The sequence below is a fragment of the Clostridium frigidicarnis genome, assembly GCF_900111985.1.
In the GTDB taxonomy this organism is placed as follows: Bacteria; Bacillota; Clostridia; order Clostridiales; family Clostridiaceae; genus Clostridium_Z; species Clostridium_Z frigidicarnis.
This window is the reverse complement of record NZ_FOKI01000020.1, coordinates 1-57671: the sequence shown is the minus strand read 5'-3', so window position 1 is coordinate 57671 and position 57671 is coordinate 1. Positions and strand designations below refer to the sequence as shown.

Sequence of the window (57671 nt, the reverse complement as noted above, 5' to 3'; positions counted from 1 at the left end):
ATATTTTAGAATGTGAAAATGGAGTATTTTACATGAAAAAAATATATAGCGAGGATAATATAAGGATATTAAAAAACCTTATAGAAAACTCTAATGAATTTTCAGAGGATTACAATATATTCGTAGCTAATGATTTAGAGGAATTATATTATTTTTTAAATATGCCAAGTAACACAATATGCAATTTAAATAATATGAATGATTTAAAAAATATAGCTAAAAAATTAGCTTCTATTCATAAAAATTGTACAGAAAGGGAGATGAGTTTATTAAGAGAAATTAAGGTGGAAAATATTAAAGAAGAGTTCAATATGGCATTTGATAATATTTTATTTTATAAAAAAATAGTAGATGGATATATTTATAAAAGTAAGTTTGATGAGTTATTTATTGAAAATATAGAGTGGATATTAAAACAAATCAATATAACTACAAACGAGGTCATGGAATTTAATTATAATGATATATGTAGGGAAGAAAGATTGAAGTGTCTTTGCCTGGGAAATATAGAAGTCAGTAATATACTAATAAAGGATGATAAATGTTATTTTGTAGACATTGAAGATAGTTATTTAGGTATAGGTGCTATAAACTTAGCAAAATTTCTTTTTGAAATATTAAGATATTTAAATTATGATATTGAAAGGGGAAAAGAAATAATAGAATCATACAATGAAGTTAGACCTATATCAGATATAGAGTTTAAGATCATGTATTCTTATTTAAATTATCCTAAAAATTTAATAGAGCTAGTGTGTAATTACTATAACAAGAACCAGATGTTTGATGAGAGTGTATTTATAAATAAATTTAATAAGGTTTTAGAATCGAGGGACGAAAAAAATACTTTTATAAAATGGTTTTATGATGAGTACGTTGAAATTTAGAATTATGTAAAAAGAGTGTGGGTATAAGCAACACAGACTAGCTGGCTGTGTTGCTTATACCCACACTCTTTTATAAATTTCTGTTTTAAATTATACATTCCCATAATAATAAAATTCTCTAATGAAAATAGAATGATAAGCGTTAGTAAAAAAAGCATTAAATACACCATATATATTTTTGGATTAAGATGACTTTCTATACTATGTAAATTTACAATAATTAAGTTAACTTTATGTGTAACTAAAAAACATTAAACATATATAAGTTTTTTTAAAGTTGAAAGCTTTAATTAGTGACAAGTACAATTCAAGGAGAAAATCTATGATTTTCAACCCCAACTTGTCACTTGTCACTATTCAGTAAAAAATGGCATAGCCACTTTTTTTACTATAGGATATTATAAAATTTCGAATCTGTGGATAACTTTGATAACTATTAAAAAAGGGCGCAGCCTTTTGTTCTTAAGTGTTAATTACATGTAAAACAAAGTATATAAGGAAAATTACAGATATACAATATGTTGCTAAAGAAACTTCCTTATGTTTTTTTGCTGCAAATTTGGCTATAGGATATGATATAAAACCAAAAGCAATCCCATCAACTATACTGAATGTTAAAGGAATCAAAACTATTATTAGAAAAGATGGGAGAGCTTCAGTAAAATCTTTAAAATCAATATTAGTAACATTAGACATCATTAAGCATCCTATTATAACTAGAACAGGAGAGATGGCAGCTGGTGGTATTATTTTTATTACTGGAATAAAAAATAAAGATAACAAGAACAGAAACCCAGTAAATAAAGCAGTTAATCCTGTTTTTCCACCTTGAGCTATTCCAGCGGCACATTCAACTGTAGAAACAGATGGGCTTGTGCCCAATATTCCACATAGTGCACTAGATATAGCTACAGCATGTAATGCTTTTTTAGTTTTATGAGGCGCATTAAGTAATCCATTTACTTGACCATGTAAAAGCCCAATATTCTCGAATATAAGAACTAATGTTAATGAAAATGTTGCTACCCAAAATGAAATACTATTAATATTACCAAAATCCATAGCAAAAAATATTTCATTATATTCATTAAAATTTGGCAATGAAAAAGATAATGTAGATAAATCAACTATTCCTAAAAATACAGAAATAATTGTTCCTCCAATTATACTTATTAAAAAGGCTCCCGGTACATTCATAATGAATAAAACTATTGTTAATATCATTGCAAGAATAAAAGCTATAATAGTTGGATCACCTAAATTAGCTAGTTTAATAATAGTAGAGCTATCAGGAAGTAAAAAACCACAGTTTTTAAGCCCTATAAATGTTATAAAAAGTCCAATACCTACTGAGATTGATTCCTTTAGATTATGAGATATAGATTTTGTTATAATATCTGCTAAAGGAGTAAAAGCTACTATACAAAATAAGATTCCAGCTACAAATACAGCAGCTAAAGCCTCATTAAAGGATAAACCCATAGTTTTTACTATGGTGTATGTAAATAAAGCATTTATTCCCATACCAGGCATTATAGCAAGTGGGGCATTACTAATAAGTGCAACTAAGATGCATCCAATAAGAGAAGCAAAAACAGTTGCAAGAATCAAGGGTTCCATCTTTGCACCACTAGCACTTAATATATTAGCATTTACTACTATTATATAAACTGCGGCAAAGAAAGATGTAAAAGCGGCTAAAAGTTCGCTTTTTACAGTCACATTATGTTCATTTAATTTAAAAAATTTTTTCATAAGTCCTACCTTCTTTATTTTTGTATTGAGTATCTGAAAAAATAATAGGCCATAGATTTCAGGTATATTTGGGATAAGACAAAGAGTTAAAAGTCATTCATAGTGGTGCTATGGGTGACTTTTGATCATGAAGTATTATGGCAAACAGACAAGAATACTGGACTATTATTTTTTGAAGATTCCTTAAAAAATTGGGTTTGAAATAAGCTTAAATATTATAACATAATATACTAGAATTTAGCAAAAAATCAGAAAAATTAATAAGAGTCTTATCATGTATATATAATATTAGAAATTATCAAGTTCAGTTATATTCTTCCAATATCTATAGGGCATATGAAGCTTTTGCAATTTATAATTTTTCCGTTCTTTTATATTTGTATAATTAAAGTAAACATTCCAAAGTTTTTCTGTTATATCAATGTATGAATAGTTGTTAAAATTAAAATCAAAGTCAGCTACTATCCACGATTTATTAGTATATATTCCTGCAATATTTCTTTTTGTGTCATGTATTATAAATTTTTCATTTGATAGCCTTTTGACGAAGTGGGGCATTAAAATAGGAATAATATTATTATCAGGTTCAATTTTAGAATATAAAATATTATCATTTAAAGTTCTAAAACGTACAAACCCTTTAAACCTATGATTTTCTAAGGTGACTTTTTTCACAATCTTATTGAATTCAATTACAATTTCATTGTGAAGATGAAATTTAATATCAGCACCGATTTTAAAGGCTAAAACCAAATATTTGTATATGCAAGTATCTGTATTATAATTTAAATCATTTAAATATGCTAAGTATATATTTTTAAGAAATTCATTATCTAGTTTACTCATAATTGTATATTGAACCTTTTGGGCTATAATATCATCTGTTTCAATAGATATATAATTATCAATAAAATTTGAAATTACAATATTCTCCCTCGAAATTCTATCAGGTTTTGTATCTAATAAATAACTATTATAAATTGAGCATAGAAGGCCATAGAAACTTCCATCATATATATAAACATTCATAATTATAAATCTCCATGTAATCTTGAATTTAAATCATTGTTTATAAAATTTTTTTTAAGAGTATTTTCATCAAAAAATGAAAGTTGGAATTCATTTATACTAGGTTCAAGTTTTTTGTTTTCTAGTTTATTCTTTATTGAATTTGGATCAAACAAAGTATTACCATAATATTTTCCTTTGCATGTTATAAAATATTGAGCTCGTTTAATTACTACACCAAGTTTTTTTAAATTATCGAAGGATAATAGTTGAACTTTTCTTGTTAAAACAATTCTTTTAGCACTTTTAAATCCTATTCCAGGGATTCTTATTAAAGTATCATAGGAAGCACTGTTGATTTCTATTGGAAATAAATTAATATTATTTATTGCCCAATCAGTTTTAGGATCTAATTTTATATTAAAATTGGGGTTGTTGTCATTAAGCAATTCATGAGACTTAAAACCATATAATCGTATAAGCCAATCTCCCTGGTATAATCTATGTTCCCTCATAATAGGGGGTGATTGTATATTGGGAAGATTAGGAGAACTATTAACAGGGACATACCCAGAATAATAAACTCGTTTAAGATTAAGAGTATTATATAAAGTTTCTGATAGCTTCATAATTTTCAAATCACTTTCAGGAGTGGCGCCTACTATTAATTGTGTACTTTGACCACCGGGTATAAATAAAGGTGAGGTTTTTAAACTTTTATTTAAATCCTTATGTTCATGTATTTTATTATTGATAAAACGCATAGGTTTTATTATATTTTCTTTTTTCTTTTGTGGTGCTAATAACTTTAGGCTGTTAGATGAGGGTAACTCTATATTTACGCTCATTCTATCAGCATACAGACCAGCTTCATTTATAAGAGAATCATCTGCACCAGGAATTGCTTTGACATGAATATAGCCGTTAAATTTATAAGTTTGTCTAAGTAGTTTCAAAGTTTTTACTAATAATTCCATGGTATAGTTAGGATCTTTAAATATAGCTGAACTTAGAAATAATCCTTCTATGTAGTTACGTTTATAAAAGTTTATAGTTAAATCTGCAATTTCTTCAGGAGTAAATGCAGCTCTTGGAACATCATTAGAAACTCTATTTATACAATAAGCACAATCATAAATGCAATAATTTGTTAAAAGAATTTTTAAAAGAGAAATACATCTGCCATCAGGAGTGAAGCTATGACATATACCGGAATCTGATGCATTACCTATTCCATTGTTGTTTTTTCTTTTACTTCCACTAGATGAACATGAAACATCATATTTAGCAGCAGTAGATAATATACGAAGTTTATCAAAACTATCCAAAATAAGATTCAACCCCTTAAATATATAATTTGTCTTAATCAAACAATATTATTATAAACGAATGTATGTTCGGTGTAAATGAAAATAAAATCACATACCAAAAATTTAATGGTATGTGAAAAATAAATTTAGAGATTATTCATAATATTATTATATGCTAGGAGTGTAGAGTGTGCTGTATTATTCCAAGTAAACATACTATTTCTAAAAATACCTTTTTTTATCAATAAGTGTTTTAATTCAGGATTTGTTAATACTTCGACTATAGAATTTTTTAGATTATCCATATCATTTGGGTTTATTAGTATAGCAGCATCGCCAACTACTTCAGGAATAGAAGTTACGTTTGAGCATATTACAGGAGTTCCACAGGCCATTGCTTCTAATGGAGGCAAGCCAAAGCCTTCATAAAAAGATGGATAAACAAATAATTCAGCTGCATTATAGAATAAGGGCATATATGAAGGTGGAATAAATCCAGGGAATAATACATTATTTTCAAGATTTAAATCTGAAACCCTTTTTTTATAAAGTTCATAGGAGATGCCATGTTTACCTAGTATAACTAATTTTGTGTTTTTGGGAATATTGGGTATAGCTTTACTATAGGCATCTATAAGACCTATTATATTTTTTCTAGGACTAAATCCACCAACATAAAGGATAAAATCATCAGATATTCCATAAACTTTTTTTATAAAATCTTTACAGTAGTTTTTGTTTAATGGTTTGTAAATTTTTTCACTTGCTAATGGGGTTACAAAGATTTTTTCTTTTGGAAAGTTAAAACATGAAGAAATATCATCTTTTGAAAAATTTGAAACTGTAATAATTCCATCACAATTACTTATTATAGAAGACATTTGTTTATTAAATAAATCAAGATAAATACTACCAACGGTTTCTGGAAGTTTTATTGGAATAATATCGTGTAATGTTATAACCAAAGGACAAGTTTTAGGGAAGGTAGCACCAATCCCATTTTGAGGATTGTGGTATAAATCTATAGAAGAATTAGTGGGTGTAGAGGAATTAATACTATTCCAAAAATTGTTTTTTAATTTTGATGAGATTTCTATTTCAGAAAAATTATTATTTAAATTTATATCTAAATTGTAATCTTTAGCGATATAAATCATATAATTATTTATATCATCTATATTATTGAAGGCTTCAATTAACTCATAGGTGTAGGTACCTATACCTGTTCCTCTATACCAAATAGCAGCTCTGCCATCAATGCCTATTTTCATAAGTACAAATCCTTTCATACTTTGCTATATTTTATTATATTGCATAAATGCAAAAAATGTTAATAATTAATAACACATAAACATATAAATTAAATGGGGGGTGACTAATATGATGAGAGAATTTGAAATAGAAAGACAATTTGATATAAAAATTGAAACAATAAAACCAAATAAAGGTGTATATTACTTAAAGACTAATAAGGGTGAAAGGTGCTTGAAAAAAATATCTTATGGTCCTCAAAAATTACTTTTTGTTTATGGGGCTAAAGAACACTTAAATAAAAGTGGCTATGATAGAGTAGATAAATATTTTTTAAACATAAATGGAGAGCCTTTTGCATTAGTTAATGAGGACTTATACACATTATCTGAATGGATTGATGGAAGAGAATGTGATTTTAACAACAAAGAAGAAGTTACCAAGGCAGCTAAAAATTTAGCTGAGATGCATCTTGCATCTAGAGGGTATGAACCACCTGAAAATAGTAAATTAAAAAGTGATTTGGATAGATGGCCTCATCTAATAGATAAAAGATCAAAGGCATTAGAAAAAATGAATGATATGGCTAGAAAAAAAAGAGATAAGACTGAATTTGATATGATTTATATGAAAGCATTAAATTTTTATAAGGATTTGTGTAAAAGGGCTAAAAATACATTGAATACATCAGAGTATGATAACATATGTAGGGAGTCAGAGGAATTAAAAATATTTTGCCATCATGATTATACTTATCATAATATAATCATAGATAAAAATGATGAGTACAATATTATTGACTTCGATTATTGTAAAAGAGAAATTAGAGTATATGATATATCTAATTTTATGATTAAAGTATTAAAAAGAAATAATTGGGATATAGAGTTTGCTAAAGGAATTATAGAGGGATACAATTCAATTTGGCCATTAGAAAAAAGAGAATATAGGATTTTACTATCATTTCTTATATTTCCTCAGAGGTTTTGGAGACTTGCTAATAGATACTATTACAATGAAGTTACCTGGGGAGTTAACACATTTATTAAAAAGATAAATGAAATAATTGAAGAAAAGGATGAATATTTGAATTTTATAGAAAAATTTAAAGAAGAGTATAAAGAAGAGGAATAATTATAACTAAATAATATAAAAATAAGCTATGGATTAATCCATAGCTTATTTTTATGAATTTAAACAAAAAATTAGCAAACACTATTAGAATAAAATGAAAACTTAAAATACATCCTTACTCTTTTTATATTGACTTTAACAAATGATAGTAGTAGAATAAAAAAGTAATTTTTTATTCGGGGTAAAATTTTAAACTTGTAATATAAGACACATTGAGAAAGGGAGTTAGGGGATTCCTTTTTTTAATCGTGTCTTTTTTAATTATAAAGAATTTCTAATTACGAAGGAGGAGAAAAATGAAAAAGTTATTTGCGGTTCTTCAGAAGATAGGTAAATCATTAATGTTACCTGTATCTGTGCTTCCAGCAGCAGGTCTTTTATTAAGACTTGGTCAACCAGATTTATTAAATATACCATTTATGGTTACAGCAGGAGACGCTATTTTCCAAAACTTATCAATGATATTTGCAGTTGGTGTTGCAATTGGGTTCTCAGGTGGAGAGGGCGTAGCAGCACTTGCAGCAGTTGTTGGTGAATACATATTAGAAGGAATTATAAAATTAGCAAGTGCAAATGCAGCAACAGCTGCGGCTACAACTGAAGCTGTTGCTCAAGGCATTACACTTGATGCATTTAAATTAACAGCCGATTATAGCGATATAGTTTCACGAAACACTATAAATATGGGGGTTTTTGGGGGAATAATTATAGGTCTTACAGCGGCCATACTTTATAACAAGTATCACAACATAAAATTACCACAAGTTCTAGGATTCTTTGGAGGAAAAAGATTTGTACCGATAGTTACATCTGTTGTAGCTCTAATAATAGCATTTATAGGTGTAAATGTTTGGCCAATACTTCAAGGTGGGATTGATGTATTTGCTCATTGGGCGAGTACATCAATATTTGGACCAGCATTTTATGCAGCTGGAAAGAGATTATTAATACCAATTGGATTACATCATATGTATTATCCAGCATTCTTATATCAATTTGGAGAGTTTGTTTCCAATGGAGTAACTTATTTTGGAGATTCGGCTAGATATTTTCATGGAGATCCTGCAGCAGGAGTATTTATGGCATCAGAGTATCCAGTAATAATGTTTGGACTTCCAGGAGCAGCACTTGCAATGATATTTGCAGCTAAGAAAGAGAATAGAAAAGCGGTTTCAGGTATGCTTGTATCTGCAGCATTTGTTGCTTTCTTAACAGGAATAACTGAGCCCATAGAATTTTCATTTATATTCGTTGCACCATTATTATTTGTATTCCATGTTGTTGCAGCTTTTGCATCAGGAATAATAACAAGCCTTTTAAACATAAGACTTGGATATACGTTTTCTGCATCGTTTATAGATTATGTATTAGGATTTAAATTTGCAGGAAATCCTTGGTCAATATGGATTGTAGGAATAATTTTCTTTGCTTTATACTTTGCAGTATTTTATTTTTCTATTAAGGCGTTTAATCTTAAGACTCCAGGTAGAGAAGATGCTGAGGATGATGAATTAGCTGAAGTTGGAATTAAGGATTTAAAGGGTCTAGAAAAAGCAGCAAGAGTACTTCAATCTATTGGAGGAAAAGAAAATATTCAGGTTTTAGATGCTTGTATAACTAGATTAAGATTAACTTTAGATAATACTGAAGTTGTAGATAAAAGAACATTAAAAGCACTTGGAGCAGCAGGTATAATGGAAGCTGGAAACAGTGTTCAAGTTATATTTGGAACAGAAGCAGAAAGAATTAAAGATGATATAAGAAAGCTTATGTCAGATGAAAATTTATTAAAAGAATCATTAAAACTAAATGATGTTGATATTTCAAGAGATTTTAAAGAAGAAATAAAAGAAAAAGAGGCATCAGAAGTAAGAATATCTTCTGATACATTGATAAATCCAATAGATGGTAAGGTAGTAGAACTTAGTGAAGTTCCAGATGAAGTTTTTTCACAAAAATTATTAGGCGATGGATTTGCAGTTGATACTACAGGAAACAAGATATTTGCTCCAACATCAGGAGAAGTAGTTGTACTATTTCCAACTAAGCATGCAGTAGCTATAAATGCAGAAAGTGGATTAGAGATATTAGTTCATATAGGAATAGATACAGTTGAACTACAAGGAGAAGGATTTACATCACATGTAAATGTGGGAGACAAAGTTAAAAAAGGAGATTTACTAATAACTATAGATAGAGATAAAATATTATCTGCTGGAAAAAGTTTAGTGACTCCTGTGATTATAACTAATATGGATAAAGTTGAAGAATTAAAAACGAACTTTGGAGAAGAAAAAGCTCTCAAAGATGTATCAGAAATAAAAATTAAATAATGTTACTATTAAAGAGGTCTAGTGAATTAAAACTAGGCCTCTTCTAAGTTTCAAATAGATTAATTGTAAAACACATCTAAAGCTTAGGATTAGTTGACGAAAATTAAAAACACAATGGTGACATATTAATTTATAAAGCATATTATAACATAGTATAAATAATGTTAAGGGGAAGTCTGATGAAGATAGGTGATATTGTAGTTAGAAAATCTTACAAAAAAGATATTGCTTTTAAAATAATTGAATTGAAAGAAGACAAAGATGGTAATACACTATATATACTTAAAGGAATGAATTTAAGAATCATTGCAGATGCACCTGAAAATGACTTGGAAATAGTAAGAGATGATTATAATGGGGAAAAAGATATTGTCTTTAATAGGGCTGTAAAAGATGCAATAAGTAGGATTATAGGACATCGAAGCGATACCCATGATGGGACAAGTCTTAAGAAAATACAAAAAACTGAAAAAATTGTACAGTCTAAAGAGCTGATATTTGGAAGACCGGGAAAGATTCTTCATATTGATGGAGATAATTCTTATTTAGAAAACTGTCTTAAGGTATATAAACAACTTGGTTTAATTGCAGAGGGGTTTCCCGTTAAAGAGAAAGATCAGCCAACAAAGGTTATAGAACTTGTTAAGACAGTTAAACCGGATATTGTGGTTTTAACAGGTCATGATGGTATGATAAAAGAAGCAACAGATTATATGGATATTAATAATTATAGAAACTCGAAGTATTTTGTCCAGTCTGTAATAGAACTTAGAAATTATAATTCAAGTTATGATGAATTAGTTATATTTGCAGGGGCATGTCAGTCTTGTTACGAGAGTATTTTAGATGCAGGAGCAAATTTTGCCAGCTCACCAAGTAGAGTATTAATTCACTGTTTAGACCCTGTATTTATATGTGAGAAAGTCGCATATACAAATATAGAGAAAATAGTACCTATAAATGAGATATTAGAAAATACTATAACTGGAGTAAAAGGAATAGGTGGTCTTCAAACTAGAGGCAAATATAGAGAAGGTTACCCTAAATCTCCATATATATAAAACTATTAAATAGTCAAATATGCTACAAAATATATATGTTTTAAATTTGTAGCATATTTTTTTTCGTGTTTGAGAATAATAGTATATATAAATTATAAAAAGTATGCTGTTAACAGAAAATTAACATTGACATTAGTACTTATATCGTGATAAAATATTAAGTTTGATTGACAAATGAGCTGTAATCACGTATAATATAAAGTGGAAAGAGGGTGTTTAAAATGGAAAAACGTAAAACTCTTTCTTCCATAAAACAAGATATAGAAAGCCATGTAGGCGAAAGGGTTACTTTAAAGGCAAATGGTGGAAGAAGAAAAATATTAGTCAATAGTGGAGTATTAGAAAAGACTTATCCAGCAATATTTATGATAAGGTTGGATAATGACACCCAGAGGACAGTGACATATAGTTATTCAGATGTTTTGACAAAGACAGTTCAAATAGTTTTCGGAAAATAAAACATAAGTGGTTAAGAATTTAGTTCTTAACCACTATTTTTTTTTATATATTTAATATGAAGGGTTTGGCTTTATGCACATAAAAGAAAATGATTATATATGTATTTAATTTTTGCATAAAAAAAGAAAGATGGTAAAGTCCATCTTTCACTATGGTATAAAGGGTATTGAGAATTTATGAGAGGTTATATGGTCTATAACTATTTAAAATTTTACGTCAAATTATGATAAATGTCAACAAATTTCTAACAAAATCTAAAAGTATAAATTAAATTTATAAAAGTATATGCATATTTTAGAGCAGTATATAATATATATTAAATAGGAATTTTATGGGAGGGATAAAAATGGCTGAATTAGAACTTCAAAAAGAGAATATAGAATATGAGCAATTTCTTGGGCAAGGTACAAGTGATGCTGTTGTTAGGGGAGAGTTCTTAATTCCTGACACTCATCCAGATGTTTTAGAAATCCTAATGCTAGATGTTAGACCGGTGATAAGTAATAAAGAAGTAATGCAGGATAAGGTTTATGTTGAAGGACAATTAAATTACAATGTACTATATTTAGCAAGAGAAGATGAAAATATGGGAGTTCATAGTGTTAATTACAGTGATAAGTTTTCCAGCTATATAGATATATCAGGTGTGGAATATAGAATGAATTGTGAGATAGAATGCTATGTTGAACATATTAACTCATCAATAATAAATGAAAGAAAAATAGGAGTGGAAGGCATATTAACAATAAGAAGTGATGTGTTTAATAATTGTAATATTCCTATAGTTAGAGATATTATAGATAGCGATGAGATACAAACTTTGAAAAATCCAGCTGAAGTTGATAGATTAGTTTGTAGGGATGAATTTGAAATGCCTTTTAGTAGTAATGTACAAATTCCTATGGATAAGCCACAAATTGATAAAATATTAAAACAGGATTTAAATATTCACAAACAAGATATAACATTGTCAGAGGGGAAAGTAAATATATCAGCATTTGTTAAAATTGATACCGTTTATAGAACAAAAGACTCACAAGAGTTATATACTGTTCAAGATGATGTTTATGTAAATAAAGAATTTGAAGTTGGATCAGTAAATGACTCCATGATGTGTCTCAATAAATTTAATATAGGGGGCATAGAAATACAAGTTGAAGAAAATGATTTGGGAGAGAATAGAATACTAAATTTAGACTCTAAAATAGTAGTAGATGCCAGCATAATAACAAAGGAACAATATGATGTTATAGAGGATGCGTATTCTCCTAAATCTATAATAGAAATAGATAAAGAAAAATATAAATTGAATGTTTTACATGGTCATAATTCAACAGAAATAATAGTAAAGGACAATATAGAGTTATCAAAAGATGAACCATTACCAGTACAAATATTAACAACTAAGGGAAATGTAATAATAACAGATAAAAAAATTATTGATAATAAATTAATGATTGATGGAGTAGTTAAAGTAAATGTACTGTATAAAAATAATGTAGAGGATAAATGTGGATATTCTAATATATCAGAGGAACTGCCATTCTCAACATTTTTAGAAATACAAAATATAAAGGAAGATATGCAGTTTATAGTTAAATCAATGTTAGAATCAATAGAAGCTAGTATTGAGGCAAATACTATAGCAGTGAAAGCAATTATTCATGTATGTGGATATGTTATGTACAGCATATCAAAAGATATTTTAACATCTGTAAATAAAAAGGATGAAGCAAAGCCTGAAAAAAAAGCTTCATTAACAATATATATTGTACAACCTGGTGATAATTTATGGTCTATAGCAAAGCACTATTCAACTACAGTAGAGCAACTAATATCACTGAATGGAATTGATCCAATTCAGTTGATAAAACCAGGAGATAAACTTCTTATACCAGGAAGAGCTTTAATATAAAAAATATAGAAAATTAAATTTAAATATATAAATAGAAAGCGAAGAGTATAAATCTTCGCTTTTTTTATGTCTAAGTTGTTTTATTAATAGGTATAAAATTAACTTCATGGTAAAGACTAGAATTATGAATCGATGACCTAAATACATATGAAGTTTTGGTGAATAAATACTAATTTTGTGGGTAAAATATAGAATACAGTTATAAGAGGTGGTGCAAATGAAAGAAATTATTAAGGGAAAACTTATAATAATTGGAGGAGCTGAAGATAAAGAGGGAAACAAAGAGATATTGAAAATAGTTAGAGATAGTATAGATAAAAATACTGGCGAATTAGTTATAGCAACTATAGCAACTACAAACCCTAAAGAAGCTGGTGATAAGTATAATGAACTATTTAGCAATTTGGGTGTGAAAAATATATCTATACTAGATGTTCAAAGTAGAGAAGAAGCACATAGGGAAGAAAAAATATCACTAGTAAAAAATGCAAAGCTTATATTTTTTACAGGCGGGGATCAACTTAGAATAACTAGTATAGTAGGAGGAACGCCTCTTCATAAAGAGTTAAAAGATGCATATTCCAAAGGTTGTATATTTGCAGGTACATCAGCAGGTGCTTCGGTTATGAGTTCAACAATGGTAGTTAATGGAGATGATGAAGAATCACCTAAAAAATGTACTCTAAAAATGGCACCAGGTTTAGGTTTGATTGATAGAGTTATAATAGATCAACACTTTGCACAAAGAGGAAGAATTGGAAGATTACTAGGTGGCGTAGCTGAAAATCCAGATGTTTTAGGAATAGGAATAGATGAGGATACAGCTATAATTGTGGACAACGATGGTAAGTTTACAATAATGGGTTCAGGTGCAGTTTATGTTATAGATGGAAGTTGTATTTCTTATTCTAATGTATCAGAGCAAAATCAAGATGAGGTTTTATCTATGTTTAATGTGAAAATGCATATACTAAAAGAGGGAAACAACTTTAATTTATTAACTAGAAAACCCTTAGAGGAGGAAAGGCTTAATAATGAAAATAATTAACTACAGAATATTTGAAGGTAGGAATGTATATTCCCATAGAAAATGTATTAGAGTTGATTTGGATTTACAGGGTTATAGTGAGATTCCTACTAAAGATATAAGAGGATTAAATGAAAAACTTGTTTCATCACTTCCAGAATTAAAATTGCATCGCTGTGGAATTTACGAAGAGGGTGGGTTTGTAACAAGGTTAGGTGAGGGAACATACTTAGCTCACGTTTGTGAACATACAACTATAGCTTTACATGAAAGGTTAGGATTAGATGTCTCATATGGTAAAGCTAGAGTAATTGAGGGTGAAAGATATTATATAATTTTTCAATATAAATATAAGCAAACAGGGTTAGCTTTAGTAAAGCTAGCTGTAGATTATTTAAATTCATTAATTTCGCAAAAGGACTTTAACTTACAACAAAGATTAGATTCAGTTAAGATTATTTTAGAAAAAGAGAGTATAGGACCAAGTACAGAAGCAATACTAAATGCAGCTAAATCTAGAGAAATTCCATTTGTAGAGCTTTTTGATAGTGGTATTTTTCAAATTGGATATGGAAAAAATAGCTGTATAGTAGAAGCCACTATAGCGAATGATACAAAATGTACATCTGTAGATATAGCTTGTGATAAATATATGACAAAAAAAATATTAGAAAATCAATGCATACCTGTAGCAAGAGGTGGAAAAATAAATAGTTGTTTAGAAGCCTTAATACAAGCAGAAGCTATAGGATATCCTGTGGTTTTAAAACCACGTTTCGGAAATCATGGAAATGGAGTCGTCGTAGATATAAAAACTCAGGCTGAATTGGTAAATGCATTCAAAAAAATTAAGGATGAGTTTAATGAGATATTAATTGAAAAACATCATGTAGGAAATGATTTTAGAGTATGTATGATAGATGGAAAACTTATTGCAGCATCTTTAAGATTACCTCCCTATATAATAGGTAATGGTAGAGATGACATAAAGTCCTTAATCTATGAGCTTAATTCAGATGAAAGAAGAGGAGAAGATCATGAAAAACCTCTAACAAAAGTAAAAATAGATTCAACAGTAACAAGAACTTTAGATAAGTATGGATATAGTTTGAATCATGTTCCTAAAGTCAATGAAAAAGTATTTTTAAGAGAAAACGCAAACATATCAACAGGTGGAGTTGCAGTTGATGTTACGGAAAAAATATGTAAAGAAAATATAATACTTTTTGAAAGAGTAGCAAAATCACTAGATTTAAATATATGCGGAATAGATGTTTGTGCTATGGATTTATCAATACCTTTATATAATCAAAATGGAGTTGTAATTGAGGTGAATGCAGCACCAGGAATAAGAATGCATCATTATCCATTTGAAGGAAAAGAAAGAGATGTAGCAGGGGCTATAATAGATATGATGTTTAAAGACAAGATTAAAAGCATACCATTAATATCTATTACAGGAACTAATGGCAAAACAACTACCACAAGGTTAATTTATCATACACTAAAAATCATGGGATATAAAGTAGGGATGACAACAACATCGGGAATTTATATAAATGATATATGTATAGATAAAGGTGATGATACTGGTTTCGAAAGTGGAAGAACTGTACTTATGAATAAAGACGTAGAGGTGGCAGTTTTAGAAACAGCTAGAGGCGGTCTTATAAGAAATGGACTTTGTTATGATTTGGCAGATGTGGGCTTGATAACCAATGTATCAGATGATCATATAGGGATAGATGGAATAGAAACAGTTGAGCAAATAGCTAATGTGAAATCATTGGTTACAGAGGCTGTAAAAGAAGATGGATATAGTGTATTAAATGCAGATGATCCAGTTAGTATGTCACTATTAGAAAGAGCAAAGGGCAATATAATAATTTTTTCCAAGCATGATGATAATCCATATTTATTAGATAACATAAAAAATGGTGGATATGGTGTATATATAAAAAATAATTCTATATATATAGAGCAAAATAAAAAAATATTTTATATAGCTGATGTAGATGAAATACCTATAACTTTTAATGGGCTTTTAAAGCATAACATAGAAAATTCATTAGCAGCATGCAGTGCATTGGTTGGACTAGGAGTTGATTATTGCACAATAGCTAAAGGAATAAAAACTTTTAGGTCTAACGAAGAGAATAATCCTGGTAGATTTAATGTTTTTGAGGTTAATAATGGAAAAGTAGTATTGGATTATGGTCACAATCTTGATGGATATAAGGCGGTATTAAGTTCACTTAAGAAAATGAAACATAATAAAATAATAGGTGTTATAGGTGTGCCGGGAGATAGGTTAGATTATCAAGTTAAAGAAGTAGGACGATATTGCGGAGAGATGCTTGATAAAGTATATGTAAAAGAAGATAAGGATAAGAGAGGAAGAGGAAATGGAGAAATAGCACAATTACTAAAAGAAGGTATCTTGTCGTCTAAAAATCACAAAGTATCAATTGTGCTTGATGAAGAATTAGCATTAAAAGAAGCCTTAGACTCTATGGATAGAGATGATATAGTAGTTGTATTTTTTGAGGAGTATGAAGAACTTCTTAAAATAATTAAAAACCATGAAAAAAATAAAATAAAGAATAATGCGATAAATCAATAAAAATTATAAAGGTTATTATAAAATTCGTTAATAGAACTTTATAATAACCTTTAATATTTACGAATAAAATTTGACATAGGTTAATTGTTTTTAGTTAGGTACATGAAAGAAAATAACAAGTCAAAGATGCTATATATTTTGGGTCAAACAAGGAGGTAATATCGGTTCAAAGCAGGGCTATGGGCTAATATTACTGACGCAGTATGACACGAAATAGACTAGCATACTGACTTATTATTTTCTTTCATGTACCTTAATTGCAATATATATATTTATATAATAAAATTATAACTATAAGAAAATTTAAGGTGGGACAATTAATGAAAATTAAGGCTTATGCAAAAGTTAATATATCATTAGATGTAATTGGAAAAAGGCAAGATGGGTATCATTTGTTAGAAATGATAATGCAAACTATAGATCTATACGATTTTGTAGAAGTTGCTAAAAGTGAAAAAGGAATAGAAATAGTATGTAATAAAAGTTATGTACCTACTGATGAACGAAATTTAGCATATAAAGCAGCTAGATTGTTTTTGGATAACTACAATATAAAATCTGGAGTCAAAATAGATATATTTAAAAATATACCGGTATCAGCAGGAATGGCAGGGGGAAGTACGAATGCTGCAGCTGTATTGAAGTTAATGAATAAGGTCTTTGAGGTAAATGCACCAATTAAAGAATTGATGAGGCTAGGAATTAAGATAGGTGCAGATATACCATATTGTATACTTGGAGGCACAGCTCTCTGTAAAGGAATAGGAGAAAATATAACAGAATTAGAACCATTTAATAATTGCATATTAGTTATTGTAAAACCATCATTTGGTGTTTCAACAAAGGAAGTATATGGTGATTTAAACTTAGAATTAATAAGAAAACATCCTAAAACAGAAGTTATTATTAATGCAATGAAAAGAAATGATTTAAATTCTATATGTAGAAATATGAGAAATGTTTTAGAAAATGTGACAATAAATAAACACAGGGTTATAAAGAGTATAAAAGTAGATATGTTGGAATTAGGCGCAATAGGATCTCTTATGAGTGGAAGTGGACCAACTGTATTTGGTATATTTGGAGACATGCTAACAGCTCAAAGATGTTATGATACTATGAAAGATAAGTATCGAGATGTGTATATAACAAGAACAATATCAAGTGGTTCTTAGATTTAGAGGGAGTGTAGAATCACTTATTCATAGTAGTACCGGCTTCTTACATCTAACTTATAGAATGGTGGAGTGGTAAGTTTGCTAGACATTGGATGAGATACCCATATAAAGTAATTTCACAGAATATTTTTGTGAAATTACTTTATTTTTTTATATATGTTAATAATGTATATAATTTGGGGATATTGAAAAAAATAAGTGGGAAATGATTTCTGCGAGGAGAAGAGCATATGAACTTTTTAGAGGTATTTGATTATTATTTTTTAGTAATGACCTTAGGATATTGTTTTTTTGTATATAATTTTACAAGTAAATCGTATAAAAAAGAAGGTGATTTTAAAGCTTTTAAATTATCTAAAAAAGTATCAGTTATAGTTTCAATATTAAGTTTTATACTTTTTGTTGCAGCAAGATTTTTTTAGGGAGGAGGATAAATTTGCAAGAAGATATAAGAGATGAGATAAATATATCTATAGATAATAATTTAGAATATATAAGAGGTTTATTTGAAAATTCTTCAGACGTTGTATTTAGAGAATTTAAGATGGGTGATAAGAAAATTTCTGTAATATACATAGATGGAATGACTGAGAAGGAATTGATAGATGATTTCGTAATAAAAAACTTAATGTTTGCTGAAAAAAGTTTAGATATAGATGGAATAATTGAAAATGTAATGGCTTTAAGTGATTTAAGGAAAATAAAAAAGCTTAAAGAAGGCGTAGATGGGGTTTTAGCGGGAGAAGCATTAATGTTATTTGATGGTGAGGATACTGCATGTGTGTTAGCACTTAGAGCATGGGCTAACAAAGGAGTTGGAGAACCATCAGGAGAAACAGTCATTAGGGGATCAAGAGAAGGTCTTACAGAAGTTATAAGATTCAACACAGCGTTAATAAGAAGGCGAATAAGAGATACTAGATTTAAAATAGTTGCAAAGACCGTTGGTAGTAGATCTAAAACGGATTGTGCAGTGTTATACATAAAGGATATAGTAAATCAGGATGTGCTACAAAAGGTATATGAAAGGATAGGCGGAATAGATATAGACGCAGTATTAGATAGTGGGTATATAGAACAATTAATAGAAGATGATAAATGGAGCTTGTTTCCACAAATTCAAGCTACAGAAAGACCAGATGTGGTGGCAGCAGCTTTGTATGAAGGAAGAGTAGCTATCTTAGTTGATAATTCACCATTTGCGCTTATTGTACCAACAACATTGCCTATGTTGTTCCAGTCTCCAGATGATTATTATCAAAGATGGATTTATTCAAGTTGTGTAAGAGTTCTACGTTTCTTTTCCATTGTTATTTCACTAACTATGCCAGCTATGTATGTAGCTATAACTTCATTTCATACTTCGATAATACCAACAAAGCTAGCATATTCTATAGCAGCCTCTAGAGAAGGCGTTCCATTTCCTGCATTTATAGAAGCTTTTATAATGGAATTAAGTATGGCATTGCTTATGGAGGCTATAGTCCGGTTTCCTAAAGCTATAGGAGCAACAATAGGTATTGTAGGTGGTTTAATAATTGGGCAGGCGGCAGTAAGTGCCGGGATTGTAAGTCCTATAATGGTTATTATTGTAGCATTAACAACTATCTCTAGTTTTGTTACATCAAATTATGAAGTTACTTTTGCTTTTAGGATAATTAGAGTTATTACATTGATAGCAGCATCAATTGTTGGCTTATATGGAATAACAATAACAATGATAATACTATTAATTTACTTAGTTAAGTTAGAGAGTTTTGGTGTTTCATATTTATCTCCAGTAGCTAATACAAACAAAAGAGATTTTAAAGATTTATTTTTTAAATATCCAATTCAATATTTTAAAGATAGACCTAAATTCATGGATACAGAGGATAAAGTAAGACAAAAATAACTAAGAAAAAGGAAGAGGGATTATTTATGAAGGAAACTATAAGACCATTTGGACTATTTGCTTCCTTAGTTGTAACTGCTATAGGAGTGGGGATTTTCTCTTATCCAAGAGAACTTACTGAAACTGTTGAAACAAATGGATGGATAATAACGTTAATAGCAGGTGCGTTTTTTAGTGTAATTGTATATATTATAAGTAAAATTATAAAATTAAATAATTATAACAGTTTTAATACGATAGTTATTGATTTATTAGGTAAATGGGTAGGACATATAATAATACTTATATTTACTTTCTATTTAATATTAGCAACTTCTATCCAAGTTAGAAGTTTTGTAGATGTTTTAAAAAAGTATTTGCTAGAAAGAACTCCAACTGAATTTTTACTTATAACAATAATACTTTCAGGCGCTTTTGTAACAAGTTATAGCAGGAGTACACTGGCAAGATTTAACGAGATTTTATTTTTTATTATGTTTATACCAACTATATTTATAGGACTTGTTTTATTAAAAGGATGTGACATGACAAATATTTTACCAATAGGTCAAGTTTCTATGGACAATTATTTTAAAAGTTTCTATTCAACAATTGGGGTTTTTGCAGGATTTGAAATCATGTTTCTATTTAGTCCAATATTAAGTGACAGGAAAAAAATATTAAAAAGCTCATTATCAGCAAGTGCTTTTATAAGCGTATTTTATAGTATTGTAGTAATTGCTTGCTTGGCAATATTTTCAAAATATGAACTAAAAAAAATAATGTGGCCAACAATAACTATGGTTACTGCAGTAGATATACCTGGAGCCTTTATTGAAAGATGGGAAGGATTTATAATGGCTCTATGGATAGTTTTTAACTTTAGTACAGTTTGTAATTTAATCTTTTTTTCATCCAATATATTGAAGGAAAGTTTTAATCTGAAAAGGGAGAAGATAGTATCAGTTATTATTGTTCCTATAATATATGCTATTGCATTATATCCTAGCAATACTGAGGCTGTAATTAAGATAGGAAAGAATCTTTTTTTACCTATAATGATTCTAAATATAATAATTATCCCTATAATTTTACTTGTGGCTACTAAGTTTAGGATTTATAGAAAAGGGGGAGTAGAAAATGAGAAATAAAAAATCATTTATTCTTATTATCATCTCTCTTATCAGTAGTTTGTTTTTTACAGGATGTTGGGATAAGGTTGAAATTGACAGAAGGGTATTCGTATCAACTATAGGTGTTGATATTGCGAAAGATATAGACAAGGGAAAAAAGGTTAAAGATAAAAAACCAGAAGAGATTATACCTAATGAAGAGTTGAAAAAGATAAAGGTAGGGTATTCATTTCCAGATTTAAGTGAATTTTCTACGCAAAAAGGGATTATATCAGGTGATCAGTCTTTGGAAGTAAATACATATTCTATGGATGGCGCAATTACACAAGCATCTATGAAAAGTGGCAGATATATATATTTGGATCATACACGATTACTTATTTTAAGTAGAGATCTTTTAGGCTATGAAGAAACAGTTAAAGAAGTAATGGACTATATCCAAAGGCAACCTAAAATTAATAGAAAAATGTATATGATAATGAGTGATGGACCTCCAAATGAATTTGTTAAAGGAAAAATTCCAATAGATAAACACATTCAAGTATATATAAATGGCGTTTTAGATAATGCAGAAAAAAGTGCAGCAGCTATACCAGTGACCTTAAATGAGTTTTTAATTATGGCGTCATCAAGGAATATAGGTATGTTACCTATAATGAGTTTAAATGGTGATACAAATGAAGTTGTTTTATCAGGAACAGCTGTATTAAAAAATAATAAGTTAAAAGGAAGATTAAATGAAGTAGAAACTACAAGTTTAGAACTTTTAAGAGGGCAGGCTAAAGGAATAAAATCAGTTTTATATTACAATGGTCATCCTATAGACTATGAAATAAATGGAATACTTAAAAGAACTAAGGTTAGCTATGATGAAAAACTTCATGTAAACCTTGAATTGGAAATTGAAGGAAAGGCAAACAGTGGTTATTTAGGGGAAGAGAGGACTTTAAGTGGGGATAAAGTTACAGCTATAGAAGAACTGTTTGATAAAAAAATAGGATCAGAATGTGAACAACTTTGTCAATTGATGAGGGGAAATTTAAATGTAGATTTGTTAGAAATAAGTAATCATATAGAAAAATTTAATCCATCTATTTGGAATGAGATAAAAGATAATTGGGATGAAGCTTTTAAGGAAAGTGATATAAAAGTAAGTGTCAAGAGCCATATAAGACAATTAGGAGTAATAAAATAAAAAAAAGATTTAGAATGAAAATTTCTAAATCTTTTTTGTTTTATGTTTAAAAAAACAATAAATGTAAATAATCTTTAATGAGAGGGGCGATATAAAATGAAAAGATTTTTAAGGGGAACCATTATTATAGTAATAATGATATTTGGATGTGAAATTATAGGACAAGTTTTCATAAAAAAAGCAGATACTAAAATGACAGAAGATATAAGTGAAAAAATAATAAGATTTCATGTATTAGCTAATAGTGATACAAAAGATGATCAAGAATTAAAACTTAAGGTGAAAGATGAAATCATAAAGTTTATACAACCAAAATTATCAGAAAGTAAATCTATTGAAGAGTCTAGAGAGATACTTCTAAAAAATGACGAAGAAATAAAAAAAATAGCAGATAAAATTATAAAAGATAATGGATATTCCTATGAAGTTAAGACAGAACTTCAAAAAGAAAATTTCCCGGTTAAGCAATATGGAGATATAGTTCTTCCACAAGGTGAGTACGAAGCTTATAGGGTTCTTATTGGGGATTATAAAGGTCAAAATTGGTGGTGTGTTATGTTTCCACCATTATGTTTTGTTGATGTAACAAAAGGACAAATTGAAAATGAAAAAACAAAAGAGGAACTTGGATCAGTATTAGATAAAAATGAGATGGAAATGGTTTGTGATAATAAGGATAATATAAAAGTTAAGTCTAAGGTATTTGAAGTTATAAAAGAATTAATTGAAAAATAAGAATGAGAATGTTTTATATCTCATTCTTATTTTTATGTAAGGACTCTAACAATGGCAAAATATTTTTGCAGGAATCGGGTTTACTAAGTTTTATAGCATTAAATTTCATTTCATTTAAAACTTTTTTATTATTCAAAAGTCTATATATTTTATCCTTACAATTAAAACCGTCATATAAGTCTATGGCAACATTATGTTTTAAGAGAAACTCTGCATTTTTTTCCTCTTGGCCAGGTATAGGAGAAAAAATTGCCATAGGAAGCCCTGAAACTAATGCTTCGGTAATTGTGAGACCACCTGGTTTAGTTATTAGAAGATCACAGGCTTGCATATATTTATTAACTTCCTTTGTAAAACCTATAATTCTAGTTTCTTTCGAAGAATTACAGGTTAATTCGTTTAGTGATGAAAGTAGCTTATCATTTTTTCCCGCTAATATAATGATTTGAAAATCTATAGGTATTGATATTAACTCATTATATACATCTAATATGTTCCCCATTCCTAAACTACCACCCATAAGCAATAAGGTGTCCTTATCACAGTTTAAGTCTAATGAGGATAGTGTAGTACTCTTATTATGTGGAGTAGTAAAATCAGGAGATACAGGTATTCCATAAGGGAAAATTACATCTTCACATACATTCTTCTCTAACATTTCCTTTATCATAGTATCATTTGATACTATATAAGCATTTACATTAGGGTGAAGCCAAAGATTATGAGAAGAATAATCGGTCATAATTGTTACACAAGGCATATCTATTAAATCTTTCCCTTTTAGGATGGAAAGCATCTCTGTTGAAAATGGATGTGTTGATATTATAATATCAGGATTAAAACTTTCTATTAAGGGGTGTATTTTATAAGAAAGTAGTTCGTTTACTTTATTTGTTATAGTTGATATATTTTGATCGGTCTCAGAATAATTATAAATCATTCCGAATATATTTGGAGATAATTTTAAACTTTTTAGATAACTACCTATTATAAGTTTATCTAAAATTGGATTTATATATTTTATAGTATCTATTATTTCAACTTCAAAATGATTATAATTTTTACATATATATGTTTTTAGAGCTATGGCTGCATTCATATGTCCACCACCAGCTGATACTGACAACATTAAAATTTTCATTTCTATTTTACACCTCTAACATATTTTAAAATAATTATATCTATACATTGCAGTATAAGGATATAATTAATTAAGAATAAATCAATAAAATTTACAGATAGTATATTATAACATAGTAATATTTAGCTTAAATTAAATTTACCTTAAAGTTAAAAAAAACATACTTGATAAATTCAGTTAAAATCAATAAACTAGTTATTATGAATAATATTTAGGAGTTGAGTATATGACAAGAGTATTAGCCATGGTATCAGGTGGATTAGACAGCTTATTAGCTGCTAAGCTTATAAAGGAACAAGGAATTGAAGTTATTGGAATATGTTTTAAATCATATTTTTTCTCACCTGAAAATGCTATAAAAATGTGTAAACAAATAGATATGCCATTAGAAATTGTTGATTTTTCAGAAGAACATTTTGAAATGGTTAAAAACCCAAAGCATGGGTATGGTAAAAATATGAATCCGTGTATAGACTGTCATGCTATGATGATGACTTATGCGGGGGAATTATTGGAAAAGTTTAATGCAGATTTTATTATAACAGGAGAGGTGCTGAATCAAAGACCTATGTCACAAAATAAAAGATCTCTTGATTTAGTAAAGAAGGAATCTGGGTTTAGTAACAAAATTTTAAGACCTTTATGTGCAAAGAACATAGAACCAACAGAAATGGAACTAAATGGATTAGTAGATAGAGAAAAATTGTTGGACATAAGCGGGAGAACAAGAACTGCTCAAATTGAATTGGCAGAAAAATGGGGGATTGTAGATTACCCATCACCAGCAGGTGGATGTAAGTTAACTGAACCTAATTATTCTATAAGATTAGAAGATTTGATGGAAAATAGAAAAAATATTGAAGAAAAAGATATAAATTTATTGAAATATGGTAGACATTTCAGGTTATCTCCAAATGCAAAAATAGTGGCAACGAGAACTGAAGAGGAAACAATTAATGCTAAAAAATGTATAACAAAAGAAGATATAGTGTTTTTTCCAGCAAAATTCGCAGGAGCAATGATTGCTATTATTGGAAACCCATCAAAAGAAGAAATTGAGTTTGCTGCTAAGGTTGCAGGTAGATACTCTAAAGGTAAAAATGAGGAAACTCTAGAAGTTAAATATGGTCATTACACTAAACCATTACAAAATATCATAACTGTTAAGCCAGCTACTGAAGAAGAGCTAAAGCAGTACATGATTAATAATTAGAAGGGTGAATAATATGGAAAAGAAGGCTATAATATCTATTAAAAGTTCTCAGGATATAGATCAGGATGGAATTTCCGTCGTAACTCCAGGAGAGTTTTTTATATTAGATAAAGGATTTAAAGCTGTATATAAGGAAACTGAATTATCAGGTATGGAAGGCACTATAACCACTTTAAATATATTTGATAAGTCTGTAGAGCTTATAAGGGAAGGTAGCACTACTGCTTTGATGAATTTTGAAAAGGGAAAAGAAAATGTGTCTCTTTACAATACTCCTTATGGGGTATTAGAACTTAGAACCAAGACATTGCAGCTAGATATATTAGTAGATAATAATGGTGGAAAAATAGTAATAGAGTATGAAATGAGTGTCCAGGGGCAGGTACCTTATAAAACTAACTTAGAAATAGAAATTAAATAGATTAAGATACTTAATCGCATAAAAATACATATACGGATTTTATAATTCAAAGTTATTTTATTAAAGGATGTGATAAAAATTTATCACATCTTTTTGTTTGCAAATTAATATGTAGAAAGAAATATTTAAGTTAATTATAGAGGAGAATATTATAGTAAAAATAGGAATACAAATAAGGTATTTAAAAAGCTTATTTTATATAAATGTATAAATAAAATAGAAAAGTCAATACTTTCCTATAAAGAGAGGTGAAATTTTTTATGAATGAAAGATATTTAACCATAATAAAGTTCTTGTGTGAGAGAAACAATATATCAGAAAGTGAGATTGTAAAGATATTAGAAGATAGAGAATGTAAATATTTACTGTTTTTATTGCTTAAAAAATATGGATGTGATGACAAAAATAAATTAAAAAATTTGCTTCCGGATACAAATAATAGGATGTTGACATATAATTTTAGAAAAGCAGAAGAGAAATTATTAGTAAATTCAAGTTTGAGAGAGAAATATTTTGAATTAGAGAGTAGATTGAAAGAAATGATGTAATATGACAAAAAATAAAGAAATATAAGAATAGCCTATAAAAAAATACTATGATATTATAATATCTATGTTTAGAAAATAGATGTGCCATTTTAATGGGGTAATTAATATTCTAATATAAAATAATTATATTGTCAACAAAAAAATAAAAAATTATAGGTGGATTTTAGGAGGATGCAAATGAGTACTAAATATGTTTTTGTAACAGGTGGAGTAGTTTCTTCATTAGGAAAAGGTATAACAGCAGCTTCGTTAGGAAGATTGTTAAAAAATAGAGGTTTAAAAGTTTCAATTCAAAAGTTTGATCCATATTTAAATGTAGATCCAGGAACAATGAGTCCATATCAACATGGAGAAGTTTTTGTTACAGATGACGGTGCAGAAACAGATTTAGACTTAGGGCATTATGAAAGATTTATAGATGAAAATTTAGGAAAAAGCAGTAATGTAACTACTGGTAAAGTATATTGGAATGTAATATCTAAGGAAAGAAAAGGTGAGTATTTAGGTGGAACTGTTCAAGTTATTCCACATATAACAAATGAAATAAAAAGTAGAGTATATAGGGTGGCGAAAGAAAAAGACATAGATGTTGTTATAACTGAAATTGGTGGAACAGTAGGAGATATAGAATCTTTACCTTTTTTAGAAGCTATAAGACAAGTACAATATGAAGTAGGTAAAGACAATGTGTGTTTTATTCATGTAACATTAGTTCCATTTTTAGGGAAGGCAGGAGAACTTAAGACTAAACCAACTCAACATTCCGTTAAGGAATTAAGAAGTATAGGAATTCAGCCAGATGTTATAGTTTGTAGGTCAGAACAGTCTTTATCTGAAGACTTAAAAGATAAAATAGGACTGTTTTGCAATATAGATGGAAACCATGTAATACAAAATTTAGATGCAGAAAATTTATATGAAGTTCCATTAATGTTACATAGAGAAGGGTTGGATAACCTTGTATGCGAAAAATTTCATTTAGGATGTAGGGATATAAATAACACAGAATGGGAACATATGGTTGATAATATAAAATCCTTGAATAACACAGTTAAAATAGGATTAGTTGGTAAATATGTAGAACTACATGATGCTTATATATCGGTGGTTGAAGCGTTAAATCATGGAGGATATGCTAATAACACTAAGGTTAATATAAAATGGATAAATTCAGAAGAAGTAAACTCTGGGAATGTATGTGAAACACTAAAGGATTGTGATGGTATTTTAATACCAGGTGGGTTTGGAGATAGAGGAATCCAGGGTAAAATAGAAGCTATAAAATATGGTAGAGAAAATAAAAAACCATTATTAGGAATATGTTTAGGCATGCAATGTGCAGTAATTGAATATGCTAGGACAATTTTAGGATATGATGGAGCTCATAGTTCAGAAATATCACCAGAAACGAAATATCCGGTTATTGATTTAATGCCAGATCAGAAAGATGTAGAAAATATGGGAGGAACTATGAGACTAGGTTTGTATCCATGTAAGTTGATTGAAAATACTAAGGCTTTTGAAATATATGGAGAAGAAATCATATATGAAAGACATAGACATAGATATGAGTTTAATAATGAATACAGGAAAGTTTTAAGTGAAGCGGGACTTACTATAAGTGGAACATCTCCTGATGGAAGACTTGTTGAAATTGTTGAAATAGAAGAACATCCATGGTTTGTTGCAGCTCAATTCCATCCAGAATTAAAATCAAGACCTAATAGACCACATCCATTATTTAAAGGTCTAATTAAGGCAGCCTTAGAAAATAATAAATAATAACTAAAATAAAGTATAATACATAGAATTCACAAATTATTCTAGTGTATTATACTTTTATTTATAGAATAAAGCACATATTGATTTTTGAAAAAATTTAAAATTAAACCTTAATGAAAACCTATTATGTTATTATTGTCAATATGTAAATTATAGTTAATAATTTTCAATATATAAATAGATTTTTAGGTGAAAAATATAAAAAATTAATATTAGAGACATACATTAAAAGGGAAAAAATAGAAAAATATAGAGAAATAGTGGATATAATCTATATTTTTTTCTTGACCATTTAATGTATAGGTATATAATTAATATGTAATTAAGAATTTATTTAAATTGCAGTGAATAAATGCAATGATAGGTGATAATAATTAATTAATGAAAACACAATGTTTCTTAAAGAAAGCAATCGCATTGAAAGTGATTTCTATATAATCTCAATGACAATCTCTTCTTTTAATAATTCCCACACTGATAGCGTATATGGAGGTGCTATTTTGGATACTAACAATTATGAAAGTATGACATTAATTGAATTAAAGCAAATAGCGAAAGATTTAAATATTAAGAATATATCAAAATATAAGAAAATTGAATTGATACAAGAAATACAAAAAATATCTAAGCCGGGTTTAGAGCCTATATCCATAGAAAAAAGTGGAGTGGTTTTGAGAGAGAAAATAGCTCCAAAAGCAGAAGAAACAAATAGGCCTAGTTATATTCAACCAATTAGACAAGAAAATGGCTTAGAGATAAGTGAAGAAGAGAAGAGAGAAAGACTTAAGAATGTAATAAATAGTTCGGAAAGAGTAACTGGAATATTAGATATTGTAAATGATACACCAGGAAGCAATTTTGGATTTTTAAGATGTAGAAATTATGTGAGTGGAAGTGAGGATGTGTATGTGTCTCCTTCACAAATTAAAAGATTTAATTTAAAAACGGGAGATATGATAACGGGAAAAGCTAGAGCGCCAAAAGAAGGTGGAGAAAAATATAGAGCATTGGTATTTGTTGAGGCTATAAATGATTATCCAGTAGATAGAATACCGAGAAGAAGTAATTTTGAAAAGATGACTCCAATATATCCAAATGAAAGATTAAGACTGGAAACAGGTGATGAAAGAGATTTATCATCTAGGCTTATGGATATAATTTCACCAATCGGTAAGGGACAAAGAGGTATAATTGTTGCACCGCCTAAAGCAGGTAAAACAACATTACTAAAAAAAGTAGCTCAAAATATTTCAGTAAATCATCCTAACGTAAAGTTAATGGTATTACTTATAGATGAAAGACCTGAAGAAGTTACAGATATGCAACGTTCAATAAATGGAGAAGTTATATACTCAACTTTTGATGAAGAACCTCAAAATCATACTAAAATAGCTCAACTAGTGTTAGAAAGAGCAAAAAGATTTGTAGAATATGGTAATGATGTAGTCATATTATTGGATAGTTTAACTAGGCTTACGAGAGCGTGGAACTTAACTATAACACCAACAGGAAGAACTTTATCTGGGGGATTAGATCCAGGTGCATTAGTTATGCCTAAAAAGTTTTTTGGTGCAGCAAGAAATCTTGAAGAGGGCGGAAGTTTGACAATACTTGCTACAGCATTAGTTGAAACAGGTAGTAGAATGGATGATATGATATTTGAAGAGTTTAAAGGTACGGGTAATATGGAAGTCCATTTAGATAGAAAACTTCAAGAGAGAAGGATATTCCCAGCAATAGATATATATAAATCTGGAACAAGAAAAGAAGATTTAATTTTAACAGATGAAGAAAAAGAAGTGTCATATGCATTGAGAAAGAATATGTATAGAGACGGAAATGTAGAAAAGATAACTGAAAACTTAATTAACATGTTATCAAAGACTAAGGACAATAATGAGTTTATACAATTTATAAAGAAAAGTGATTTCTTAAAATAAAATAAAAATCATTGGATTTTAATCCAATGATTTTTATTTTTTTACAAAAAAAGAAAATAGGGAAAGATAAATCTTTCCCTTACATTTTCAATTACTCAGATTTTAAGTTAAACTTCTTATTGAATCTATCAACTCTTCCGCCAATATCAACAATCTTTTGCTTTCCAGTGAAGAATGGGTGGCATTTAGAGCATATTTCTACTTTAAGTTCTGATCTAACAGAACCAGTTGTAAAAGTATTTCCACATGCACACTTAACCACTGCATCTGTGTGGTATTCTGGATGTATGCCTTCTCTCATTTATTTCACCTCTTTCGAATTCTTATTCCGTTATCAACCATTAGATTATAGCATAGTGAATTTATATAAGTCAATAGAATCAAATGTAAATAAAGAATAAAAATCACCAAAAGTATTCTATTTTTTATAATAAGTATATATGATATAATCGAAGATATGTAAGCAATGGAAAAAGGAGACGATATAATGGCTAAACTTTATTTTAGGTATGGAGCTATGAATTGTGGTAAATCAACTCATTTAATGCAGGTGGCCCATAATTATCATGAAAGAGGAATGAAGGTTATAATAGTAAAACCTAAAACCGATAAAAAAGGTGGAAACAAAGTTGTATCAAGATTAGGTGTATCACAAGAGGTTGACCTTTTAATAGATGATAAAGATAATATATTTAATATGGTAGAAGAATATATTTTTAATAATGGTAATATAGACTGTATTTTGGCAGATGAGGCGCAATTTTTAAAGGCTAAACATATTGATGAATTGTTAGAGGTAGCTGTTATTAAGGATATACCAGTAATAGGCTATGGATTAAGAACAGATTTTCAGATGAATGGTTTTGAGGGGAGTACTAGATTGTTATTATTAGCTCATAGTATAGAAGAAATGAAAACAATATGTACTTGTGGCAAAAAAGCTGTTTTAAATGGTAGAAAAATTAATGGGAAGTATGTTTTTGAAGGAGAACAAGTTGCAATAGACAATGTAGATAATGTGGAATATCAATCATTATGTCCAAAGTGTTATTATCAATATAAAAATGAGTATTTAAGAGATAAGAAATAATGGCGGAGAGAAGGTGTAATAAACCTATGAATAAAAAATGTAATGTTGGAGGGCAGGCTGTAATAGAAGGAGTTATGATGAGAGGCGAAAAAGGTATAGCAACTGCTGTAAGGACTTCCAATGGAAACATTGAAGTTTCAATTGATAATAATACACCTTTAAACAAGAAAAACAAACTATTTTCATTGCCAATAATAAGAGGTTTTATTTCTCTTTTAGATTCGTTAATAGTGGGAATAAAAAACTTGAATTATTCAGCATCGTTTTTTGAAGATGGGAATGAAGAACCAGATGCTGTAGATAAGTTTTTAAATAAAATTTTCAAAGATAAAACGGACGATGTATTAATAGGTTTTACATTGTTTATATCATTATGCTTTTCTATCCTTTTATTTTTTATAGCTCCAACATTCATAGCTCAGGGATTTAAGAGAATAGGGGCAAACAATATTACTTTGAATATAGTAGAAGGATTATTAAGGGTTGGAATTTTCCTTGCATATATTTTATTTATTTCAAAGATGAATGAAATAAATAGACTATTTCAATATCATGGTGCAGAGCACAAAACTATCTTTTGTTATGAAAATGGTGAGGAACTTAATGTGGAAAATGTTAAAAAATACAGTAGATTACATCCTAGGTGTGGAACAAATTTTATTTTTCTTGTAATGGTAATAAGTATATTATTTTTTTCTTTTATAAGCTGGAATAGTTTTTTGTATAGAATTTGTTTTAGAATAATACTATTGCCTCTAGTTGCAGGTATAACTTATGAAATTATAAGATGGTTAGGAAAAAATGATAATAAATTAACTGAAATAATAGCCTATCCAGGGTTGAAATTACAAGAGTTAACTACTAAAGAACCAGAAGATGACCAAATAGAAGTAGCTATAACTGCATTAAAAAATGCAGAAGGAATAAAACCTAAGAAAAAAACTATAGGAGAACTACTTAGTTTTTCTAATAAAATTCTTAAAGAAAACAATATAGAAAGTTATGTTTTAGATTCGCAGTTATTATTAGGAAAAATATTAGAAAGAGATAGACTTTATCTAATAACTAATAGAGAGGAATATGTGGATTTATATAAAGAAGAACAATTTAAAAAATTGGTAGAGAAAAGAAAAAATAAAATGCCAACAAAATATATCTTAGGTGAAAGTGAATTTATGGGAATAAACTTTTTTGTTAAAGAGGGTGTTCTTATCCCAAGACCTGATACAGAGATTTTAGTGGAGAAGGTTTTAGAGATAACTGATAAAGAAAAACTGAAAAATATATGTGATCTTTGTTGCGGAAGTGGAGCTATTGGATTATCATTAGCTTATCTAAGAGAGTATTTGGTAGTTACTTGTGTAGATATAGAAGATATACCAGAAGAAGTTACTAAAGAAAATATAAAGAGATTAAACTTGGACAGTAGAGCTAAGTTTATTCATAGTAATTTGTTTGATAATATAATCAAAGAAAATTTAAAATATGAAATTATAGTATCTAATCCACCATATATAAGAAGCGATGTAATACCAACGCTTATGGATGATGTTAAAAATTATGAGCCTAATATTGCATTAGATGGTGGGGAAGATGGACTATATTTTTATAAACAAATAATTAATGAGAGTAAAAAGGTATTATTAAAACAAGGATATTTACTTTTCGAAATAGGTTATGATCAGGGTAATGAGGTCCAAGATTTAATGATAAGTGCAGGATATTCAGAGGTTAGAGTATTAAAAGATTTAGCTGGACTTGACAGAATTGTTATTGGAAAAAATATGGCAATTTAGTTGAAGAATGCAAGTATAATATGATATAATTAAAAACTATCAAAATATGATACGGAGTGATTAGAGTATGTTACAGAAGCTTAATTTTATAGAAGCAAAATATGACGAATTATCTATGAAGATAAGTGATCCGTCAATAATGGCAAATCAAAAAGAATGGCAAAAACTATGTAAAGAACATGCGGATTTAGAAGTAGTCGTTACAAAATATAGAGTGTTCAAGAAGTTAGAAGAAGACATAACGTTTAATAAGGAAATTATATCAGAAGAGTCAGACAAAGAATTAAGAGAGATGGCTCAAGAAGAATTAAAAGAATTAAATGAAAGTATGGAGCAAATAAAAGAAGATCTTAAAGTTTTAATGCTCCCAACAGATCCTAATGATGATAAAAATGTATTTGTTGAAATAAGAGGAGGAGCAGGTGGAGACGAGGCTGCTTTATTTGCTGCTAATTTATTTAGAATGTATACAAGATATGCGGAAATAAATAGATGGAAAGTTGATATGATGTCATCTAATGAAACGGATATAGGTGGATTTAAAGAAGTTGTATTTATGATAAAGGGACATGGTGCGTATTCAAAATTAAAATATGAAAGTGGAGCTCATAGAGTACAAAGGGTACCAGATACAGAATCAAGTGGTAGAATACATACTTCTACAGCAACAGTTGCAGTACTTCCAGAAGTTGATGATGTTGAAATTGATATAAGTCCAAATGATATAAGAGTAGATGTATTTAGAGCATCTGGTAATGGTGGTCAGTGTGTAAATACTACTGATTCTGCGGTAAGAATGACACATTTACCAACAGGAATAGTTGTATCCTGTCAAGATGAAAAATCTCAGTTAAAGAATAAAGAAAAGGCAATGAAAGTATTAAAAGCTAGATTGTTTGAAAAGGCTGAAGCAGAAAGAAACTCAGCTATAGCTGAGGATAGAAAGAGCCAAGTTGGTACAGGGGATAGAAGTGAAAGAATAAGAACATATAACTATCCACAAGGAAGAGTAACAGATCATAGAATAGGATTAACATTATATAAATTAGAATCATTCCTAAATGGTGATATAAATGAGGTTATTGATGCGCTTATAACAGCAGATCAAGCTGAAAAAATGAAAGCCATGGGAAACACTGAAGAACTATAATTTTTAGACTTTAGAGGTGTTAAATGTATATTGATAAAGCCATAAAAAAGCAAAAAAAACAATATAAAAACTTTATGCTAGTTATGTGCTTTATTTTTTTAATGCTACCCATTATATTGTTTTTAACAGGATTAAATAAAAATTTATTTTTAGATGCATACTTGATATTGATTGAAATAATAATAATATTTTCAATTTTTGTTAGATTTAATATTGAGAAATTAGAGTTTACCTGCATTAATAATAAACTTAAAATAATACAGGGAGTATCAAAAAGAACATATATCTTGTTGTGTGACAAAGTTGATTTGGTACATACCGAAAATTCTAATGAAGATATTAAAATAATTATTGTTATCTCAGGTAGATTTAGAAATAAAAAAATAAGACCAATAGGAATAGAAGTTTTGAAAAGATATCCAGCCTTATCATATGAGTATTTAAAAATAAAAAAACGTAATCCGGAAATTGTATATTACTATATAGTGGTGAAAAAAGGTGCACTAAAAAAATATAGTCTATTGGATACTATTTATAGAAATTGTGTAAAAGCTGTATATACAGAGGATTCTATAGAAAATATAAGAATTGCAAGAAGACAAAAATATATTTAAGTAAGAATAAAATTCTCCCCTCATCAATACAAATAGGTGAGGGGGGAATTTTATGAACTTATTTTGGATTATATTATTAAGTTCGTTAATATCCTTAATAGGAACTATGCTTGGAGCATCCATAGGGACCTTTGTTAAAAATCCATCTAAAAGATTTATATCATCTATAATGGCATTTGCAGGTGGATTAATGTTGTCTGTGGTGGTTTTTGATTTAATACCAGAAGCGGTAGAACATGCAGGCTTTTGTTATTCGTTAATTTTTTATTTAGTGGGAATGGCTATTATTTATTTAATAGAAAAAGCTACTAGTGGTAATGATGCATATTCAAAAATGGCATTTGTTACTGCCTTAGGATTAATGATTCATAACTTTCCAGAGGGTGTTATAATGGGGTGTTCAATTTTAGCTAGTAAAAATTTAGGAATTAAGATGAGTATAATAATAGCATTACATGATGTACCAGAAGGATTAGCTGTTACAGTACCGCTTATAGCTAGTAATAAGAGACTAGGGAAAATTTTTCTGTATGTGTTTATCACAGCCTTACCTACAGCTTTTGGAGCAGCACTTGGAGTGTTAATAGGAAATGTATCTGAATTATTTTTAGGAATATGTTTATCCTTAGCATCAGGAATAATGTTATATGTAGTATTTGGAGAACTTTTACCCAAATCAAATGATTTATACTCAGGGATAGGAAATACAATAAGTGTTTTATTTGGAGTAACTATTGGATTAATTTTAGTAAATTTAATGTAGAGAAAGGAAGCTATAAGATGAAAACTAAGGTTTTTATTATGGAAGAAGATAAAATAGATTTAGAAGGTGTTGCATATGCTGCAAACATAATAAAACAGGGTGGGGTAGTAGCTTTTCCAACGGAAACAGTATATGGATTAGGAGCTAATGCACTGGATCCATTAGCTGTAAAGAAGATATTTGAGGCAAAAGGAAGGCCACAAGATAATCCTCTTATAGTTCACGTTAGTGACAAAAACATAAATAATTTAGTGGATAATATATCTTCTATAGCCAATGATCTTATGGAAAAATTTTTTCCGGGTCCTTTGACTATAATATTAAATAAAAAAGACATAATACCGGATGAAACTAGTGCAGGTCTTAAAACAATAGGTATAAGGATGCCTAGCAATGAAATTGCAAGAAAGTTAATAGAATTTTCGGGTGTTCCAATAGCTGCGCCGTCAGCTAATATATCAGGAAGACCAAGTCCAACAGATGTTAATAGATGTCTAGAGGATTTAAATGATAGAGTAGAGTGTATAATAGGTGGAAACAATAGCAATGTAGGAGTAGAATCAACTATTGTAGATTGTACAGTGGAACCACCATGTGTATTAAGACCAGGTGGGATAACTTTAGAGCAATTAAAACAAGTTTATAATGATATATATATTGATCCATCAATAATGGCTAAACCTAGTGACGACTTGAAGCCTAAGGCGCCTGGAATGAAGTATAGACATTATGCACCAAAAGCTCCTGTGAAAATAATTAAGGGCGATTTAAAAAAAACTATTGAAAAAATAAACGAAATAGTGCAAAATTATATAGACAATAATAAGACAGTAGGGATAATCGCAACAGAAGAAACAAGACAGTTTTATAAAAATGGATATGTAGTGTCATTAGGAAGTAGAAACGATATGAATAAAATAGCCCATAACCTATTTGAAACATTAAGAAGTTTTGATGACAAAAATGTAGATGTTATATTAAGTGAAGCATTCGATGAGAATGGAATAGGTTTAGCTATAATGAATAGATTAAATAAATCGGCAGGTTTTCATATAATAAATGTTTAAAAGGAGGGAAGATGAATGAAAATATTATTTATTTGCACAGGTAATACATGTAGAAGTCCTATAGCTGAAGCAATTTTTAATTCAAGATGTAATTTGAAAAATGTAAAAGCTGAGTCAGCAGGAGTATCAATAGTTAAAAATACTTCTATATCTAACTATTCATCTTCTTTAATTTTAAATAATCTTAATTGTGACTATTCATCTAGAGTTGCTATTCAATTGACAACAGAAATGATGGAAAGAGCTGATTTAGTCCTTACAATGACAAAATATATTAAAGATTTATTAATATTAACATTTAATAATATGGAAGATAAGATATTTTCTTTAAATGAATATGTCGGCGTTGAGGGTGATATAATTGATCCTTACGGTGGCAATGAAGTTATTTATAAAAATGCTTTTGACTTATTAGATAATTCAATACAATTATTGATTAATAAAATAGAAGAAGATAAGGATATTAGGGAATAATATCTTTATCTTCTTTTTTATAATATTCAGAAAATAGGAGGGGAATCTTATGAAGATAGCTATAGGTTGTGATCATGGTGGATTTCAATTAAAGCAGGAAATAATTAAACATTTAGAAAATAAGAATTTAGAGGTTAAGGATTTTGGAACATATTCTGAAGAATCTTGTGATTATCCAGATATAGCATTAGCTGTTGGAGAAAATGTTGTAAATAAAGAATGTGATTTAGGAATACTTATATGTGGAACTGGTATAGGAATAAGCATAGCAGCAAATAAAGTTCCAGGCGTAAGAGCAGCTTTATGTAGTGATACTTTTAGTGCACATGCAACAAGACAACATAACAATGCCAATATATTAGCGTTAGGACAAAGAGTTGTTGGTCCAGGACTTGCATTAGATATAGTTGATACCTTTTTAGATGCCCACTTTGAAGGAGATAGACATTTAAAAAGAATAAATAAAATATCAGAAATAGAAAACAAATATAATAAATAAAAAACTTTATGTTCTGTAGGAGGAATTTTTTATGAGTAAAGTAACACAAATAGCACATCCATTAATATTACACAAATTAGCATTTATAAGAGATAAAAATACAGGGTCTAAAGATTTTAGAGAGCTTGTTGAAGAAGTAGCAATGCTTATGGCATATGAAGTAACAAGAGATGTGCAAATGGCGGAAGTAGAAATAGAGACACCTATATGTAAGACTAAATGTAAAATGTTGGCTGGAAAAAAGCTAGCTATAGTTCCTATATTAAGAGCAGGATTAGGAATGGTAGATGGTATGTTAAAACTAATACCAGCAGCTAAGGTTGGACATATTGGATTATATAGAGATGAAGAAACTCTTCAACCAGTTGAATATTTCTGTAAATTACCACAAGATATAGACGAAAGAGATATAATAGTAGTAGATCCGATGCTTGCAACAGGTGGATCAGCAGCAGATGCTATAACTCTATTAAAGAAGAAAGGTGCTAAAAATATAAAATTAATGATTCTTTTAGCAGCACCAGAAGGAATAAAATATGTTATGGATATACATCCAGATGTTGATATATATACAGGAGCTATAGATGAGGAACTAAATGAAAATGGATATATAGTACCAGGATTAGGTGATGCAGGTGATAGATTATTTGGAACAAAATAAGTAAAGTTTTATATACCATACACTATATATTAGTGTATGGTATTATTTTTTCTGTAAATTGTTATTAGTTTACTTTAATATCCTTTTAGGTTATAATTTAAATGTTTAAATATAAAATTAGACATAAAGATAAAATAAGAATTAAGGGAATGTTGATATATGAACAGAAGAGATAAACATAATTACTATTTAGATATAGCAGAAACTGTTTTGGAAAGAGGAACTTGCCTTAGAAGAAATTATGGATCTATAATAGTTAAACATGATGAAATAATATCTACAGGATATACAGGAGCACCAAGAGGTAGAAAAAACTGTATAGATATTAATGAATGTATAAGGGATAAGATGAAGGTGCCTAGAGGAACACATTATGAACTATGTAGAAGTGTACATAGTGAAGCTAACGCTATAATTAGTGCTTCAAGAAAAGACATGATTGGAGCAACTTTATATTTAGTAGGAAGAGATGCTAAGACTAAAGCATTGGTTGAAGATGCGAATTCCTGTGCAATGTGTAAGAGACTTATAATAAATTCAGGAATTGAAGAAGTCGTTATTAGAGTGTCTAAAGATGATTTTAAAGTTATAAAAGTTTCAAATTGGATAGAAAATGATGATTCCCTAGGAAATACTATAGGATATTAAAAGAATAAAATAGATTAGGAAGAATAGAGTATGAGAGACTTTACTTTAGCAATACTTGCATGTTTAATAGCTTTTTGTATAACTCCAATTATAAAAAAGTTAGCTTTTAAGATTAAGGCTGTAGACATACCTAAAAATCCAAGAAAAATTCATAAAAAGCCAATACCATTGTTAGGTGGTCTTGCTATTTTTATTGCTTTTGGACTAGTTTTAATATTAAAACCATACTCTTTAAGCATTAATGAAAGAGGGATCCTTATAGGGGCTTTGATAATAGTAATAGGTGGAATTATAGATGATATGAGAGAGTTAAAGCCATGGCAAAAACTTTTATTTCAAGTAATAGCTGCCTTAACTTTAGTTTTTCATGGGGTATATATTTCATATGTAACAAATCCTTTTATGAATTTTGGAGCTGAAATGCTTAATATAGGTTTTATATCTATACCATTTACTGTTATTTGGGTAGTTGGTATAACAAATGCTTTGAACTTAATTGATGGGTTAGATGGATTAGCAGCAGGAATAGGTTTTATATCATCAGTTACTATTTATATAGTAGCAGTAATAGCAGATAGAGGAAGTGCAACCACACTAACAGCTATTTTAGCAGGTTCTATATTAGGCTTTTTGCCATATAATTTTAACCCTGCATCTATATTTATGGGAGATACAGGATCACAGCTGTTAGGATTTTTATTGGCGGCTATTTCTATGGAAGGTGCGGTGAAATCTGCAACAGCATTTGCCATAGCGGTACCCATATTAGCCATAGGACTTCCCATATATGATACCATATTTGCAATGATAAGAAGAAAAGTTAATGGGAAACCAATGATGCAAGCAGATAGAGGCCATTTACATCATAGATTATTAGACTTTGGATTTTCACAAAGACAAAGTGTGATAATAATGTATTTGATAAGTACATGTTTGGGGGCAGTAGCAATTCTTGCTATGCAAATAAGTACTAGAAGGGCATATTTTCTATTGGCTATGGTAATTTTAATAATAGTGATCATAGCATGGAAGTGTGGTTTTTTTAAGAAGAAAGATTAATTTTTAGGAGGCTCATTATGGATAAAATCAAAATAATGACGATATTTGGAACAAGACCAGAGGCTATAAAAATGGCTCCGCTTGTAAAGGAATTAGAGAGTAGAAAAGAGATAGAATCTATAGTGTGCGTAACTGCACAACATAGAGAAATGTTGGATCAGGTTTTAGAGTTATTCGCTATAACTCCAAAATTTGACTTGAATATAATGAAAAACAAGCAGACTTTAACTGGTATTACAAGTAGAGTTTTAGAGGGCTTAGAAGAAATATTTGATAATGAGAAGCCAGATATGATTTTAGTGCATGGTGATACCACAACAACTTTTGGCGGCGCTTTAGCAGCATTTTATAAACAAATAAAGGTGGGGCATGTGGAAGCAGGACTAAGAACTTTTGATAAATATTTTCCTTTTCCAGAAGAAATGAATAGAAAACTTACGGGGTCACTAGCTGATATACATTTTTCACCTACACAGGGATCAAAAAATAATCTTTTAAGAGAAGCGGTGGCTGAAAAAGATATATACATAACAGGAAATACTGTAATTGATGCTATGCATGTTACTGTGGATGAAAAATATATTTTTGAAAATGAAGAATTAAATAAAATAGATTATAAAAACAAGAAGGTTATAATGGTCACAGCCCACAGAAGAGAAAATTGGGGAGAAGGAATAGAAAATATATGTACAGCCCTAAATAAAATAGTTGATGAAAACAAAGATGTAGAACTAGTTTACTTAGTTCATTTAAATCCAGTAGTTAAAGATGTAGTTTATAAACATCTATCAGATAAAGAAAGAGTACATTTATTAACACCACTAGATACAAAAGAAACTCATAATTTGATGAACAAGTGTTTTATGGTTATGACAGATTCAGGTGGATTACAAGAGGAAGCTCCACACTTAGGAAAACCAGTACTAGTTCTTAGAAATGTAACAGAAAGACCAGAAGCAGTTGAGGCTGGTACTGTGAAACTTTGTGGTACAGATGTAGATGTTATAGTTAAAGAGGCAAATGAATTAATAAGGAATGAAGAGGCATATAAAATTATGAGTAAAGCAATAAATCCTTATGGTGATGGATTAGCTTCTAAAAGGATATGTGATGCTATATTGGGATATTTTGGTAGAAATAATGAAGAAATAGAAGAATTTAAGGTGAAATATAGTAAATAATAGTTTGAAAATAGAAAAATTTATGGTAAAATGTTTTTGAAGAGTTAAGTAAGGCTTAGCTCTTCATTTAAAACATAAATTGTTTAAATATTTGTATTACTTGGGGTAATAAGTTTTTCAGACTTATTTTTTATTTCAAATAGAATGTTAAAAAAATATCAAATAAGTCATTAAATAAATAAAATAAACAAAATAATAGGGGGCTAAAAAAATGAAAGAAGTATTTATAGTTAGTGCAGTAAGAACAGCAGTAGGAACTTTTGGAGGAAGCTTAAAGGATGTTCCAGCAGTTGATTTAGGAGCATTAGTAATTAAGGAAGCATTAAAAAGAGCTTCTATAGAAGGTAAATATGTTGATGAGGTTATACTAGGAAACGTACTTCAAGCAGGATTAGGACAAAATCCAGCAAGACAAGCAGTTATAAAAGCAGGAATTCCAGAAGAGATTTCAGCAATGACTATAAACAAGGTTTGTGGATCAGGCTTAAGAGCTGTAAGTCTTGGATGTCAAATGATTTTAGCTGGAGATTCAGATGTAATAGTTGCTGGAGGAATGGAAAATATGTCAAGAGCGCCATATGTACTAAATAGTGCAAGATGGGGTCAAAGAATGGGAAATGGAAATATTGTTGATGAAATGATAACGGATGGATTATGGGATGCATTTAATAATTATCATATGGGAATTACAGCAGAGAACATAGCTGAAAGATGGAATATAACTAGAGAAGAACAAGATAAATTTTCATTAAACTCTCAAATGAAGGCTGAAAGAGCAATAAAAAATGGAGAGTTTGAAGATGAAATAGTTCCAGTGGTTATACCTCAAAGAAAGGGAGATCCTATAGTATTTGATACAGATGAACATCCTAAGTTTGGTAGTACAATAGAAAAATTAGCAAAACTAAAACCAGCATTTAAAAAAGATGGAACAGTAACTGCAGCAAATGCATCAGGAATAAATGATGGAGCAGCAGTTGTAGTTATAATGAGCGGAGAAAAAGTTAAAGAATTAGGAATTAAGCCACTAGCAAAAATTGTTTCATACGCATCAAAGGGCTTAGATCCATCAATAATGGGATATGGACCAGTTGAAGCTACTAGAGCTGCTTTAGCTAAAGCAAACTTAGGCGTTGATGACATAGATTTATTCGAAGCAAATGAAGCATTTGCTGCTCAAAGTTTAGCTGTTGCTAAAGATTTAAAACTTGATATGAATAAAGTTAATATTAATGGTGGAGCTATAGCTCTTGGACATCCTATCGGAGCATCTGGAGCAAGAATTTTAGTTACTCTTATACATGAAATGAAGAAAAAAGATGTTAAAAGAGGATTAGCAACATTGTGTATTGGTGGAGGAATGGGTACTGCATTAATCATTGAAAGATAAACATATATAAGTATACACTAATAATAAGTGCTTAATATATAATTAAACTTATATAGCTTTAGGGTTCAAATAAGAATCCTAAAGCTTATATTTTTATATTAAAATGGGCAAATATATGTATATATGGTTCTATATATGAAGTTAAATTAACAAAACTATACATAAAAAATTCATAATATACCATTATATATATATATATAATGCATAAAAAACAATTTTAAGTGCAAAAAAAAATAAATAAATGAATAAAAATGTCAAAAGTTATTCATAACCACTTAATAGTATAAGGAATAAAAGGCATTATTTACTTTGTAAGGTGTATTAAACTAATATAAAAACGTTTGAATTATAAATGTAAAGGTATTTATTTAATAAATAAACAAGTCAATAGTTTTCAATTTTAAAAATATTGAATAATGAACTTATATATTATTTGCAACCTTAATAAAATAGATATTGCAAGAGATATTTGGAAGAATCATAGCAAAAGTAAACTTAAACGACCATAAAGACTAAAATAAAGACAAATTTAAAGCAATATTGGATTTTGTTACTTTAACGCCCTATTATATAATAAACACATGGTTGGACAAGAGGTAAGTGATGGAAGATGAAGTTAAGGATTTAATAAAGACCACAATCAAATATGATTTTATTTTACTAATTAGTATAGCAATAATAATAGCTATGCTTTTTAATATGGTTTATTCATTAATATATATACTAGGCCTAGTGATATCAATGATAAACTTTATTGTTAATTCAATAGTATTAAATTATGAATTAAATAAGAAACAATTTAAAAGTCCAATTTTAAATATAGTAAGCCTTTTAATCAGAACTTCGATTATTTGTACGATAGCAATAGTGTTATTTACATATAATAAATATTATTTGATAGTATATATAATAGGTGTTATAATGCACTTTATAGCAATTATTTTATATGCTACCAAATTAAGGAGAATTTAAAGAGAGGGGAAGTGATTAGTTGGAAGCTTTACAACCTATTTGGTCATTTAATATTGGTGGGTTAACATTTAATATTACCCTCTATTTAGTAGTACAGTGGATTATTATACTGGCTATAGCCTTATTAGCATTGTATCTAACTAGAGATTTAAAAGAAGTACCTAGTGGAAAGCAAAACATATTAGAAATGTTTGTAGATGCAGTTTCTAATATTATACGTGAAAATATGGGCAAGGGATATGAGAGCTTTGGTCCATTTATAGGTACTTTGGCAGTATATTTGTTGTCAATGAACATGATGGGGTTATTTGGAATAGCGCCACCAACTAAAGATTATAGTGTTGACATATCATTAGCACTTATAAGTTTTGTAGTAATTCAAGGATACGCTATTAAAAAGGTCGGCTTAGGACATTATTTTATAGGATATGGTAGGCCATTTGTATTTATGTTGCCCTTGAATATTATGGAAAGAGTTATGCTTCCAGTATCTCTTAGTTTGAGATTGTTCGGGAATATGCTTTCGGCTACAATAATAATGGAACTAGTATATGAGGCGTTAAGTCATCTATCATGGTTCGCTCAATTAGTATTGCCAGTTCCATTACATTTTTATTTCGATATTTTTGATGGAACGATCCAAATGGTTATCTTTGTAATGTTAACAATGATAAACATTAAACTAGTGTCTGAACACTAAATTTTTATTAAAATAATTAAGATAGGTTTAAGGAGGAAATATCATGAATGAATTTTTTGTATTAGGAATGTCAGCTATAGGTGCAGGCTTAGCTGTTATAACAGGTCTTGGAGCAGGTGTAGGAATAGGAAATGCAACAGGTAAAGCTGTTGAAAGTATAGCTAGACAACCAGAAGCATCAGGAAAGATAACTTCTACATTAATCATAGGTGCAGGTTTCGCAGAAGCAACTGCTATATATGGATTACTAGTATCTATTTTATTAATATTTGTAGGACTAAAATAAGAAAAAGATTTAGATAAAAGCTACTTTGATTTTACAAGGTAGCTAAAAATTAATTTTATGGTAGATAATAAAGCCCGAAAGGAGGCTTAAGCATATAGTATGGAGAAAATAGGAATTGATTTAAATATTATACCTGCATACATTATCAACTTTTTAATTCTTTTCTTTGTTTTAAAGCACTTATTATTTGGAAGAATTAAAGAAGTAATGAATCAAAGAAGAGAGAAAATAGTTAGTGATATAGAAGATGCTAATAAAGATAAGTTACAATCACAAAAATTAGTAGAAGAAAGCAGATTAGGGCTTAAGCAGGCTAAAGATCAAGGTAAGGATGTAGTTAAGACATATAAAACTAAAGCAGAAGCATTGTATGATGAGATCGTAGGAGATGCAAAAAAAGAAGCAACTACTGTTTTAGACAGAGCTAAGATAGAAATAGAGAGAGAAAAGCATAAGGCAGAAGATGAGATAAAGAGTCAATCTATAAATTTAGCTATAATTATAGCCTCAAAGGCATTAGAAGATTCAATAGATGAGGAAACTCATAAAAAGCTTATTGATGATTTTATAGCTAAGGTAGGTAATTAGGAATGTATGAATATTTAGATAGAAGATATGCATTAGCTCTTTATCAAGTTGCAGAAGAAAAAGGTAGAGTAGATCAATATCTTGAGGATTTAAGAGATATTGTTACTTTAATACAAGAAAATAAGGATTTTTCTCAAATAATAAAACATCCCGAAATAACAACTAGCAAGAAAAAGCAAGCTTTTAAGAATATATTTCAAGGGAAAATAGATGATGAGCTATTGAGATTCTTGTTACTCTTGATAGAAAAAGATAGAATACTATATCTTAAAGAAAAGCTTAAAGAATTTGAAAAAATTCATTTAGAGAGACAAAATAAGCTAGAGGCTATAGTAAAAAGTGTAATTCCATTGGATAATACACAAAGAAAGCTACTAAAACAAAGACTAAATACAATGTACAATAAAGACATTATATTAAAAGAAGAGATTGATGAAGTCATTCTTGGAGGTCTATATGTAAGAGTAGGTAATGATGTAATTGATGGAACAATTAAATCAAAATTAGATGAGATGAAAGACCTAGTACTGAGTAGTGAATAGAGGTGAATTTTTATGAATATAAAGCCAGAAGAGATTACTTCTATAATAAGAAGTGAAATCGAAAAGTATCAAAAGAAAATAGAAACTACTGACTCCGGTACTATAGTTCAAATAGGAGACGGAGTTGCCAGAGTTTATGGTTTAGATGATTGTATGGAAGGTGAGCTTTTAGAATTCCCAAGGGGAATTTTAGGAATGGCTTTAAACCTTGAACAAGATAATGTTGGTTGTGTTCTTTTAGGACCAGAAGAAGGAATAAAAGAAGGCGACATAGTAAAGAGAACTGGAAAGATTGTTGAAGTACCAGTTGGTGAAGCTTTAATAGGTAGGGTTGTAAATTCATTAGGTCAACCTGTTGATGGTAAAGGACCAATAAAAAATTCAGGTATGAGAGACATAGAAGTTCAAGCACCTGGTGTTATAGAGAGAAAGTCTGTTAATGAGCCACTTCAAACAGGTATAAAAGCTATAGACTCTATGATACCTATAGGAAAAGGACAAAGAGAGCTTATTATAGGTGATAGACAAACAGGAAAAACTGCGATAGCTATAGATACAATTTTAAATCAAAAAGGAAAAGATGTTGTTTGTATTTATGTTGCTATAGGACAAAAGCAATCAACGGTTGCACATATAGCAAATACTTTATCAGAAATGGGAGCTATGGACTACACAATAGTAGTTTCATCAACAGCAGCTGATACAGCCCCACTTCAATTTATAGCACCTTATGCAGGATGTAGTATGGGTGAATACTTCATGAATCAAGGTAAAGATGTGTTGATTATTTATGATGATTTATCTAAACATGCGGTTGCATATAGAACAATGTCATTACTTCTTAAGAGACCACCAGGAAGAGAAGCTTATCCTGGAGATGTTTTCTACATCCATTCAAGATTACTAGAAAGATCAGCTAAGTTATCAGATGAGAATGGAGGAGGATCTTTAACAGCTCTTCCAATAATAGAAACTCTTGCAGGAGACGTTACAGCATATATACCAACTAACGTTATATCAATAACTGACGGTCAGATATTCTTAGAAGCAGAATTATTCCATGGAGGATTAAAACCTGCTGTTAATGCTGGTATATCTGTATCAAGAGTTGGTGGTAATGCTCAAATAAAAGCAATGAAACAAGTTGCTGGTACATTGAGACTAGAACTTGCACAATATAGAGAATTAGCAGCATTTGCTCAGTTTGGATCAGACCTTGACAAGGAAGCTAAAAATAGACTTGAAAAAGGTAAAAGATTAATGGAAATATTAAAACAAGATCAATATGAGCCAATGCAAGTAGAAAAACAAGTTATGATATTATATGCGGGTGTAAATAACCATTTAATGGATATATCGGTATACAATATAAGAAGATTTGAAAAAGAATTCTTAGAATATATGGATACTCATCATAGAGATATAGGAAAAGAAATAATAGATGGTGGAAAATTAACTGATGAATTAAAAAGTAAATTAGATGAGGCTATAGCTGAATTTAAGAAATTATTTGCAGCTTAGATCTTTTAGGAGGTGACAATGTGGCAGGAGCAGGACTTATTGCAATAAAAAGAAGAATTAAGTCTGTAACTAATACTAGAAAAATAACCAAAGCCATGGGATTAGTTGCCACATCCAAGTTAAGAAAAATAAGAGGACAATTAGCAGTTGCAGATGAGTATCATAAGAGTTTAGAGAAAACTAAAAATTTAGTTATAAACTCTTTAGATGATATTGAAAGTACTCTTATAATTGGAAACAACTCCAACAAAAAACTTTATATTGTAATAACTTCAGATTCAGGATTATGTGGAGGCTATAATGCAGCAATTGTAGCCTCTGCTGTTGAAAGTATAAAAGAAGATATTAATAATTCAAATATAATAACAGTTGGAGAAAAAGGTAGGGTTTATTTTAGAAAATATGGACTTAATACATTAGCAGAATATGTTGACATACCAGATGTACCAACTACAAAGGAATCTAAAACTATATTTAATCATGCAGTTGATTTATATAAAAAAGGAGAGATAGGAGAAATAAATATAGTATATACTAAGTTTGTTTCTCCAGTAAAGCAGATACCTGTTATTGAAAAATTACTTCCATTATCAGTTGAAGAAACGGAATCTTTATCAGATACTATAGTAATAGAACCATCTGCTTACGAGATATCCGATGATATTATGCTTATGTATTTACAAGGTAGTGTTCACTTTGCGATGACACATGCTAAGTGTAGTGAACATGCATCAAGAATGTCATCAATGGATGGTGCAACTAAAAATGCAGATGATATTTTAGATGGACTTAACTTAAAATATAATAGAATAAGACAAAGTGCTATTACTCAAGAAATCTCTGAAATAGTTGGAGGTGCTGAGGCACAGAAATAGTTAGGAGGAATGGATATGCCTTGTAATATAGGAAAAGTTACACAAGTCATAGGACCTGTTATAGATATAAAATTTGAATCTGATTGTCTTCCTGATATACTAAATGCTATAGAAATAAAAATGGACCATGACAAAGTTGTTATAGCAGAAGTTGAACAACATGTTGGTGATGATATAGTAAGAGCTATAGCTATGGAGGCTACAGAAGGTTTAAAAAGAGGAATGGATGCTGTAGATACAGGAAAAGCTATAAGTGTTCCTGTTGGAGAAGAAGTTCTAGGAAGATTATTTAATGTATTGGGTAAAACAATTGATAAAAAAGGACACTTTGAATCAAGAAACTCTTATACAATTCACAGAGCTGCGCCAACATTTGCAGAGCAAGCTGTTGAACCAGAAATGTTTGAAACTGGTATAAAAGTTATAGATTTACTTGCTCCATATCAAAAAGGTGGAAAGATAGGTCTTTTTGGTGGAGCTGGAGTTGGTAAGACAGTTCTTATACAAGAACTTATTAACAATATAGCAAAAGAGCATGGTGGACTTTCTGTATTTACAGGAGTTGGAGAAAGAACAAGAGAAGGAAATGATTTATACTACGAAATGACCGAGTCAGGAGTTATTAATAAGACTGCCTTAGTATTTGGTCAAATGAATGAGCCACCTGGAGCAAGAATGAGAGTTGCATTAACAGGACTTACAATGGCAGAATATTTTAGAGATCAAGGTCAAGACGTATTATTATTTATAGATAATATATTTAGATTTACTCAAGCGGGTTCAGAAGTTTCAGCATTATTAGGAAGAATTCCTAGTGCAGTTGGATATCAACCAACACTTGCAACTGAGATGGGAGCCTTACAAGAAAGAATTACATCTACTAAAAGTGGTTCAATAACATCTGTTCAAGCAGTTTATGTTCCGGCAGATGACTTAACTGACCCAGCACCAGCTACAACATTCACACACTTAGATGCAACAACTGTCTTATCAAGATCTATATCAGAACTTGGTATATACCCAGCTGTTGACCCTCTAGATTCTACATCAAGAATTCTTGATCCAAGAATAATTGGTAGAGATCATTTTGACATAGCAAATAAAGTTAAAAATGTTTTAGAGAGATACAAAGAATTACAAGATATAATAGCAATATTGGGTGTAGATGAATTATCTGAAGAAGATAGATTAATAGTAGGAAGAGCAAGAAGAATGCAAAGATTCTTATCTCAACCATTTACTGTTGCTGAACAATTTACAGGTATGAAAGGTAGATTTGTACCAATAAAAGAAACAATAAGAGGATTTAAAGAAATCCTTGAAGGAAAGCATGATAATTTACCAGAATCAGCATTTTTATTTGTAGGAACTATTGATGATGCAATAGAGAAAGCTAAAAAAATAGCTTCTGAAAATTAAGGATGTGAGTAAATGCAAAAAAATTTAACACTAAATATATTAACAGCTACAAAGAGAATTTATAATGGACAGATTGAAAAATTGTTTATAGAAAGTGTATCAGGTAAAATAGAAATTCTACCAAATCATATGGATTTAGTTAGTTTATTATCACCATCTATAACTAGATTTGTTGATATGGATGGTAATGAAAAAACACTATTTACATCAGAAGGTGTTATGAGAATTACTAGCGGAGAAATATTTTTAACTTGTAATTCTGCAGAGTGGCCAGAAGAAATAGATAAAAATAGAGCTGAGGCTGCAAAAGAAAGAGCACAAATGAGATTAAAAGAAAAAGATACTAATATAGATACTCAAAGAGCTGAATTATCATTGCATAAAGCCATGTTAAGATTGTTAGTAACAAAATAATATAAATAGTTAAGATGATATTATAAAAGATTCATGCATTTAAAAGCATGGATCTTTTTGTGTTACAATAAAACAAATCAAATTACCTTTAAATACATAAATTACAAAATTACACTAAGTGGATATAATTTATGCACACTTTTCCTAAAAAAATATATATTAATAATATATTTTATATAAATTCTAGATATAAGTATATTATGTAATAAAATGGATAGACTATTGGTGAAAGGAAGGAGATAATTATGAGATTTAAAATTAGTATAGTAATTTTTATGCTCCTAATTCTAATACCAATACCAACATTACAAAAGGAGATTTTAAATAATATTGTATGGACTTTAGATGGACAAGTAATCGAAAATTCTATGACGGTAGAACTAAATGAGTGCAATCAATATTCTCTTAAGGAAATAAAAAACAATATAAATAAATTATCTAATAGTAATTTGAAAGTGGATATTCTGGATGATGTATTAGCATTAGAAGGAAAGATATATATTAATATTACAAGTGAGGATATAAATAGTGATTTTAACCAGTTAAAGAATAACATATTAACCTCTATAAACACAAATGATACTAATGTAAAGACATATTATTGTACAAAGGGAAAAATTCATGATAATGACTATAAGTATGTAGCTAAGTTAGAAAATGTTCTCCAAATAATTGGAAGTAAGAAGATAAATGTAGTTAAATCAAATGAAGGCTACTTTGGAACAGCATATACAGGCTATTTTCAAAACAGTATTAATACTAATGAGAAATTAGATATGAATTTTTCAATTAATGAATATACTTCTGGAACATATGTGATTATAGGAACTCCTATAATTGCATGTATTTATTAACAATTTTTATGGAGGAAAATATGGAAAAATTCATTTTAAAAGGTGGAAAAAAACTACAAGGTGAAGTTTTTGTAAGTGTCGCTAAAAATTCTATTTTACCAATAATAGCAGCAACTATTCTAAGTGGTTCAAAATGTACTATAGAAAATGCTCCAGAATTGGAAGATGTATATGTTATATGTGATCTTTTAAAGAGCATTAATGTAAAGGCTGATTTTAAAGAAGGTAGTATATATTTAGATTCATCCTGTATGGTTGGTAATGAAGAACCAGATAGTGAACTTGTTAGAAAAATGAGAGCATCTTTTCTTATAATGGGACCAATGTTATCTAGATTTGGAAGGGTAAAAATATCTCTACCTGGAGGATGTAACATAGGTAGTAGGCCTATAGATTTACATTTGAAGGGGTTTAAGGCATTAGGAGCTACTATTGACTTAGGACATGGATTTGTAGAAGCAAAAGCAGATAAACTAAGAGGAGGTTCTATATATTTAGATTTTCCTTCAGTAGGAGCTACTGAAAATATAATGATGGCAGCTGTTTTAGCAGATGGAGATACCATAATAGAAAATGCAGCAGAAGAGCCAGAAATAAAAGATCTTGCGAACTTTCTTGTAAAGATGGGAGCTATTATAAGTGGTGCAGGAACTGATACAATAATAATAAAAGGAGTTAAGCAACTGAAAGGGGTAAGTTATACTCCTATTTTTGATAGAATAGAAGCAGGAACTTATATGGTAGCAGGGGCTTTAACAAATTCAAATATAAAGATAGTTGGAGCTGAAGAGGAAAATTTAAGATCCTTAATAGCTAAGCTCATAGAGTGTGGAGTAAAGTTAGAAATAGGTCAAGGATTTATTATTATTAATGGTCACGATGGATTGAGTCCAATAGATATAAAAACTATGCCATATCCTGGTTTTCCAACAGACATGCAATCTCCTATGATGTCTCTTATGTGCTTAGCACAGGGAACAAGCATTGTAACAGAAACAGTATTTGAAAATAGATTTATGCATGCATCAGAATTAAAAAGGATGGGAGCAAATATAAAGATTGATGGAAGATGTGCAGTCATAGAAGGAATAAAATCATTTAGTGGATGTAATGTAAAAGCAACTGATTTGAGGGCTGGTGCAGCTCTTATATTAGCAGGACTTGTAGCAGAAGGGACAACAACAATAGAGGATATATATCACATAGACAGAGGATACGTTTGTATTGAAAAAAAGTTAAAAAAATTAGGTGCTAATATTGAAAGGATACAAGTATGATGTTTTTTAACTGGTTAGGTGCCCATATCTTATAGTTTAAGATATGGGCACCTATATTTTTTTGCTTAATGATAATAATGAATATAAATTTAGCATATTAATAAATATTAAGTTAATATTGGGGGGGAATAAATGAAAAGACCTATTTTTGTTGTAGATATGAGAGAAATAAAAAGTTTGTTAATAGTATTGATTGTTGTTGTAGCGGTAATTATAGCACTTCCAATGATTATAATAGGAGGAAAAGGAGAAGTACAAAATAATAATAAACAATTAGTAGAGGATAAGCAATTAGATAAAACTTTAGCCGAATATGTTAGTGATGGAAAGATAAAAGTGTATATATCCAATGAAGAAAAGGTAGAGGAAATTAATTTTGAAGATTACATAAAAGGAGTTGTAGCATCAGAAATGCAAGTATCTTTTGAAATTGAAGCATTGAAGGCGCAAGCTATTGCAGCAAGGAATTTTGCATTAAATAAGATAAAGTATAATTGCACTAACGGCAAAGGTGCTAATGTATGTGATACTACTCACTGTCAGGTTTATAAAGGATATGATGTAAAGTTAAAGGAATGGGGAAAAAGTGGGGAAGATAACTGGAATAAAATATGTAAGGCTGTAGATGAAACAAAAGGAGAAGTTATGTATTTTGGAGAAGATATAGTGACGAATGCTCAGTTTTTTGCAACTAGCAGTGGAAAAACTGAAAATGTTAAAGATGTTTTTGGCGGGGATGTTCCATATTTAAAATCAGTATATAGTGAAGGCGAGGAAATAGCACCTAAATATACTAGTGATAAAGTAGTAGAGTATAAAAAGTTCATAAACACTATAAATTCCAACTATAAAAATGCTAAAGTAAATAATAACAATTTAAAAAAATCTATTGATATAAAATCTCATACAGAGGGTGGAGCTGTAAAAGAAATAAAATTAGGAGGTGAAACTATTACTGGAGTTGAGTTTAGAAAATTGTTTGAATTAAATTCAGCAAATTTTTCATTAGATTTTAATAATAATAAAGTGAATATACATTGTAAAGGGTACGGACATGGGGTTGGTATGAGTCAATGGGGAGCAAATGCTATGGCCAAAAATGGTAAGGATTATAAGGACATAATTACTCACTACTATTCAGGTGTATCTATAAAAAAGATATATTAATATTAAAAATATTAAATTATAAAAAAGATGATTCATTGTATTGAAAGAATATAATGAGTCATCTTTTTTATTTATTTATAAAATCAACTATATTTTATGTCAATAGAAGCTAAATTTTAAATATATAATATGCAAATAAATTTATATTTGCATATAAAAACACATATTCTGTAGAAAAATAAGGATAAAAAAAGAATAGTTTTTATTAATTAATTGTATTAAAAACTACCAAGTGGCAAAAATAACTGATGGAGGTGTTCATATGGACAAAAAATTACAGGACAAATCATCTAATTTTTTTAAAAAAGAGGGCTTTTACGTAGTTTTATTTGTGTGCTTATGTGTAGTAGCTGTGGTAGCTGCATTTAGTGCAAAAAATGCAATGGTTTCAAAGGAGAAACAAGAACAAGTTTCTCAAGCAGCAAGTGAAGACAAACAGGTTGCAGAACAAAGTGAAGAAGTTACAAAAAGCGTTGATCAAAAGAAAACTGTAGATAATGCTACAGAAGTTAAAAATAATAATCAAAATAACGCTGTTGTGGCTGAAAAAGATGGAGATAAATCAGCTCAAGTAGCAAATACATCTAATGGAAAGTTTGTAAATCCAGTGGATGGAACTTTAGCTAGAACATATTCAGCAATACCTGAATATGTTGAAGGATTAAATAAAGCAGTAACTCACTTCGCAATACATGTAAAAGCAGATGCAGGGACAACTGTCAAATCAGCACAAGAAGGTGCAGTTACAAAAGTTTATGTAAATAATGAAGAAAACAAAGATTTAGTAGATTCAGAGTATAAAAACTTTGGGAATTACGTAGAGATTACTCATCAAAATGGAGTTGTTACTAGATATGCAAACCTTGAAAATATATCAGTTAAAAAAGATCAAAAGGTTAAACAAGGTGATGCTATTGGAAAAATAGGTAATAGCTCAATAACTTATTCTTCAGAAAAATACGGAAGCCATTTATGTTTTGCGGTTTACAAAAATGGAGAAGAGCAAGATCCATTAAAATATGTTTCATATAAACCAGCAACTGAAAAATAATAACTAATATCAATTTATATAAATCAACCATTTTCTTTAAAGAGAATGGTTGATTTATAATAAAATTTAAATTAAGGAGTGAAAAAATTGAAGGATTATATTGAAGAAAGAGTTTTAGAAGTAGCTCAATATATAATAGATTCAAAATCCACAATAAGAAAAACAGCTAAGGTTTTTGGTGTTTCTAAAAGTACAATACATAAGGATATGACTGAGAGACTACCTAAAATAAATCCAGGCATAGCTGAAGAAGCTAAGAATATATTAGAATTAAACAAGGCAGAAAGGCACATAAGAGGTGGAAAAGCTACCAAATTAAAGTATAAAGCTATTGAAGGTTAATCTCTTTAAAGGTATAATCATTTATAGAATATTGATAAAAAAAGATAATATTTGTATAATAAAGGGATTATAGGAGTGAATTTACATGTGGTTTTGGAGAATGGGAACGGATATAGGAATAGATTTAGGAACAGCAACAATACTTGTGTACATTAAAGGAAAAGGTGTAGTTTTAAATGAGCCTTCTGTTGTAGCTATAGATAAAAATACAAATAAAGTTTTAGCTGTTGGAGAAGAAGCTAGGAAAATGATAGGTAGAACGCCGGGGAATATAGTAGCAGTTAGACCATTAAGAGATGGGGTAATTTCTGATTATGATACAACAGAGAAAATGCTAAAATATTTTATAGCTAAGGCATGTGGAAAGAGAAGAGTTTCTGCTCCTAAAGTTATGATATGTGTTCCGTGTAGGGCAACTGAGGTTGAAAAAAGGGCAGTTAGAGATGCGGCAATTCATGCAGGTGCAAAAAAAGTATACTTAATAGAGGAACCATTAGCAGCATCAGTAGGGTCAGGAATAGATATAACAAAACCAATTGGAAACATGGTAATTGATATAGGTGGAGGAACTACAGATATAGCTGTAATATCTCTAGGTGGAATAGTAGTTAGAGATTCTATAAAAATTGCTGGGGACAGATTTGACGAAGCGATAATTAAATATATAAGAAAAAAATACAAGCTAATGATAGGTGAAAGAACATCAGAAGATTTAAAAATAAAGATAGGATCAGCATTTGGGGCTGATGAAAGTTTAACGGCTGACATAAAAGGAAGAGATTTGGTTACAGGATTACCTAAGAATGTAACAGTTTCATCACTTGAAATTATGGAAGCATTACAAGACTGTGTAACAGCTATAGCAGATTGTGCACACTCAGTTTTAGAAAAGACACCACCAGAACTAGCAGCAGATATTGCAGATAAAGGAATACTAATGACAGGTGGAGGGGCATTATTAAGTGGGTTAGATAAATTAATAACACACGTTACTAAGGTACCAACAAATGTGGCAGACTGCTCTGTAGAATGTGTTGCTGAAGGGACTGGAATGGTTTTACAATATATAGACAAGTTGGGAGTTACAATAGATGAGGGTGATGTTGCCCTTATAGATTAAATATGTATGATATCAAGTGATTCTTAGATTCAAGTGGGGTTACAAGATACATTACTCTAGAAATGAGGCTTATAAGAACTGTAGTGGTGCTTAATTTCTTAGGTGTGAGTACATCTCTTGCTTAAGAAGAGAAAATATTATAAATAGTAAATATTGGGATTAAGAGTTGTTTGCATAAAAGAATGTATGTAAACAACTCTTTTTGTATAGATTTATACTAGGATTAATAGATATTATTTTAGCTCTTTTAGGTAAATAGAATGAAACAATGAATCCACAATTACTTGAGCCATACTAAAAACAAGTGATAGTCTTATATTTCTAGAGGTGAAGATTTCACAATTATCACTAGAGTCTACAATTCCTATTATTGAAGCATCACCTACATGTGGTAAAACTTTTCCAACTCCTTTCCCGGGATGTATAGAATAATTCCTAGCATGAATTTCTCCTATAGAATTCGTATCTCCTAAACAAGCATCAATAGCAACAATAGTTGAATTAGGATGAGTTTTCTTTATTTCATGCAATTTTTCATCTATGTTCAAAGCATGAATGGGAGAATCGATAGTTCCATATACATTCAAAGGAAAAAATTTGTTTTTAAGAAGCGTTCCAACTAAAGGACCAAGGCAATCACCAATGCATCTATCAGTTCCAATACATACTATTATGGAATTATAATCTATAAAATCTTTTATGAAAAATGAAATATTATAAAAAGATAATTTGTCAGTATAATTAACTTTAACTTTGTTCAATAATCCACACCTCCTCAATATTAAATTTATATGATAAAAATCTTAACTTTATAATTACAGTGAATAAAAAAAATAAGAAGTGATAGAATTAAAGACAATGAAGTTATTCATAGTTTTAGGTAAAGTTTATTTAAAAGGAACACTCATTACTTTAATTGAAGATGAGAAGAATTTATCAAAGCATGCAGAATAGGTTGTGAGTGATATTAGTTGATAAAAGTAATTAAATTTTATTATGAGAGGTGAAGTATGAAAAAAAAATTGATTATATATAATATGATAGTAATCTTATGTACAGGAATTACTACATGTATTTTCTTAAATATAAATGACCAAATTTATAAATTTCAAGGACAATTTAATGGACCTGTAAATGAAGTTATAGATGAGTCTAAGAATAGGCCTATTGAAGAACACACAGAGGAAAGCGACCAACATAATGAGTCAATAATAAGTGAAAAAAGTAAAAATGAAAGTCAGGAAAATAGAGAAAATTCAAATGAAGATATAAGCGAAAATATCCAAAGTAAAAGAGAAAGTAAAAATTTACATGAAGATACAAGTGAATACCAGGGGGAGTGTGGAGAGGAAAGGGAAAAAGATATTTCAGTATTTAAGGTTGATAATACTAAAATTATAAGCAGTTTAACATTAGGTGAAAAAACTACACTTTTATATATTGGAAATAGGCTTGAAAAAGAAGATTTTAACAAGCTTACAAAGGTTTTAAATGACAAAAATCATGAAAAAGCTGTTATAAATGCATATGAATTACTAAAAGATAAATTATCAAGTAAAGATTTTGAAAAAGTTAAGAAGATTTTAAGTAAATATATAGATCTAGAAATAATTGAAAAAAAGTTTAAGTAAATATACTGGATTTAACAATAAAAAATTGTATTATTAAGTAGAACAATATGTTGGTTTTATTTAAAACTAAGGAAACAAAAGAAATGATTACAGGATATATATTTGATTTTTAACAATATAAGGTGAAAAAAAGAAAAAACAAGAGTAATAGTGAATAAATAGTAGAATGAAAGGCTTAAATTATTGTAATAGGCTAAAATACGTGTTGAAGTAATACACAGAAATTAGTATACTTATCTACGTTGACGAGATACTTAATAAATCTTGAAAAACGTTGAAAAACAAATATGCTGACATGGCTCAACTGGCAGAGCAGCTGACTTGTAATCAGCAGGTTGCAGGTTCGATTCCTGTTGTCAGCTCCAAAATGTGGAGGAGTTCCCGAGTGGCTAAAGGGGGCAGACTGTAAATCTGTTGTCTACGACTTCGATGGTTCGAATCCGTCCTCCTCCACCACATTAAACTTAAACTTATTTTAAAAATAAGGGCGCATAGCTCAGCTGGGAGAGCACCTGCCTTACAAGCAGGGGGTCACAGGTTCGAACCCTGTTGTGCCCACCAAAAAATTAATATGCTGACATGGCTCAACTGGCAGAGC

Annotated in this window: 55 protein-coding genes and 3 tRNA genes (1 of these 58 running past the window's edge); 51 read left to right on the top strand and 7 right to left on the bottom strand. The window is 29.3% G+C overall.

Annotation, left to right across the window (positions count from 1 at the left end):
* Nucleotides 1-887, top strand: the 3' portion of a protein-coding gene (locus tag BM119_RS12430; protein ID WP_090041907.1) for a protein kinase family protein. Its footprint begins 112 nt before the window's first position; the window shows 887 of its 999 coding nt (coding positions 113-999); its start codon lies off the left edge, out of view; it ends in the stop codon at nt 885-887.
* Between the two features lie 462 nt (nt 888-1349).
* Here the strand turns inward: BM119_RS12430 and BM119_RS12425 are convergent, their stop codons facing one another.
* The 4 genes from BM119_RS12425 to BM119_RS12410 form a co-directional block, all read right to left on the bottom strand.
* Nucleotides 1350-2642, bottom strand: a complete 1293-nt coding sequence (locus BM119_RS12425; RefSeq protein ID WP_090041905.1) for an NCS2 family permease — start codon at nt 2640-2642, stop codon at nt 1350-1352.
* 288 nt (nt 2643-2930) lie between these two features.
* Entirely contained in the window at nt 2931-3671 is a 741-nt protein-coding gene (locus BM119_RS12420) for a TIGR03915 family putative DNA repair protein (RefSeq protein WP_090041904.1), read from the bottom strand.
* Nucleotides 3672-3673: 2 nt separating this feature from the next.
* Nucleotides 3674-4978 (bottom strand): putative DNA modification/repair radical SAM protein, encoded by a 1305-nt coding sequence (locus BM119_RS12415; protein WP_090041903.1) that lies wholly within the window; start codon nt 4976-4978, stop codon nt 3674-3676.
* A gap of 128 nt (nt 4979-5106) precedes the next feature.
* Complete coding sequence (locus BM119_RS12410) at nt 5107-6231, bottom strand: glycosyltransferase family 4 protein (protein WP_090041901.1); 1125 nt, start codon at nt 6229-6231, stop codon at nt 5107-5109.
* Nucleotides 6232-6340: 109 nt separating this feature from the next.
* On the opposite strand from BM119_RS12410, the gene BM119_RS12405 reads away from it, so the two are divergent.
* The 13 genes from BM119_RS12405 (at nt 6341) to spoIIR (ending at nt 22877) form a co-directional block, all read left to right on the top strand.
* The gene (locus tag BM119_RS12405; RefSeq protein ID WP_090041899.1) at nt 6341-7345 is read left to right on the top strand and encodes a CotS family spore coat protein; all 1005 of its coding nucleotides are present in this window, start codon (nt 6341-6343) and stop codon (nt 7343-7345) included.
* Between the two features lie 296 nt (nt 7346-7641).
* Complete coding sequence (locus BM119_RS12400; protein WP_090041898.1) at nt 7642-9678, top strand: glucose PTS transporter subunit IIA; 2037 nt, start codon at nt 7642-7644, stop codon at nt 9676-9678.
* A 179-nt stretch (nt 9679-9857) separates the two neighbouring features.
* Nucleotides 9858-10739 (top strand): sporulation peptidase YabG, encoded by an 882-nt coding sequence (gene yabG, locus BM119_RS12395; RefSeq protein WP_090041896.1) that lies wholly within the window; start codon nt 9858-9860, stop codon nt 10737-10739.
* Nucleotides 10740-10960: 221 nt separating this feature from the next.
* Complete coding sequence (locus tag BM119_RS12390) at nt 10961-11197, top strand: Veg family protein (RefSeq protein ID WP_090041895.1); 237 nt, start codon at nt 10961-10963, stop codon at nt 11195-11197.
* Between the two features lie 347 nt (nt 11198-11544).
* Nucleotides 11545-13113, top strand: coding sequence for a DUF3794 and LysM peptidoglycan-binding domain-containing protein (locus BM119_RS12385; RefSeq protein WP_177199411.1), 1569 nt, complete (start codon nt 11545-11547; stop codon nt 13111-13113).
* Between the two features lie 217 nt (nt 13114-13330).
* Nucleotides 13331-14161, top strand: a complete 831-nt coding sequence (locus tag BM119_RS12380) for a cyanophycinase (RefSeq protein ID WP_090041892.1) — start codon at nt 13331-13333, stop codon at nt 14159-14161.
* Nucleotides 14148-16763: a cyanophycin synthetase gene (gene cphA / locus BM119_RS12375; protein ID WP_090041890.1), complete on the top strand. Its 2616-nt coding sequence runs from the start codon at nt 14148-14150 to the stop codon at nt 16761-16763. The genes BM119_RS12380 and cphA overlap by 14 nt, the downstream gene beginning before the upstream one ends.
* Before the next feature lie 320 nt (nt 16764-17083).
* On the top strand, nt 17084-17938 hold the full coding sequence (ispE, locus tag BM119_RS12370; protein WP_090041889.1) for a 4-(cytidine 5'-diphospho)-2-C-methyl-D-erythritol kinase: 855 nt from the start codon (nt 17084-17086) through the stop codon (nt 17936-17938).
* Nucleotides 17939-18171: 233 nt separating this feature from the next.
* Nucleotides 18172-18363, top strand: a complete 192-nt coding sequence (locus BM119_RS12365; protein ID WP_090041887.1) for a CLC_0170 family protein — start codon at nt 18172-18174, stop codon at nt 18361-18363.
* 14 nt (nt 18364-18377) lie between these two features.
* Nucleotides 18378-19835, top strand: a complete 1458-nt coding sequence (locus tag BM119_RS12360) for a spore germination protein (protein ID WP_090041885.1) — start codon at nt 18378-18380, stop codon at nt 19833-19835.
* Nucleotides 19836-19861: 26 nt separating this feature from the next.
* Nucleotides 19862-20965, top strand: a complete 1104-nt coding sequence (locus BM119_RS12355; protein WP_090041884.1) for a GerAB/ArcD/ProY family transporter — start codon at nt 19862-19864, stop codon at nt 20963-20965.
* Nucleotides 20955-22142: a Ger(x)C family spore germination protein gene (locus BM119_RS12350; protein ID WP_090041882.1), complete on the top strand. Its 1188-nt coding sequence runs from the start codon at nt 20955-20957 to the stop codon at nt 22140-22142. Before BM119_RS12355 ends, BM119_RS12350 begins: the two co-directional genes overlap by 11 nt.
* 96 nt (nt 22143-22238) lie before the next feature.
* A complete protein-coding gene (spoIIR, locus tag BM119_RS12345) occupies nt 22239-22877 on the top strand; it encodes a stage II sporulation protein R (RefSeq protein WP_090041881.1) in 639 nt (212 codons plus the stop codon).
* A 13-nt stretch (nt 22878-22890) separates the two neighbouring features.
* On the opposite strand, the gene BM119_RS12340 is transcribed toward spoIIR, so the two are convergent.
* Complete coding sequence (locus BM119_RS12340) at nt 22891-24018, bottom strand: MGDG synthase family glycosyltransferase (RefSeq protein ID WP_090041880.1); 1128 nt, start codon at nt 24016-24018, stop codon at nt 22891-22893.
* 226 nt (nt 24019-24244) lie between these two features.
* Between BM119_RS12340 and BM119_RS12335 the strand changes: the two genes are divergently transcribed.
* The 5 genes from BM119_RS12335 (at nt 24245) to rho (ending at nt 29922) form a co-directional block, all read left to right on the top strand.
* The gene (locus BM119_RS12335) at nt 24245-25231 is read left to right on the top strand and encodes a tRNA 4-thiouridine(8) synthase ThiI (protein ID WP_090041879.1); all 987 of its coding nucleotides are present in this window, start codon (nt 24245-24247) and stop codon (nt 25229-25231) included.
* A gap of 13 nt (nt 25232-25244) precedes the next feature.
* Complete coding sequence (locus tag BM119_RS12330; protein WP_090041878.1) at nt 25245-25652, top strand: YwiB family protein; 408 nt, start codon at nt 25245-25247, stop codon at nt 25650-25652.
* Between the two features lie 260 nt (nt 25653-25912).
* Nucleotides 25913-26200 carry a hypothetical protein gene (locus BM119_RS12325; protein WP_090041876.1) on the top strand — a complete coding sequence of 96 codons (288 nt, stop codon included), beginning with the start codon at nt 25913-25915 and terminating at the stop codon, nt 26198-26200.
* A gap of 177 nt (nt 26201-26377) precedes the next feature.
* The gene (locus tag BM119_RS12320) at nt 26378-27982 is read left to right on the top strand and encodes a CTP synthase (RefSeq protein ID WP_090041875.1); all 1605 of its coding nucleotides are present in this window, start codon (nt 26378-26380) and stop codon (nt 27980-27982) included.
* A gap of 500 nt (nt 27983-28482) precedes the next feature.
* Nucleotides 28483-29922: a transcription termination factor Rho gene (gene rho / locus BM119_RS12315; RefSeq protein WP_242948426.1), complete on the top strand. Its 1440-nt coding sequence runs from the start codon at nt 28483-28485 to the stop codon at nt 29920-29922.
* Nucleotides 29923-30013: 91 nt separating this feature from the next.
* Here rho and rpmE read toward each other — a convergent pair whose 3' ends face one another.
* A complete protein-coding gene (gene rpmE, locus BM119_RS12310) occupies nt 30014-30223 on the bottom strand; it encodes a 50S ribosomal protein L31 (RefSeq protein ID WP_090041873.1) in 210 nt (69 codons plus the stop codon).
* Between the two features lie 186 nt (nt 30224-30409).
* Between rpmE and BM119_RS12305 the strand changes: the two genes are divergently transcribed.
* The 28 genes from BM119_RS12305 (at nt 30410) to mreB (ending at nt 55442) form a co-directional block, all read left to right on the top strand.
* Nucleotides 30410-31012 carry a thymidine kinase gene (locus tag BM119_RS12305; protein ID WP_090041872.1) on the top strand — a complete coding sequence of 201 codons (603 nt, stop codon included), beginning with the start codon at nt 30410-30412 and terminating at the stop codon, nt 31010-31012.
* The gene (gene prmC, locus BM119_RS12300; RefSeq protein WP_242948425.1) at nt 31012-32808 is read left to right on the top strand and encodes a peptide chain release factor N(5)-glutamine methyltransferase; all 1797 of its coding nucleotides are present in this window, start codon (nt 31012-31014) and stop codon (nt 32806-32808) included. The genes BM119_RS12305 and prmC overlap by 1 nt, the downstream gene beginning before the upstream one ends.
* A 67-nt stretch (nt 32809-32875) precedes the next feature.
* Nucleotides 32876-33958, top strand: coding sequence for a peptide chain release factor 1 (prfA, locus tag BM119_RS12295; protein ID WP_090041870.1), 1083 nt, complete (start codon nt 32876-32878; stop codon nt 33956-33958).
* Between the two features lie 23 nt (nt 33959-33981).
* The gene (locus tag BM119_RS12290; protein WP_090041869.1) at nt 33982-34572 is read left to right on the top strand and encodes a hypothetical protein; all 591 of its coding nucleotides are present in this window, start codon (nt 33982-33984) and stop codon (nt 34570-34572) included.
* A 52-nt stretch (nt 34573-34624) separates the two neighbouring features.
* Nucleotides 34625-35335: a ZIP family metal transporter gene (locus tag BM119_RS12285; RefSeq protein ID WP_090041867.1), complete on the top strand. Its 711-nt coding sequence runs from the start codon at nt 34625-34627 to the stop codon at nt 35333-35335.
* Between the two features lie 17 nt (nt 35336-35352).
* Nucleotides 35353-36402, top strand: coding sequence for an L-threonylcarbamoyladenylate synthase (locus BM119_RS12280; RefSeq protein WP_090041866.1), 1050 nt, complete (start codon nt 35353-35355; stop codon nt 36400-36402).
* A gap of 15 nt (nt 36403-36417) precedes the next feature.
* Nucleotides 36418-36876: a low molecular weight protein arginine phosphatase gene (locus tag BM119_RS12275; protein WP_090041864.1), complete on the top strand. Its 459-nt coding sequence runs from the start codon at nt 36418-36420 to the stop codon at nt 36874-36876.
* A 49-nt stretch (nt 36877-36925) separates the two neighbouring features.
* Nucleotides 36926-37375 (top strand): ribose 5-phosphate isomerase B, encoded by a 450-nt coding sequence (gene rpiB, locus BM119_RS12270; RefSeq protein WP_090041862.1) that lies wholly within the window; start codon nt 36926-36928, stop codon nt 37373-37375.
* A 31-nt stretch (nt 37376-37406) separates the two neighbouring features.
* Entirely contained in the window at nt 37407-38036 is a 630-nt protein-coding gene (gene upp / locus BM119_RS12265; protein ID WP_090041860.1) for a uracil phosphoribosyltransferase, read from the top strand.
* Nucleotides 38037-38195: 159 nt separating this feature from the next.
* Complete coding sequence (locus BM119_RS12260) at nt 38196-38684, top strand: deaminase (RefSeq protein ID WP_090041858.1); 489 nt, start codon at nt 38196-38198, stop codon at nt 38682-38684.
* 30 nt (nt 38685-38714) lie between these two features.
* Nucleotides 38715-39743: an MraY family glycosyltransferase gene (locus BM119_RS12255; protein WP_090041857.1), complete on the top strand. Its 1029-nt coding sequence runs from the start codon at nt 38715-38717 to the stop codon at nt 39741-39743.
* Between the two features lie 17 nt (nt 39744-39760).
* Nucleotides 39761-40924, top strand: coding sequence for a non-hydrolyzing UDP-N-acetylglucosamine 2-epimerase (wecB, locus tag BM119_RS12250; RefSeq protein ID WP_090041855.1), 1164 nt, complete (start codon nt 39761-39763; stop codon nt 40922-40924).
* A gap of 211 nt (nt 40925-41135) precedes the next feature.
* On the top strand, nt 41136-42314 hold the full coding sequence (locus tag BM119_RS12245) for an acetyl-CoA C-acetyltransferase (RefSeq protein ID WP_090041854.1): 1179 nt from the start codon (nt 41136-41138) through the stop codon (nt 42312-42314).
* Between the two features lie 603 nt (nt 42315-42917).
* Nucleotides 42918-43286, top strand: a complete 369-nt coding sequence (locus BM119_RS12240) for an ATP synthase subunit I (RefSeq protein ID WP_090041852.1) — start codon at nt 42918-42920, stop codon at nt 43284-43286.
* 19 nt (nt 43287-43305) lie between these two features.
* Nucleotides 43306-43986, top strand: coding sequence for a F0F1 ATP synthase subunit A (locus BM119_RS12235; protein WP_090041850.1), 681 nt, complete (start codon nt 43306-43308; stop codon nt 43984-43986).
* Nucleotides 43987-44029: 43 nt separating this feature from the next.
* Nucleotides 44030-44272 carry an ATP synthase F0 subunit C gene (atpE, locus tag BM119_RS12230; protein ID WP_090041848.1) on the top strand — a complete coding sequence of 81 codons (243 nt, stop codon included), beginning with the start codon at nt 44030-44032 and terminating at the stop codon, nt 44270-44272.
* A 99-nt stretch (nt 44273-44371) separates the two neighbouring features.
* Nucleotides 44372-44860: a F0F1 ATP synthase subunit B gene (locus BM119_RS12225; RefSeq protein WP_090041847.1), complete on the top strand. Its 489-nt coding sequence runs from the start codon at nt 44372-44374 to the stop codon at nt 44858-44860.
* Nucleotides 44861-44862: 2 nt separating this feature from the next.
* Nucleotides 44863-45402: a F0F1 ATP synthase subunit delta gene (locus BM119_RS12220; RefSeq protein ID WP_090041846.1), complete on the top strand. Its 540-nt coding sequence runs from the start codon at nt 44863-44865 to the stop codon at nt 45400-45402.
* Nucleotides 45403-45414: 12 nt separating this feature from the next.
* Nucleotides 45415-46923, top strand: a complete 1509-nt coding sequence (gene atpA / locus BM119_RS12215; protein ID WP_090041844.1) for a F0F1 ATP synthase subunit alpha — start codon at nt 45415-45417, stop codon at nt 46921-46923.
* Between the two features lie 20 nt (nt 46924-46943).
* The gene (atpG, locus tag BM119_RS12210; RefSeq protein ID WP_090041842.1) at nt 46944-47798 is read left to right on the top strand and encodes an ATP synthase F1 subunit gamma; all 855 of its coding nucleotides are present in this window, start codon (nt 46944-46946) and stop codon (nt 47796-47798) included.
* Between the two features lie 15 nt (nt 47799-47813).
* The gene (gene atpD, locus BM119_RS12205; protein ID WP_090041841.1) at nt 47814-49217 is read left to right on the top strand and encodes a F0F1 ATP synthase subunit beta; all 1404 of its coding nucleotides are present in this window, start codon (nt 47814-47816) and stop codon (nt 49215-49217) included.
* A 12-nt stretch (nt 49218-49229) separates the two neighbouring features.
* Complete coding sequence (gene atpC, locus BM119_RS12200) at nt 49230-49631, top strand: ATP synthase F1 subunit epsilon (protein ID WP_090041839.1); 402 nt, start codon at nt 49230-49232, stop codon at nt 49629-49631.
* Between the two features lie 245 nt (nt 49632-49876).
* Nucleotides 49877-50485: a YwmB family TATA-box binding protein gene (locus BM119_RS12195; RefSeq protein WP_090041837.1), complete on the top strand. Its 609-nt coding sequence runs from the start codon at nt 49877-49879 to the stop codon at nt 50483-50485.
* A 20-nt stretch (nt 50486-50505) separates the two neighbouring features.
* Nucleotides 50506-51762, top strand: coding sequence for a UDP-N-acetylglucosamine 1-carboxyvinyltransferase (gene murA, locus BM119_RS12190; protein ID WP_090041836.1), 1257 nt, complete (start codon nt 50506-50508; stop codon nt 51760-51762).
* A gap of 132 nt (nt 51763-51894) precedes the next feature.
* On the top strand, nt 51895-52929 hold the full coding sequence (gene spoIID, locus BM119_RS12185) for a stage II sporulation protein D (RefSeq protein WP_090041834.1): 1035 nt from the start codon (nt 51895-51897) through the stop codon (nt 52927-52929).
* Between the two features lie 262 nt (nt 52930-53191).
* Nucleotides 53192-53980, top strand: a complete 789-nt coding sequence (locus BM119_RS12180; protein ID WP_090041833.1) for a M23 family metallopeptidase — start codon at nt 53192-53194, stop codon at nt 53978-53980.
* A gap of 87 nt (nt 53981-54067) precedes the next feature.
* The gene (gene spoIIID / locus BM119_RS12175) at nt 54068-54322 is read left to right on the top strand and encodes a sporulation transcriptional regulator SpoIIID (RefSeq protein WP_090041831.1); all 255 of its coding nucleotides are present in this window, start codon (nt 54068-54070) and stop codon (nt 54320-54322) included.
* A gap of 85 nt (nt 54323-54407) precedes the next feature.
* Entirely contained in the window at nt 54408-55442 is a 1035-nt protein-coding gene (mreB, locus tag BM119_RS12170; RefSeq protein WP_090041830.1) for a rod shape-determining protein, read from the top strand.
* A gap of 233 nt (nt 55443-55675) precedes the next feature.
* Here the strand turns inward: mreB and yyaC are convergent, their stop codons facing one another.
* Entirely contained in the window at nt 55676-56203 is a 528-nt protein-coding gene (yyaC, locus tag BM119_RS12165; RefSeq protein ID WP_090041828.1) for a spore protease YyaC, read from the bottom strand.
* A gap of 249 nt (nt 56204-56452) precedes the next feature.
* On the opposite strand from yyaC, the gene BM119_RS12160 reads away from it, so the two are divergent.
* The 4 genes from BM119_RS12160 (at nt 56453) to BM119_RS12145 (ending at nt 57634) form a co-directional block, all read left to right on the top strand.
* Complete coding sequence (locus BM119_RS12160) at nt 56453-57073, top strand: hypothetical protein (RefSeq protein ID WP_090041827.1); 621 nt, start codon at nt 56453-56455, stop codon at nt 57071-57073.
* 289 nt (nt 57074-57362) lie between these two features.
* A tRNA-Thr gene (locus BM119_RS12155) sits at nt 57363-57438 on the top strand.
* A 6-nt stretch (nt 57439-57444) separates the two neighbouring features.
* Nucleotides 57445-57529, top strand: a tRNA-Tyr gene (locus BM119_RS12150).
* A gap of 29 nt (nt 57530-57558) precedes the next feature.
* Nucleotides 57559-57634, top strand: a tRNA-Val gene (locus tag BM119_RS12145).
* Nucleotides 57635-57671: the final 37 nt, after the last annotated feature.

What these genes read in the sequence shown, in the direction of transcription:
- BM119_RS12330 (WP_090041878.1), top strand. Translation starts at nt 25,245, where the DNA reads ATGGAAAAGAAGGCTATAATATCTATTAAAAGTTCTCAGGATATAGAT.
- atpA (WP_090041844.1), top strand. Translation starts at nt 45,415, where the DNA reads ATGAATATAAAGCCAGAAGAGATTACTTCTATAATAAGAAGTGAAATC.
- BM119_RS12385 (WP_177199411.1), top strand. Translation starts at nt 11,545, where the DNA reads ATGGCTGAATTAGAACTTCAAAAAGAGAATATAGAATATGAGCAATTT.
- BM119_RS12325 (WP_090041876.1), top strand. Translation starts at nt 25,913, where the DNA reads ATGAATGAAAGATATTTAACCATAATAAAGTTCTTGTGTGAGAGAAAC.
- BM119_RS12390 (WP_090041895.1), top strand. Translation starts at nt 10,961, where the DNA reads ATGGAAAAACGTAAAACTCTTTCTTCCATAAAACAAGATATAGAAAGC.
- spoIIR (WP_090041881.1), top strand. Translation starts at nt 22,239, where the DNA reads ATGAAAAGATTTTTAAGGGGAACCATTATTATAGTAATAATGATATTT.
- BM119_RS12305 (WP_090041872.1), top strand. Translation starts at nt 30,410, where the DNA reads ATGGCTAAACTTTATTTTAGGTATGGAGCTATGAATTGTGGTAAATCA.
- BM119_RS12405 (WP_090041899.1), top strand. Translation starts at nt 6,341, where the DNA reads ATGATGAGAGAATTTGAAATAGAAAGACAATTTGATATAAAAATTGAA.
- BM119_RS12245 (WP_090041854.1), top strand. Translation starts at nt 41,136, where the DNA reads ATGAAAGAAGTATTTATAGTTAGTGCAGTAAGAACAGCAGTAGGAACT.
- atpE (WP_090041848.1), top strand. Translation starts at nt 44,030, where the DNA reads ATGAATGAATTTTTTGTATTAGGAATGTCAGCTATAGGTGCAGGCTTA.
- BM119_RS12355 (WP_090041884.1), top strand. Translation starts at nt 19,862, where the DNA reads ATGAAGGAAACTATAAGACCATTTGGACTATTTGCTTCCTTAGTTGTA.
- BM119_RS12260 (WP_090041858.1), top strand. Translation starts at nt 38,196, where the DNA reads ATGAACAGAAGAGATAAACATAATTACTATTTAGATATAGCAGAAACT.
- rpmE (WP_090041873.1), bottom strand. Translation starts at nt 30,223, where the DNA reads ATGAGAGAAGGCATACATCCAGAATACCACACAGATGCAGTGGTTAAG.
- upp (WP_090041860.1), top strand. Translation starts at nt 37,407, where the DNA reads ATGAGTAAAGTAACACAAATAGCACATCCATTAATATTACACAAATTA.
- wecB (WP_090041855.1), top strand. Translation starts at nt 39,761, where the DNA reads ATGGATAAAATCAAAATAATGACGATATTTGGAACAAGACCAGAGGCT.
- BM119_RS12225 (WP_090041847.1), top strand. Translation starts at nt 44,372, where the DNA reads ATGGAGAAAATAGGAATTGATTTAAATATTATACCTGCATACATTATC.
- murA (WP_090041836.1), top strand. Translation starts at nt 50,506, where the DNA reads ATGGAAAAATTCATTTTAAAAGGTGGAAAAAAACTACAAGGTGAAGTT.
- BM119_RS12240 (WP_090041852.1), top strand. Translation starts at nt 42,918, where the DNA reads ATGGAAGATGAAGTTAAGGATTTAATAAAGACCACAATCAAATATGAT.
- BM119_RS12195 (WP_090041837.1), top strand. Translation starts at nt 49,877, where the DNA reads ATGAGATTTAAAATTAGTATAGTAATTTTTATGCTCCTAATTCTAATA.
- ispE (WP_090041889.1), top strand. Translation starts at nt 17,084, where the DNA reads ATGAAAATTAAGGCTTATGCAAAAGTTAATATATCATTAGATGTAATT.
- BM119_RS12255 (WP_090041857.1), top strand. Translation starts at nt 38,715, where the DNA reads ATGAGAGACTTTACTTTAGCAATACTTGCATGTTTAATAGCTTTTTGT.
- BM119_RS12335 (WP_090041879.1), top strand. Translation starts at nt 24,245, where the DNA reads ATGACAAGAGTATTAGCCATGGTATCAGGTGGATTAGACAGCTTATTA.
- BM119_RS12380 (WP_090041892.1), top strand. Translation starts at nt 13,331, where the DNA reads ATGAAAGAAATTATTAAGGGAAAACTTATAATAATTGGAGGAGCTGAA.
- mreB (WP_090041830.1), top strand. Translation starts at nt 54,408, where the DNA reads ATGTGGTTTTGGAGAATGGGAACGGATATAGGAATAGATTTAGGAACA.
- BM119_RS12290 (WP_090041869.1), top strand. Translation starts at nt 33,982, where the DNA reads ATGTATATTGATAAAGCCATAAAAAAGCAAAAAAAACAATATAAAAAC.
- BM119_RS12340 (WP_090041880.1), bottom strand. Translation starts at nt 24,018, where the DNA reads ATGAAAATTTTAATGTTGTCAGTATCAGCTGGTGGTGGACATATGAAT.
- BM119_RS12400 (WP_090041898.1), top strand. Translation starts at nt 7,642, where the DNA reads ATGAAAAAGTTATTTGCGGTTCTTCAGAAGATAGGTAAATCATTAATG.
- BM119_RS12275 (WP_090041864.1), top strand. Translation starts at nt 36,418, where the DNA reads ATGAAAATATTATTTATTTGCACAGGTAATACATGTAGAAGTCCTATA.
- cphA (WP_090041890.1), top strand. Translation starts at nt 14,148, where the DNA reads ATGAAAATAATTAACTACAGAATATTTGAAGGTAGGAATGTATATTCC.
- spoIID (WP_090041834.1), top strand. Translation starts at nt 51,895, where the DNA reads ATGAAAAGACCTATTTTTGTTGTAGATATGAGAGAAATAAAAAGTTTG.
- BM119_RS12280 (WP_090041866.1), top strand. Translation starts at nt 35,353, where the DNA reads ATGAAAACTAAGGTTTTTATTATGGAAGAAGATAAAATAGATTTAGAA.
- BM119_RS12285 (WP_090041867.1), top strand. Translation starts at nt 34,625, where the DNA reads ATGAACTTATTTTGGATTATATTATTAAGTTCGTTAATATCCTTAATA.
- BM119_RS12160 (WP_090041827.1), top strand. Translation starts at nt 56,453, where the DNA reads ATGAAAAAAAAATTGATTATATATAATATGATAGTAATCTTATGTACA.
- atpD (WP_090041841.1), top strand. Translation starts at nt 47,814, where the DNA reads ATGCCTTGTAATATAGGAAAAGTTACACAAGTCATAGGACCTGTTATA.
- yabG (WP_090041896.1), top strand. Translation starts at nt 9,858, where the DNA reads ATGAAGATAGGTGATATTGTAGTTAGAAAATCTTACAAAAAAGATATT.
- BM119_RS12350 (WP_090041882.1), top strand. Translation starts at nt 20,955, where the DNA reads ATGAGAAATAAAAAATCATTTATTCTTATTATCATCTCTCTTATCAGT.
- atpC (WP_090041839.1), top strand. Translation starts at nt 49,230, where the DNA reads ATGCAAAAAAATTTAACACTAAATATATTAACAGCTACAAAGAGAATT.
- BM119_RS12420 (WP_090041904.1), bottom strand. Translation starts at nt 3,671, where the DNA reads ATGAATGTTTATATATATGATGGAAGTTTCTATGGCCTTCTATGCTCA.
- BM119_RS12220 (WP_090041846.1), top strand. Translation starts at nt 44,863, where the DNA reads ATGTATGAATATTTAGATAGAAGATATGCATTAGCTCTTTATCAAGTT.
- rpiB (WP_090041862.1), top strand. Translation starts at nt 36,926, where the DNA reads ATGAAGATAGCTATAGGTTGTGATCATGGTGGATTTCAATTAAAGCAG.
- prmC (WP_242948425.1), top strand. Translation starts at nt 31,012, where the DNA reads ATGGCGGAGAGAAGGTGTAATAAACCTATGAATAAAAAATGTAATGTT.
- prfA (WP_090041870.1), top strand. Translation starts at nt 32,876, where the DNA reads ATGTTACAGAAGCTTAATTTTATAGAAGCAAAATATGACGAATTATCT.
- BM119_RS12180 (WP_090041833.1), top strand. Translation starts at nt 53,192, where the DNA reads ATGGACAAAAAATTACAGGACAAATCATCTAATTTTTTTAAAAAAGAG.
- BM119_RS12410 (WP_090041901.1), bottom strand. Translation starts at nt 6,231, where the DNA reads ATGAAAATAGGCATTGATGGCAGAGCTGCTATTTGGTATAGAGGAACA.
- BM119_RS12365 (WP_090041887.1), top strand. Translation starts at nt 18,172, where the DNA reads ATGAACTTTTTAGAGGTATTTGATTATTATTTTTTAGTAATGACCTTA.
- BM119_RS12320 (WP_090041875.1), top strand. Translation starts at nt 26,378, where the DNA reads ATGAGTACTAAATATGTTTTTGTAACAGGTGGAGTAGTTTCTTCATTA.
- BM119_RS12425 (WP_090041905.1), bottom strand. Translation starts at nt 2,642, where the DNA reads ATGAAAAAATTTTTTAAATTAAATGAACATAATGTGACTGTAAAAAGC.